This window comes from Ruegeria sp. YTSC004 (assembly GCF_059609805.1).
Window position 1 is genome coordinate 1 of sequence record NZ_JBXWMJ010000017.1, and the last position, 57,671, is coordinate 57,671.

A 57,671-nucleotide genomic window follows, 5' to 3' on the forward strand; every position below is an offset into this window, starting at 1 on the left:
CTTGGCGGTTACGATGAGCCAGAAACCCTCTCTTATCAAATCTACTTAAACTGTCCCATTGGTGCTGACGTCAGACACGATTGAATCAACGGGCGATGTTACGACCAACAGGAATGACGGATTGGATGGCACCACCGAAGACGGCAGCATCTCCATCACTTCAACCGGACAGATACGCGCAAGCGGCGGAGGAATTGAAGCTGCCGCAACTGACAATATCACAATCACATCGACCGGAAACGTCACCGCTGGAGATAACGGGATCGACGCTGAAACAACCGGTGATATTACAATCTCATCGAACGGCACAATCACTGCCGAAGGGGACGGAATCAGTGCGCTCGTTCCCGACGAAGGCGAGGGCGACGGCAACGTCACGATAACAAACACCGGTGATATCTCCGCAAGAAGTAATGCCGTGTTCGTCGACTTGTATTCAACGGGAGACATTGAGATTGTCAGTACTGGCGACCTGACTTCCCGTCAGGAAGCAATTTCTGTTTTGACCGACGGTGACAGTGTTACCATCCAATCCAATGGCGATATTACATCGGAGTCAAACAGCGGCATTTCTGTTACTCGCTACGATGGCAACGGCGACATCGACATTACTCAAACCGGCAACATCGTGGCTGCGAACCAAGGCATAGAGGCCCAAATGTTGCGGAACGTTGATGGTAACATTTTGGTCACGTCACAAGGAAACATCACAACCCGGAATAACTCCGGTGTTGGTATTCTTGCGACCCGCTCCGGAAACGGAGAAATCGAAATTACCTCGACCGGAACCATTTCGACATCAGGGGCAGACGCGAACGGAATCCGTGCCCAACAGCAGGGAGGCTCGGGCGACATTGCGATCCGCGCGTTGGGTGAAATCAGTACTTCAGGCAACAATGGCGACGGGATCATGGCCGAGCGCACGCAAGGTGTCGGGGACATTTCTGTCGATGTGGCTGCAAATATCGATACGCAGGGCGATGCGGCGAGCGGAATCGACATCAATTCGTTTAGCCCCGATGCCGACAATAATGTCGGAGTCATTGCAACCGGAAACATCACGACGGCCGGTTCCAACGCGTCAGGAATTCTCGTCCGTAAATCGGGCACTGGGAACGTCGAGATCAATACCAGCGGGAATATCACAACAAGAGGTGAATCTTCTTCCGGCGTCACGGTTTTGAACGTTGAGGGGGGCGATACGGTCATAACTTCGGACAGCGTTATCGCCACACAGGCAGAGGCATCCAATGGCATTGTCGGGTTTAGTTTGAACGGCGATGGGGAAGTGAAAATCCAGTCCAATGGTGCGATCACTACTGCAGGAAGGTCTGCGAATGGGATCGGAGCGGGCAAGGAAGCTGTTGTCGGGAATGTTACTGTTAACAATACGGGCAGGATTGAAACCGCTGGGGTCGACGCCAACGGGATTGTTGCGGAAATCCGTGGCATCGAAATTGAAAGTGACACCGCCGTAACTGTTGAAATCGAGTCCGCCGGCGAAATCTTGACCCGCGGCGACCAATCAAACGGGATTGAAGTTCAAAACCCTGGCCGGGGCAACACTGCGATCCGAGTCGGCGACAACATTTCGGCAGAGGGCGCACGCGCCAGCGGTATCCGTGTCACAGGCTCAGCTATGAATACGTCCACTGTCTCCATCAATGGTGCAACTGTCCAAGGTGGCTCAGGTGATGGTTCGGCCGTACGTTTCGACTCGGCCGCGGGTGCAACGAATGTTTTAAATACGGCGGGTGAGGTTGTCCTGTCGTCGCTGGGTGGATCTGCTGTGATCGGAGGCGCTGGTAACACTACGATCAACAATTTCGGAACACTGACCGCAACAGCCAACGGTGCTATTATGCTGGGCGAAGGCACAAATGCTTTCAACAACCAGGCTGGCAGTACTTTCAACACTGGTGGCGTTGTCAATCTGGGTGCAGGAAACGCTCTGACCAATGACGGGGTGCTATCTCCGGGTGGGCGGGGAACGATCGCAACCACGAGTGTGACAGGCAGACTGGTGCAGGGGGAAAGTGGCCGCTTCGCCGTCGATCTCGACTTGGATAGCGGCGCGGCGGACCGCTTGAACGTTTCAGAAACCGCAGCCTTGAACGGTACCGTGGACGTCAACGTATTGAACGGGTCGGCCCGGTCCCAGCAATTCACAATTTTGACTGCGGAAGGTGGCACGGCGAACGAAGGTGTGACTCTGAATGGTTTCACCATCAGCCCAATCCTGCAGGCTGAACTGCAGTTCCCCAATGCAAATGACGTGGTCCTGGCGACCAACGTAAACTTCGCCGCTCCCGGCGCTGGGCTAAACGCCAATCAGCGCAACACCGCCAATGCAATTGATGCGGCCTTTGAAGACGGGGATGAGAACATTGCCCCGGTAACCAACGCCTTGCTTAACGAAGTGTCCAACGCCAATGAATTGAAAGAAGCGTATGACCAACTTGGCGCGGCGGGTATTCTCAGCAGTGAAAGCACCGCACTGGTCAACGCCCAGAACTTCACCAATCAGCTGTTTTCGTGCCAAGTGACCGGCGTGGAATACGCCGCCATCTCGGAAGGCAGCTGCCTCTGGGCACGGCCTCAGACCCAGCATTTCGATCAGGATGGAACGTCGGATTCTGTCGGCTACGACAGCCGGTCCTACGGGATCAGCGTGGGTGGCCAGCTTGAGTTCCGGTCCGATTGGTTTGCCGGGTTTGCCCTGGCGTATGAATCTGGCGATATCTTCTCAACGTCCGGCGTCGATAGTGATTTTGACTCTTATTCGGTCGGCCTGAGTTTGAAGCGCACGTTCGGGCGGTTTGCCTTGTCCGGGGCAATCGCTGGCGGTGTGGGCGATTTCGACACGACGCGTTCCGTCACGTTCGGCGGCCTCAACGCATCGAACACATCGAACTACGACGTCGATTATCTGTCGGCACAGGTACGAGCGGCATATCTGATTGAACGCAGCTCGGGTTATCTCAAACCTATGCTGGATTTGAACCTGACGCGCGTTAAGCGTGACGGATTCACGGAATCCGGGACGTCAGCAACTGGCCTGTCCGTTGACGCCAACAGCGAGACCTATTTCTCGGTCAGCCCGTCACTGGAGTTCGGTCAGGACCGGCAGATCCGCGAAAATCTGGCGCTGCGTGCATACGGGAAAATCGGGGCGACGTATTTCAACAATACGGATACAACCGTAACGGCACGTCTTGGCGATGGACCTGATTTCACCAACTCGACAGATGCCGACAACCTGTTTGCCGATGTCGAAGCGGGGGTGACGTTCTTTACCCAAGGCGAAAAATCCATTCAGCTTGGATATCGGGGCCGGTTCTCGGACAATACACGCATCAACAGCGCCTTTATCAAGGGCAGCATCAAATTTTAATCGAATGAGATGGTTGATCTGAACCAACCGCGACAAGGGGAAGAAGCCTTCTCCTTGACGCACGGGATGTATCGCCAAATTTGGCGCCCGATTAGAAAGTGTTGTGGACAGTGCGGAATTGCTCGGATGTGCGGATCGCACCGTTGCAAAAAATCGCCGCTATCCTGTGGATATACGAGAATTAAAGGCACAAAATCGGACCAAATGTCCGGCAATGTTTCTGCGTCCAGTAATTAAGGGCACAGTGACATCGATCGGTTTTGTCGCCAAGGTTTGAGCCCGTTGAGTTGTTTGAGCAATCGCTTGTGAGTCAGGTGGCGAGCTCAGCGAACTGCTGAAATGGACAAAGTTCGGGCGTAAGTTGGCCCTTTCGGATCATGTGCGACACTTCGATTCCGTCGAGCGTTGCGGCCGCTGAAGCGAACGACTTGAACCCGCACATGTGGCATATGCGACGCTTGATGAACCTGTGATCCTGCTTGATCAGGTTGTTATCCGGCATGAATGATCGCGACGCTTCAATCGGAGGTTTTGAAGGCCTCGATTTGGGTTAGAGTTGATCTACCGGGATCCGGTTGTCAGAGGCAGTTGGGAAGGCTTCTGTATCGAGAGCCTAATCGCCGCTGCGGCACGCGGAACTGAAGCAAGCTTCTATCGCTCTTCCGCAGGCGCTGAGGTTGATTTGATGTTGGAGCTTCCCCGAGGCGCCCTCTGGGCCATAGAGATCAAGCGGACGACATCTGCCAAGGTGACGCGCGGGTTTCACATCGCGACAGAAGATTTGGACGTCTCAGAACGCATACTTGTCTATGCGGACGGGAAGGAAGTGCCGGGGCCGGGGGGAGTACGGGCAATGCCCCTAAAAAGTGCTATGGAAAGGCTGGCGTCCGCAAAGGCTAAATAGCGACCGGGCCGGAAGTAGCGGGTTCGGAATTGAACGTTGTAGCCCACCTCTGGCCGAACCTTGTTGCAATTGAAAATACTGCCACGAGCGGCCCAATTCTGATGGGGTGGATGGCTTCTGCTCCAACCGGCGTCGCAATGCGCCATAATGCGGGTTTCAAAATCTGCTTATGAGAGGAGCCACCCCATGCAAGTCGCCACAATTGGCGTTGATCTGGCCAAGAACGTTTCCAAGTCCACGGGATCACCGCGACCGAAGAAGTCGTGTTCACCAAGCCATTGCGACGAGCGCAATTTCTGTCGTTCTTTGCAAAACCGGGCCCCTGCTTAATCGGCATGGAGTCGTGCAGTAGTGCGCATCATTGGGCCCGCGAACTTACTGCAATGGGCTACGAGGTTCGACTGATCCCGCCGATGTATGTAAAGCCATACGTCAAACGTGGAAAGTCGGATGCCATCGATGCCGAGGCCATCTGCGAGGCTGTGACCCGACCGACCATGCGCTTTGTGGCCACCAAAACGGTCGAACAACAATCTCTGCTGTCACTCCATCGTGCCCGCGATCTTCTAGTGCGCCAGAGAACGCAACTCATCAACAATCTGCGTGGCTTGGTTGCTGAGTTTGGCATCTTCATTCCAAGAGGTCTCGCCCGGGTGATCAGCTTTTCTGAGGATATCACACTTGGTGAGGTTCTCGATTTGCCCGACATCGCCAATGAAGTGATCCACAATCTGTGCGAACAACTCATGGCTTTGCATAAAAGGGTCCGCTGGTACGAAGGACGCCTGAAGCAAGTGGCCAAAGAAGATGAACGGGTGCGCTTGTTGCGCACAATCCCGGGCATCGGTGCGGTAACGGCCTCTGCGATTATCGCCAGCATCGGCGATGGGCATCAGTTCCGAAACGGCAGGGAATTTGCTGCCTGGTTGGGTTTGACCCCCGCAAACAAATCCAGCGGCGGCAAGGAGAAGCTGGGGCGGATCACCAAGGTGGGCGATCAGTATCTGCGATCTTTGCTTGTCGTCGGCATGACATCATTAGTCCGACAGACACGGTCACACCCTGAACGCGCCAGCAAGTGGCTGACATAACAACTCGAACGCATACCTGCGCTGGTCGCAACTGTCGCAATGGCTAATAAGACTGCCCGGATCGTCCGGGCAGTGCTCACCCGCAACGAACTTTACAGCCCACGCGCTGTAGCCTGAGACGAAAGGAACATCGAGTTAGCAAGACCCGCGAGATGATGGTGCATAAGTCTGCCGCCAAAGCCAAGAAACTCCGCCGAATGGCGCGAGCATAATAGTCCGTAAAGCTGATAGGAACTTGGTTTGCGGAACCCATCAGGGCTAGCGGTCAAAACCGCGCAAACAGGCAGGACACATGACTGCTTCTGACAAATGCACAAATCAGATCAAAAAGGACTTGCTATGCAGGAGCCATCCACACAAGATATTCGCTTCGCTCTCTTGTTTCATATGTGTGTCATGTGAAAGCCGACATTCGATGCGACCAATAAGTTTGTCACAGCGTACCTCCTGATCCGAGTTTTGACCCAAAGTAATGGTAAACGCTGTAAGAAACGAAGTTGACTTTCATCTAGAATTTCAAGGATGGGTGTAACAAAACCAAAACTATATTGATTTAGCCTCCAATTGTCGGCCGTAATATATGACAACGCGAAAAGACCGATGTGGTAGGTAGGTTGTTAGAACATCTGGTGATTTGTTCCACCGGGACTCAACAAGTCTTCTAAATTAGAAGCGGCTGTCAGCGTCACAGGAAGGAATCAGGCTCTGACGCGCATGAACACTAGCAATACGAGTGTCCTGCACGCATCCTCAGGCCTAAGATGAAATACCGTCCACTTGTAGTTCATGAATTGCAAAAAAAGTTAAAAAATTCAATTGCTTCCAGGGGCCTCATTTAATTACTAAAAATTTAGTTTGACAGGTGCGCAAAAAATCGCTGATGCTGTCTGCTATCCGGTTTGCGCCGGAAAACCATAATTTTTTGGGAGGAAAGAGATGCGGAGACATCTACTTTCCGCAGTGGCGGCTGCTGCCGTCATTGCGGGGCACGGTCCCGTTTGGGCCGACGAAGCCGCAGCACAACGTTGGATCGACGACGAATTCCAGCCATCGACCTTGTCGAAAGACGAACAGATGTCGGAAATGCAGTGGTTCATTGAAGCTGCACAGCCTTATGCTGGCATGGAAATCAACGTCCTGTCCGAAGGCATCCCGACACATTCCTACGAATCCGAGGTTCTGACCAAGGCGTTCGAGGAAATCACCGGTATCAAGGTCAATCACCAGATCCTCGGTGAGGGCGAAGTGGTTCAGGCTGTTCAGACTCAGCTTCAGACAGGTCGGAACCTGTATGATGGCTATGTCAATGACAGCGACCTGATCGGCACGCACTCGCGTCTTCAACTGGCCTATCCGCTGACCGACATGATGGGCGGTGATTGGGCGGCGTCGACTTCGCCGACGCTGGATCTGGATGACTTCATGGGCATTCAGTTCACCACCGGTCCGGACGGCAAGCTGTATCAGCTGCCCGACCAGCAGTTCGCCAACCTCTACTGGTTCCGCAAGGACTGGTTCGATGATGAGGCCAATAAAGCCGCCTTCAAGGAAAAGTACGGCTATGATCTGGGTGTTCCAGTCAACTGGTCTGCTTACGAAGACATCGCCGATTTCTTCACCAACGACGTGAAAGAAGTCGACGGCACCACGATCTATGGCCACATGGATTACGGCAAGCGCGCGCCTGACCTGGGCTGGCGTATGACCGACGCCTGGCTGTCGATGGCTGGTGCTGGCGATGTGGGCGAACCCAATGGTATCCCGGTCGACGAATGGGGCATCCGTATGGAAGCTGGCACCTGTAACCCGGTCGGTGCTTCGGTATCGCGCGGCGGTGCTGCTAACGGCCCGGCTGCGGTCTATGCGATCCGTAAGTGGGACGAATGGCTGCGGAACTACGCTCCTCCGGGTGCGGCGTCTTATGACTTTTACCAGTCTCTGCCTGCGCTGAGCCAGGGCAACGTGGCCCAGCAGATCTTCTGGTACACCGCCTTTACCGCCGACATGGTGAAGCCGAAATCCGAAGGCAACAACACCGTGGATGACGAAGGTACGCCACTGTGGCGGATGGCGCCCAGCCCGCACGGCCCCTACTGGGAAGACGGCCAGAAGGTTGGGTATCAGGACGTGGGTTCCTGGACCTTCCTGAAGTCGACCCCTGCGGATCGTGCTCAGGCGGCTTGGCTCTATGCCCAGTTCGTGACGTCCAAAACTGTCGATGTGAAGAAGTCCCATGTGGGTCTGACCTTCATTCGCGACAGCTCGGTCAACCACGAGTCGTTCACCGAACGCGCACCCAAGCTGGGTGGTCTGGTCGAGTTCTACCGCTCGCCTGATCGTGTGGCATGGTCGCCGACCGGCATCAACGTGCCGGACTATCCGAAGCTGGCCCAGATCTGGTGGCAGCAGATCGGTGACGTGAACTCGGGCGCATTCACCCCGCAAGAGGCGATGGACCGTCTGGCTGAAGAGATGGACATCACCATGGCCCGCATGCAGGCCGCGGATGAAAGCGCCGGTGTCTACGGTGGCTGTGGTCCCCGCTTGAACGAGCCGCAGGATGCGTCGTTCTGGTTGGAAAAAGCAGGCTCGCCCAAAGCCAAGCTCGAGAACGAAAAGCCGCAGGGTCAAACCGTCAACTATGACGAACTGGTTCAGCGCTGGCAGTCTCAATAAGCCATTGAAACCCGGGGATGCCGCTTTAGGCATCCCCACCTCAAGGCCAGTGCGACGCACTGAAGAACCGGAACCCACGGACATGATCGAACTACAAGATGCCACCAAACGCGTTGGCAACGTTATCCATATCAAGCCCACGACCCTGACGCTGCAAACCGGCCATTTCAATGTACTGCTGGGCGCGACGGGATCGGGCAAAACTTCTCTGATCAAGATGATGGCCGGGCTGGACCCGGTCGCCTCAGGCAAGGTGCTGATGGACGGGCAGGACGTCACAAGGCTGAACACGCAAAAGCGGCAGATCAGCCTCGTGCACCAGTTCTTCGTGAACTATCCGCATATGACTGTTTTTGACAACATCGCCTCACCTTTGCGTGTGGCAGGGATGGCGAAATCCGAGATTGAAGGACGCGTGGAAGAGGCCGCCGACTTGCTGCAGCTGCGCCCGATGTTGCATCGCCGACCGCATGAGTTGTCAGGCGGCCAACAACAACGTACCGCGTTGGCCCGTGCCATCGCAAAAGAAAGCCGAGCCGTGTTCCTCGATGAACCGTTGGCCAACCTGGATTACAAGCTGCGCGAAGAACTGCGCGAGCAGCTACCCGACCTGTTTGCCGGTCGTGGGGCGGTGGTGGTTTACGCCACCTCGGAACCCGAAGAGGCGCTGCTTTTGGGTGGATATACCGCCCTTATGGAAGACGGTCGCGTTACTCAATTCGGCCCGACTGCTGATATCTATCGCAACCCTGAGAATATTGCCGCTGCGCGCGTGTTTTCAGACCCGCCGATCAATGTGGCCCGCGTCACCGTGTCCGGTGCACAAGCGCGATTGGCGGGTGGAGGCGGCTGGCAGGTCGCAGATATGACCGATGGCGAGTACATGGTCGCAGTGCGGCCGCACCGAGTGACACCAATCCGCACCTCGGATGCGGATGTGGAACTGACCGGTCGGGTGATTGTAACCGAATTGTCAGGGTCGGATTCCAGCGCTCATTTCCAGCATGGGGACGATGCGTGGGTCTCTTTGGCAGCTGGTGTACATCCCTATCAGGTGGGCGAAGACCATCGTTTTTTCATGAACCCGGCCCATTGCCGGTATTTCGGCCAAGACGGCAAAAGGGTAGCCTGACATGGCACAGATCAAGCTTTCAAACCTTAAACACAGCTATATGCCGACGCCAAAAGGCCCGGATGACTACGCGCTGAAGGAAATTGACGTGACCTGGCGCGATGGCGGGGCGTATGCCCTGTTGGGGCCATCAGGTTGCGGGAAGTCCACGTTGCTAAACATCATTTCCGGCCTTCTGACACCGTCTGAAGGGCAGATCCTGTTCGATGACCGCGACGTGACGGCCTTGCCGCCAGATCAACGCAATATCGCGCAGGTGTTCCAGTTTCCGGTGATCTACGACACGATGACCGTGGGTGAAAACCTGGCTTTTCCGCTGAAAAATCGAGGTGTCGACGCCGCGACAATCAAACGCCGCGTTGATGAGATAGCCGAGATGCTGGACGTCACCGAGTTACTGAGAACCCGCGCGTCGGGCCTTAGCCCCGACAACAAACAGAAGATCTCGATGGGGCGCGGTTTAGTGCGTGATGACGTGAATGCGGTGATGTTCGACGAACCGCTGACTGTGATCGACCCACACCTGAAATGGAAACTGCGGTCGAAACTGAAGGAACTGCATCAGCGCGTCAAAGCCACGATGATTTACGTGACCCACGACCAGACTGAGGCGCTGACCTTCGCGGACGAAGTGGTCGTGATGCAAGACGGTGAAGTGGTTCAGATCGGCACGCCTGTCGAGCTGTTCGAACGTCCTCAGCACACGTTTGTTGGTCACTTCATCGGCTCTCCCGGCATGAACGTTCTGCCCTGTGAAGCCAGGGACGACCGCGCCGTTTTCGAAGGCCACGAAGTGATGCTGGAAGGTCCGACCCATGGTGATGGCGGTCGCACCGATCTGGGCATCCGCCCCGAATATGTGGGGTTCGGTGACACAGGTATCCCTGCACATGTAACCAAGGTCTCGGATATTGGCCGTCACTACGTGGTCAGCGCCATGGTCGGTAACACAGCGCTGAAAGCAGTAACTGAACACAGTGTCCCGGAACCGGGATCACAAGTCTTCCTGCAATTCAAACCTGAACAATCGCGCGTCTACCGCGACGGCTGGATCGCAAGCGAGGAGCGGGCACAATGAGAACGGAAAACCAAAAGGCATGGTTCTTTGTCTTGCCGGTGCTGGCACTCGTCGCGTTCAACGCGCTGGTGCCGATGATGACGGTGGTCAACTACTCAGTGCAGGAGACCTTCGGCAACAACCAGTTTTTCTGGGAGGGACTGGGCTGGTTCGAACAGATCCTGCGCTCTGATCGGTTTCAGGCTGCGCTTGGACGGCAGTTCCTGTTCACTTTCCTGATCCTGCTGATTGAGGTGCCCTTGGGCATCATCGTAGCCCTGTCGATGCCGCGCAAAGGGTTCTGGGTTCCTGTTTGTCTGGTTCTCATGGCTCTGCCGATGCTGATCCCATGGAATGTAGTCGGGTCGATGTGGAATATCTTTACTCTGCCCAAGATCGGCTTGCTGGGCTATTTCCTAAATGACGTTTTGGGCATCAACTATGACATGACGCAGCAGCCGCTGTCGGCGTGGATCACGGTCGTCATCATGGATGTCTGGCACTGGACTTCATTGGTCGTACTACTCTGCTACGCTGGCCTCGTGTCGATCCCGGACGCCTATTATCAGGCCGCCAAGATTGACGGCGCCAGCCCGTGGTCGGTATTCCGCTACATCCAGCTGCCCAAGATGAAAACAGTCCTGACCATCGCAGTACTGCTGCGGTTCATGGACAGTTTCAACATCTATACCGAGCCCTTCGTTCTGACCGGCGGAGGCCCCGGCAATTCAACAACCTTGCTGTCGATCGACCTTGTGAAGATCGCTCTGGGACAGTTCGACCTTGGCCCTGCAGCCGCGATGAGCCTGATCTACTTCGCCATCACGCTGCTGGTGTCTTGGGTCTTCTACACTCTGATGACAAAGGATGACGCGCAATGAAGAAGCGGTCCCTTATCCCAATCCTCTATATCGCGTTTCTGATGCTGCCGATCTATTGGCTGGTGGCGATGTCCTTCAAGACCACGAACGAGATTCTGTCGGGCTTTTCCCTGTTCCCGCAGACCTTCACGCTGGAGAATTACATCACCATCTTCACAGATCCGACGTGGTATTGGGGCTACATAAATTCGATTGCCTACGTGACAATCAACACGGTGCTTTCCGTTTGTGTGGCCTTGCCCGCCGCTTATGCGTTCTCGCGCTATCGGTTCCTTGGTGACAAGCAGCTGTTCTTTTGGCTGCTGACCAACCGTATGGCTCCGGCTGCGGTGTTTGCGCTGCCTTTCTTCCAGCTGTACTCGTCTATCGGATTGTTCGACACATATCTGGCCGTGGCACTTGCCCATACACTGTTCAACGTGCCGTTGGCTGTTTGGATCCTGGAAGGTTTCATGCGCGGCATTCCCAAAGAACTGGATGAGACCGCCTATGTGGATGGCTATTCGTTCCCACGTTTCTTCGTGACGATTTTCCTGCCGAACATCAAAGCGGGTGTCGGTGTCGCGGCCTTCTTTTGTTTCATGTTTTCGTGGGTCGAGATGCTGTTGGCCAAAACCCTGACTGCAGTGGAGGCTAAACCCATCGCGGCCGTCATGACGCGTACTGCCTCCAGCGCCGGGTACGAGCTGGGCCTGCTGGCCGCTGCCGGAACCCTGACCATCATCCCCGGAGCCATCGTCATTTGGTTTGTCCGCAACTACATCGCGCGCGGTTTCGCGATGGGTCGTGTGTGAGGTTCGATATGCGTAAATTTCTTCTCATCCTCCCTTTCCTACCTACGACAACCTTGGCTCAGGCTCAGACCGGATGGGGCAACGTTGGCCAACAAGAGAAAAAGGGATTTTCCTGGACCGACCCTTTGTGGCCCGATTTCTGGATGGCCTGGACGCCTGCGACACTTGCAGTTTTCGTTGGGATATTCTCAGCCATCGCGCTGATTGGCGTTCTCGAAGGCTTCAAATATCGCGACGGGATTGAGCGGCGCGGCGTATTGGGTCTGACCACCACGCTCGGCGATCGTCTCTTCATCACGCTTCTCGGGGCTGCCTACATCTTTCTGGCCTGGCTCGGATTGGTTGGGCAACCGGTTTGGACGCCGCTGTTTTTGTCCATCGGTTGGGGCATCTTCGTCTTCTGGAAAGTTTAAGCTTTGCGAAACTGCGAAAGGATGCTTGTCTGTCAGGCATACTAAAAAATGGCGACACCGAGACTGATGCGAAAGAAAAAAACAACAAACTTACTGACCGAAGTAGAGCTGGAGTTCATGAACGAGCTCTGGGCGCTGGGTCAGGGCTCAGTCCGAGATGTTCTTGATCGTTTGCCGCCGGATCGAAATCTGGCCTACACATCTGGCGCAACAATTTTGCGCATCCTCGATGAAAAGGGATTTGTAGAAAGTGAGAAAAACGGCAAGTCGCTGACGTATCGGCCACTTCTGGAAAAAGACAGGTATCAGTCGCGTTCGCTGCAAAATCTTTCCCGGACGTTGTTCGACGACACCCCTGCAACGTTGGTTGCAAGGCTGGTCGACGATGCGGGACTGACAGAAGATGATCTGGAGGAAATTCGAGCACTGGTAGAGAGGAGACTGCAAAATGACGGCGGTTAAACCGGTTCTCGACGCGTTTCTCGAGTTCAATATTGTGCTTGGATTGTCAGCGTTAATTTGGCTGGCTGCCCGCGCGGCGTTGGGTCGAACATCGATGCGATATGGCTTTGTTGCGCAACTCCGTTCCCTCAAGACGCTATGCATTTGTGTTGTACTGAGCCCGTTTTTGGCACTGGGTGTTTCGACAATTGCCGGTCTGGTTTGGCCGGGACGTGCAGTGGCATTGGGTGACATTGCTGTTGCCGCCTACTTGCGCGGCGACATCGCTATGCCAGCAGCGCAATTCGAAGCGCTGCTGAATAGCCGCGAGCGATGGATTGATCACGTATTGTCCGGCAACAATGCCTTTGTAACCTACGCTTCGATCGCGCTGGCGCTGATTTCGGCAATGTTGGCGATCAGGGTAATGCGCGATGCTTGGGCTATTCGTAAGGCTGTAAAATCCAGCTTCCTTTGGCGCCGCTCATCGAATGTAGATATTCGCCTGTCCGACCGTGTAACCGTGCCCTTTGCCGTGCGGGGCTTGCGTCGCCGGCATGTCGTTTTGCCCAGCCATCTGTTGAACGCGCCAGCCGAACTCCGGTTCGCGCTGGCTCATGAGTTCCAGCATATCCGTGCTAGGGATGTGGAGTGGGAATTGGGCTTCGAACTCCTGCGACCAGTATTGTTCTGGAACCCGGCTTATCTTGTATTGAAGCATCAGTTTGACCGACTTCGGGAACTGGCCTGTGATCAATCTGTGGTGTCGCGCAAAGGGATCAACGCAAAAGACTATACCGCTTGCCTGTTGGACTATTGTGCGCGGTCAGTCGCTTTGAGTAACCCACGCGTTCTTCACGTGGCTTTGGTGAACGGCACCAAGGCAAAGCATGTATTGCGGCAACGCGTAGTCGCGCTGACTGAGGCGCCAATCACGACGACACACTTACCAGCAGCGTTTCTCGGGATGACATTAACCTTGGCTACAGTCCTTGCCATTGGTTCTGCATCAATCCGTCAAACTCAGGATTGGAGCCATGATCGGTTAATGCTTTCCACAGTTGTAAATCTGGAGCGGCTGGAAGCTAGAAATCAAGGAAATTGACCGCTGCTGTAAAGTTCCGGTTTGAACCAGTTCGACGGCGTCAGAACGACATACGAGAATATTGGATTCTGGCGTTTTGTAACGCTTCCGTTCAGCCGTTTTTTCAAGCTTCTGTCAGTTTCGCATAAGTGCGATCTATAACCCGCCGGACTTCGGGGACGCTCGGTGCCAGGTAAAGATGGTGTGTGAGAGGACAATACACAGTTTTGCCGCACTGACTCAAACACCCCGTTTGATCTAGTGGCAGTTCCAAGGGGCGGGTCAACGCGTTACTTGTTTGCGGATTAAACCCTCGCTTTAACTGACTGTTCTGTCGCCTTCTCCATCCCAAGAATACTTCGTTTACGATTGGGAGAAGATGTTAGAACGGACTGATACGCCTCCGCTGCTCGGTCCGCGTCACCGGTTGCCATCAACAAATCACCCAATAGCTCACGCGCAGGCAAAACGTGGCCCGGTGTTACAGGAGCTTTGGTGCAGATCGCGGCGAAGGTGTCAGTGCGAGCCCAACCCGGTCATCGCAGTTTTGTGCTGCGTGAGCACATAGCAAAAAAACTGCTGCGCAAGCATTGGTCAGCTTGCCGCTACTCAGCGAGAAGAACGGTCAATCGTGCTCAGCGCAGCGATCAAGACGACTCAAATTCACAGGTAGGCGGGACAATCTGCGCTTTCGCTGCATTTGCGCGATGGTCAGCTTTCTATTCCGGAACTGCCATCAGACCAACCGCGTGGGCCCCGGCGATGATGTTGCTGGCGATGTGATGCCCGAGTGCACGTAGTTCGGCGTCGGGGGCGACGATATCGGGGACTTGCACCGTAATGAGGCCTGCCGCGTGGGCCGCGCGGACGCCGTTGGGCGAATCCTCGAACGCAACGCAGTTTGACGGATCCTGACCCAGGCGTGCTGTGGCATGTAGGTAGATATCTGGCGCAGGCTTGCTGGCAGCGACCTGATCGCCGCCTACTACGTCGCGAAAAAGCGCGCTGAGACCCGCTCGCTCGAGATGCAGATGCGCCTTTTCTGTCTGGGTGCTGGTGGCGATGATGTAAGGTATATCCCGCTCGCGTAGGTGTTCTGCCATCGCGCGCGCACCCGGTTTGACAGGGATGCAATCCGCCAGCCGTTGCGCGATTTCGGCGTCCCAGACGGCATCAAATTCTTCCAGCGTGACGCGCCCAGCTAGCCCTTCGGTTAAAAGTCGGCGTCCCAGCGCACGGTTTGTGCCGACTAGCCGACGGAACAGGTCGTCGTCTCGCGGCAATCCGAGAGCGTCAAGCGTTGTACGGAAGCCCTCGAAGTATACACGCTCGGTGTCGAGCAACAGGCCATCCATATCGAATACGACGGCTTGGGGAGTGGGAAGAGGCATAAGGGGTGGCCGTGCTGAGGTTTGAGTGTGCGTAGCTTGAATGAACGTTTTCTGGCGAATTGGAAAGGCCGCAAAGCAGGACGCAGCGGACAATTGGCGCCTCAATTTTTCCGAAGCGCTTTGATGATTGCTGCAGTTTCCTGTTTTCCAAAGCCAGCGTCCTGCGCACGTTTGACCCAATTGCGCATTACAGTTGGTAGTTCAGTGTTGATACCCATAGAAACAGCGTGATCGTACAACCCAGTGACCGCCTCTCCCGCCACTTCAACTGATGCGCCGCCGCCAGAAATCTCGTCGAAGGAACCTGCATGGATTGCTTCGGTAAGTGGGATAGCCCTGTCACCTGCGGGAAGGATGGACGTGAACTCAGACACAGGCAATCCCTCTGCTTCGCAGACGAGCGATCCATGAATACTCCCAAATATGATGCCAAGGAGGCGTGAAAGAAACGCAAGCTCCAAAGTCGCTGCCGAGCGGACGTTCGAACCCAAGTAGCGTAAATCGCCGGCGAGTACGTCAAGGTTTGCCTTGCTATCTGAAAATGCGATTTCGTCTCCGGCGACCGCTATCCGGCCGGTTGACGTTCCGATATCGCCTGGCCAACACATTATCGTGCCGTCAAGGTAACCTGCGCCCCAATTGTTAAATTGCTTTCTACTATCCTCTGATTCTTGCGGCGACGAAGTGCCAAGCTGAATAATGTTTCTACCGGCGGCCGCCTTTGAGACTGGAGGAGTATCAAAAAGAGCGTTTGTGGTTGAGTAGTTGAGAAGGCAGATCAATGTCCTGGGGCTTGCCGAAATGGCCTCATCCAAATCATCAGCCACCCGCGCACCCCGATCCACCAAGGAGGTCATTTTGTCCTGCGTGCGGTTCCAGACGGTAACGTTACGCCCGGAGTCCAAGAGCGCGGTTGCCAGAGCAGTTCCCATTGCGCCCAGTCCAACAACCGTAATGTCGCTCGTCATCCCCAATTCCCCCATTGTGCCCCGCTTACCAACCGCAAGCCTGTAAACGATATCACGGATGACAGGGGAGAGCCGGGGAATCTAATATTCCGCTTTGAGCTCAAAACGGATGAGGTGGGTGGCTCCTGCTCCACCGGCATCGAATGTGCCAAAGTGCAGTTGTCATCGACTGCTAGGAAAGGAGCCATCCACCTCATCCGGTTCGGGCCGTGCGCAACAGTTCGAACAAGTCAGTTACACGAGGGCTTGGTCCATCCTACTGCCGTCACATCCAGACTAAAATTTCGTCGGTAGCGAAGGTTTCCCGCCAGTTACGTCGAAAAAGTCACATGACGGTACCGGCCGACATCCCAAGAAAATACGGAGACCCTGGGCTCGGATCGTAGAGCGTTGGACTGCAGAACACAGATCGAAATACCTTGCCGTGATTTCAGACGGCAAAGCTCCGCCGTATTAGGCCGGCTACGAACAGGCATGTAACTAACATCTCCAGGTTGAGCTACCGTGAGTTGTGCTGTGGCGAGTCGGATCCCGACCCGCTGTTTTTTCACCAGATCAAAAAAGCGAGGCTCACATGGTTACTACACTGGCTGCGGGTGACATTGCGTTTACCGGGTTCAATTCCGACAATCCCGACGAGTTCACATTTGTTGCTTTGACCGACATCGAGGCAGGAACCGAGGTCAAGTTCACTGATAACGGTTGGTTCGCAGCCGGCGGTTTCCGCAGCAGTGAGGGTATATTCGTCTGGACGGCACCCGCAAACATTGCTGCGGGTATGGTGATCAACCCCGCATTTACCGGGCCGAACTTTTCGGCCAGCGGTGATCAGATCCACGCGTATCAGGGTGACGACGACACGCCCAGTTTTGTCGCATCGGTTCATTTCAATGGGGACGGATATGAGCCTGACGCAACATCGTCGAATACGTCTGCACTGCCCTCGGGGTTGACCGTCGGCACCAGCGCAATTGCCCTCACCGAAACCGACAACGGTGTTTATAGCGGCCCGCTTTCCGGTACAAAGGCCGAATTACAGGCCGCCATCAACGACCCGGCCAACTGGAAAACCAGCAATACCAGGATTGAAGATGTTGAACCTGCGGGGTTCACCGTCACGGATGCCGCGCCCTCGCCATCGGTCATCATAAATGATTTGGACCTGACGACCGATGAAGGGGGAATGGCAGATACATATGAAGTCACGTTGTCAGTCGCGCCCGAACAGCCGGTCACGATCACCATAGCCGCAGGGGCTGATCTTGACGTCGTGCCAACTGAACTGGTGTTTGACGCTACCAACTTTGACCAGCCTCAACAAATCGCCGTCACCGCCGTTGACGACGATTTGCCCGAAGCGGCCGAGGTCGTGGACATTCAGCACACGGTAACCTCGGACGATCCCGCATTCGACGGTATTCTGGCCCCTGTTGTCGAGGTGTCCATCTCGGCAAGCGACATTGAAATCGTGTCGATCTATGAAATCCAGGGCGCGGGCCACGTGTCTGAATTTGTTCTTGCAGATGGACAAACGGTTGCGGATTTCTTCGCGAACCTGCCCGCCGGACCGTCGAGTGTTCTGGGCGACATGGTTTCAACCAGCGGCATCGTCACCGCGGTGGATTCCAACGGGTTCTATCTGCAGGACCCTGATGGCGATGGCAACGATGCGACCTCGGATGCGATTTTTGTGTTCACTGGATCGAACCCGACCGTCACCGTGGGTGACGCCATTTCCGTGGGTGGAACCGTTGCCGAGTTCTTTCCCGGAGGCACAGGCAGTGGCAACCTGCCGACCACCCAACTGACCAATGTTTTTGACCTGGAGGTGCAGTCATCGGGCAATGCGCTGCCCGAAGCGGTTCTGATTGGCAATGATCCGGGTGAGCGGGCGGTGCCCAACCAAAGCATCGACGATGATGCGTTTGCCTCATTCGATCCAACCCAGGATGGCATCGACTTCTTCGAAAGCCTGGAAGGGATGCGCGTGACTGCAACGGATTTGCAAGCCGTCAGCGGAACCAGCCGGTTCGGTGAAATCTTTGCGGTTGCCGATCAGGGTAGTGGCGCAACCGGCCTTTCTGAGCGCGGAACGCTCAATATCTCACCAGACGACTTCAATCCTGAGAAAATCCAGATCGACGAAGACAGTGGAATTTTCGATTTCGACTTTCCCACGGTGAATGTCGGCGATCACCTTGGCGACGTCACGGGTGTGGTGGGCTATAGTTTCGGAAACTACGAAATCCTGCCGACCGAGGATTTTACACCAAATATCCAGTCAGCAGGGTTGGAACAGGAAACGACCACCCTAGCCAGTTCAGGCAACGAGCTGACGATTGCGACATACAATGTTCTTAACCTCGACCCCAATGATGGCGACGGCGACCAAGATGTCGCCGACGGTCGGTTTGCCGCCATTGCCGAGCAGATCACCAATAACCTCAACAGCCCGGACATCATTGGTCTGCAAGAGGTGCAGGACAATTCGGGCTCGGACGATGACGGAACCGTTTCGGCGTCGGAAACCCTGGCGGAACTGGCCGCAGCTATCTTGGCGGCGGGTGGTCCGGCTTATGAGGTGATCGACAACACCTTTATCGGGGACGGAACATCCGGGGGTCAGCCCGGCGGCAACATCCGCACCGCCTTTCTCTACAATCCTGATCGTGTCTCGTTAGTGGAAGGATCCGTGCAGACCATCAGTGGGCAAGGTGAAGGCGAGGCCTTTGAGGGCGCACGTTTGCCATTGGTCGCAGATTTTGTTTTCAACGGTGAAACCGTCACGGTGGTCAACAATCACTTTTCATCCAAAGGTGGTTCTGCGCCTATCTTGGGAACCGAACAGGACTTTGCCGCTCGCCAAGAAGACGTTGATGTGAACGGCAGTCTGGATGAGCGCCAGGCCCAGAGCCAGGCTGTTCAGGATTTCGTCAACGGACTGGGTGATGGCGCCAATGCAGTTGTGTTGGGTGACTTCAACGAATTTGAATTTGTCTCACCCGTAGCTGACCTTGAGGCCAATACCGACCTCGTCAACCTGACAAACGATATCCCGGAAGACGAACGCTATAGCTTTGAGTTTCAGGGCAACAGCCAGTCGTTGGATCATATTCTGGTGTCCGAGGATCTGCATTCCGGCGCACAGGTTGACATCGTTCACGTCAATTCAGAGTTCGCCGCAACCAGCGGGCGCGCCTCGGATCACGATCCCATGGTGGCAAGCCTGTTCATTCCAGAAACCCAGAGTTTGGCCGTTGAGTTCGAAGCGGGCCGCTGGTTCAAAACCAAGGCCTTTGAAAGCATCGATGGCGAAGTTGTGGATGTCGACCGGCTTGGCCCGGTGCGCAACAGTCTCACGTTTTCGGATGTGGGTATCAAAGTGGATGCGATCGATCCAACCAATTTCGAGCTGGTTGCGATCAAACATGGGGCGATTGGCGTGTTCTCATTCGACGACTCGTTGTTTAGCCGCGATGCTGCATCGGTTGACGGTGACGAAAGCCTCAGAATTGCTCTGGAAGACACGGACCTAGAAGCAGTGGAGTTCATCTTTAGCTTTGGCGACAGTCACGGCAGCGGTGAAGTCGAGGTTGCCTTCTACGATGACGGTGTTCTTGTCGGCACCATGGTGGCGGATGCTGACGACGGTGATTTCTCGGGCTCACTCGGGCGCACAACCTTTGATGCGGTAGAGCTGTCAGCGATCGACGACACCATGTTTACAGTCGACGAATTCTCGTTCGAGGTGATCGACCAAAACCTGATTGCGTAAGACAATGCCACACGGGGTCACCCCAGTACCACCGTGTGGCATACTGCATGCCAATATTACCGCATCACGAACACTCGAAACCTCGAAAATTCGAACAGAATGGATTAGCCGGCTTGAGCCATTGAATGTGACGCGTTGCAAAAAAGAAGTTTGCATCACAATCGTGCAAGTTTGATCTGATCTGACGTCCAGAAAAATATACATCTGCAACTTTGCCATGGCTGCCAGCCACTAATGCCTCGCACGGCATTGACCAAAAGGGGTTCAGCGCCGTACCTCGCCGCGATCCGCACCGACGGCGGGTACCTTAGTTGGTGAATGTCTTTTCCATCAAAGTGTTCGGTCGCAACGACGCGCGAAGCATTAGTTTGAGCTGCAGGTGATTTCCGCTTACTGCGAATGTCTGCAATGCGGGTTGCGATCGCAGAAACCTGACTGCAAGTCGAAGGCCGGTCATGGGCTGGTCTCAAGGGGCGCTGGTTACAAGGCGGTACTTTCGGTACAGCGATCCATCGAGTGTCATCTCGCCATCAAACTCTGCGCCCATGCGCTTCAAAGCCCCTAACTTTGTGCGACTAGGAGGAAGCAGGAGCGTCACGGATGGGATACGATCGTCGCCGTGCGCAAACTCCAGCGCTTGAGCGGTTATCCTCATCCCCAACCCGAAGACTGAGGGTTTCAGCACGAGGCCGAAGTCCCAGTCAGGACCTTCACGCTGAAAGCCGCCCCATCCCACATACGCGCCGTCCGCCAGAATCGCCCAATGGCCCAACCCGTCCTGCGCCCACTTGGCTTCCTTCATTGCCACGAAGTCAGCTGTGCGCCGCTCATCCCAATTGCCTTGGAGCAAAGGCATGTGCAGAGCCAGAACTGGATCGGACATATGCTCCGCAATATCCTCGACCGCAATCTCGGGTAGGCGCGTGAAGGTGATTTTTGTCATGTGCTCGTTTGCGACACGCCGTAGGTTCTGTCGCAAACTCTACCGCACCTGTCAGATTGAACGCAGTTCTGTTAACGCGTGCCGGGACATGACAGGAGCAACCCGTGGCGATCTCATTTAAGGGCACGCATTTTCCGAAAGACGTGATCTTGCACGCGGTTTTCTTCTGCTTGCGCTACGGTGTGTCATACCGGGGTCTGGAAGAAATCATGGCGGAACGCGGCGTTGATCTGGATCATGCTACGCTGAACCGTTGGGTCAGTCGATATACTGGTCCCATTGCCGAAGCAGCACGGTATAGAAAGCGCCCCGCCGACCGTTCGTGGCGCATGGATGAAACCAATGTGATAGTGAAAGGCGTGTGGGCTTTTCTTTGCCGAGTGATCGACAACCACGGAAAACCCTAGATTTCATGTTGTCCCATCGCCGGAATAAAGCCGCAGCGACGAAGTTCTTCGCCCGCGCGCTTGAGGTGAACGGTCTACCGCGCAAGATCGTCATCGACAAAAGTGGAGCCAATACAGCTGGCATCAAGGCGATCAGCAAGATGCTCAAAAGCTATGGCTGCCCGATCCCGATCGAATTGGTCAGGCAGAAATACCTCAATAACATCATTGAGCAAGATCACCGTTTCATCAAACGAAGGATCAGACCCATGCTGGGATTCAAATCTTTCGCTTCAGCCGCATCCGTCCTGGCAGGCATAGAAATGGTCAACATGATCCGCAAAGGCCAATTCACAACCGGCCTCCGTCCGTTTCAGCAGTTCGCCCAACTGGCAGGGTAAACCGCTCACCAATTCCACTAATGCTCTGCCATCTGAAAAGTTTGCGACAGAACCTCGCGTGAAAACATTGATGATCTCTTCTGGATATGCAGTTTGTCTGTTTATGCATCTCGTCCGGGGTTTTGGAAACAGGGTCGACAAGGCGACGTCTGGCTCCTTGATGAAGTTGTCGTGAGCATCTCTGGTCGCAAGTATTGGCTTTGGCGCGCAGTCGATCAGCATGGCGTTGTGCTGGGCGAAGTCCTCCAACCGAATTGGGGCAAACGGGCTGCAAAACGCCTTTTACGCCACCTGAAAAAAACGCCTCGGCTTCATTCCCAAGCAAGCCATCACAGACAAGCTGCGCTCATATGGCGCCGCTGGGCGCGAGGTCGCTCAAGATCTGAAGCATTGGTCGCACACGGGTCTCAATAACCGCGCTGAAAACAGCCATCTCGCATTCCGAAAACGGGAACGGACGATGCAAGGCCATCTGTCTCCAGGCGGCTTTCAGAGGTTCGTGGCAACCCATTCAGCCGTTCGGAATTGCTTCTGTGTCCCAGCACGTCGTCGCTCAGCCTAAACAATCCGAAATCACCGTTTCGGCCATTTGACGCTAGGAATGCCGCAAACTAAGCCGCTTGAGATCCGGGTATCAGCATTCCTTGGTGCGCCGCAAGTTATCGCGACAACACCCGTTCAGTCTTGCAGTGCGAATTCTTTTTTCTTGTTCAATTCCGGCCAATATGCGCGAACGAATGCCGCTAACGTTCTCCGCGCCGGTAGGGTGCCATCAACGCGGCAGGTATTTCGGCTCTGCGGGCGACAAGGACGAGCGCGACGATGGAAAGTACGTAAGGCGCCATCAGGAAGAGCTGGTAGGGTACGCCTTCAATCGCAGTCTGCAGCCGCAGCTGGTATGCATCAAAGAATGCGAATAATACCGCGCCAATCAGCGCCTTGCCGGGCCGCCAGCTGGCGAAGACGACCAGCGCAATGCAAATCCAGCCCCGCCCCTGAACCATACCCGGGAAAAAGCTGTTAAACGCCGTTGTCGTCAGGAAAGCCCCGCCCACCGCCATCAAAGCCGATCCGACAACAACTGCGCCGATGCGGATGCGGATGGGGTTCAACCCCTGCGCCTCGACCGCATGCGGGTTTTCACCGGTCATCCGAATGGCCAGCCCTAACGGTGTTCGGGCAAGGACATACGCCATTGCAGCCACAGCAAAGAGCGCCAGATAAGTCGGCAGGGCCTGGGAAAACAGGATCGGACCTAGAACAGGTATGTCGGAAAGCCCAGGAACATTGAGTGGCTGGAAAGGCTCTATCGTTGGGGGCAAGTCACCCACTTCGACAAGTAGCCTGTAGAGGTAGTAGGCCAAAGCAGATGCAAACAGCGTAATACCAAGCCCCGATACATGTTGCGAAAGCCCAAGCGGAACCGTCAGCATGGCATGCAGCAAGCCCATCACGGCGCCGCAAAGGGCCGCAATCATCAGGCCCACGAGCAACGGTGCACCCATGTAGACGGCAAGCCATCCGCTCATCGCGCCCATGGTCATGATCCCCTCGATTCCCAGATTGAGCACGCCCGAACGTTCGCAGAGCAATGCGCCAAGGACGCCGAATATGAGTGGCGTGGCAATACGCAACACGGAAGCCCACAAGCTGGTATTCAGCAGCAGATCAATTGCATCACTCATCGGCGCACCCGGTAGGTTGTGAAAAGAAGGGCCACGATCATGGTAAGCAAACAGAGCGCTACAATCACATCAGCGATGAAACTGGGAACACCGGTTGCGCGGCTCATAGCGTCGGCCCCGACGAAGACTGTGGCAACGAAAACAGCGGCAGCAACGACGCCGGCCGGATGCAAGGCGGCGAGCATGGCGACAACGATGCCTGCATAGCCAAAACCGGGGCTCATGGTGGTGGTGACCCCTGCCGTTACACCCATGACTTCGACAGACCCGGCGAGCCCCGCCAGGGCGCCCGAAAGCAGAGCTACGCCCATGATCGTTCGGGGTAGGGATATTCCGGCAAAGGCAGCGGCACTGGCGTTCAAACCTGCGGCGCGCGTTTCAGCGCCAAAAACCGTGCGCGCCAGGATCAGCCAAACGGCGCCTGCTGCTGCGATGGCAAAAAGCAGCCCGATATGCAGACGCGTGCGCGGGATCAGATCCGGGAGCCGAAAATCTCCGTCTACGGGCACTGAAGAGGGCCACCCAAAGGCCAACGGATCGCGCATCGGGCCTTCAATCATGAGGCCCACAAAAAGGATTACGATGAAGTTGAGCAGAAGGGTCGTCACCACCTCATCCACCCCGAAACGCAGGCGCAAATAGGCAGGTCCCGCCAAAAGAGCCGCGCCCGCAGTCATGCCTGCTAGCATCAAAAGTGGAATACCAATCCATCCCGGAACCCCGAGCGAATGCCCGATCCAAGCGGTGACCAGCGCACCAACAAAGAACTGCCCCTCACCTCCGATGTTCCAAAGTCGCGCGCGGAAGGCGACTGCCGCAGCAAGCCCTGTGAAAATGAGCGGTGTGGCGCGGGTCAGCATCTCGGTGATCGAAAGGCGGGAGCCAAGCGCACCAGTCAGCATTTCGCCATACGCCGTGAGTGGGTTTACACCCGCAGCTGCGATGAGACCCGCAGCGAGAAGTAACGCAGTAAAGATCGCGGCCAGCGGCGCAATGATCACAAGGTGCAGTGGCACATGTGTGCGTCGTTCAAGCCGCATCATCATTTTCCTTCCAAACACCCGCCATCATCAGGCCAAGACGTTGCGGGTCAGCCTCGTTGGCGGATATGGGCTCCGACAAGCGCCCTTTAACGATGGCCTGTATACGGTCTGACAGGGCCACGGCTTCTTCCAGTTCTTCAGAGATGAGCAAGATTGCTGCGCCTTCGGCCCGGGCAGCCAAAAGCTCGGCATGAACGGCGGCAATTGCCCCTTCATCAAGGCCGCGCGTCGGCTGGTTGGCGAGCACAAAACGCGGTCCGTTGGTCAGGACCCGACCGAGGATAAGCTTTTGCATATTGCCGCCAGACAACAGCCTTGTTCGCGTGTCGGGACTGGCACCACGGATATCAAAACGTTCGATCAGCCCTGAGGTGTAATCGCGAGCGGCGCCTTGCCGGACAAAGCCGCGGCGCGAAAACTCTGGTGTACGCAGCCGTTCGAGCACCGCATTTTCCCACAGGCTCAACTCGCCTACTACGCCTTCCGCGTGTCGGTCTTCCGGTACTCTACCAGCCCCCGCACGGATCATGCCGCGCGGCCCCAGATGACCGATATCTTCGTCCAGAAGTGTCAGCTGCCCGGCGCTTGGGTGAAGCAGCCCAGAAAGCAACCCGCCGAGCGAAGCCTGACCATTGCCTGAAACGCCAACGATACCAAGGATTTCACCAGTATGGACGGTGAATGACACGTCATCCAGACGCAACTCACCGTCCTCTTCCACGCGCACATTTTTTGCAATCAAAACTGGCGCGCCAATCTTATGGTCATGGCGTACGGGCCGTTCCACTTTGCGGCCAACCATCAGTTCCGCCAGCTCTCCGGGGTTGGTTTCAGAGGTTTTGCGTTCTGCAACCATTTTGCCGCCGCGTAGCACTGCCACACGGTCAGAGGCAGCCATGACCTCATGCAGTTTGTGGCTGATGAAGATAAGCGAAAGACCCTCCTTCGTCATGTCGCGCAGGGTCTCGAACAGGCGCATCGCCTCGGGCCGGGCCAGAACGGCGGTAGGTTCATCCAGGATCAATATGCGCGCGTCGCGGTAGAGCGCTTTAAGAATTTCAACACGCTGGCGTTCTCCTACGGAAAGCGACCGAACCTTGGCCTCGGGGTTCACGGGCAGGCCAAACCGCTCTGCGATCTGCAACAGTTTTTCGCGCGCCTCACCACGAGCGGAACGCGCGCGCGTCAAGGGTTCGGAGCCAAGCATGACGTTTTCAAGAACGGTGAGGTTGCCCGCAAGCGTGAAGTGCTGGTGAACCATTCCCACACCCACCTCGATCGCTGCGCGTGGAAGGCCCGGAGGCAGTTCTTCGCCGAACACCCTGACAGTACCTGCGTCGGCTGCGTAGTGGCCAAACAGGATATTCATCAGCGTCGTCTTGCCTGCGCCGTTTTCACCCAGAAGCGCAAGGATTTCCCCCTCCGCCAGTGTCAGGGTCACATCATCATTTGCGGTAAGCGTTCCAAAACGCTTGGTGATGCCGTGAAGCTCCAGAACCTTGGTCATGCGAGTAGGCCTGCGATTGGGGACGGAAAGGAAAGTGCGGGCGCGCGGGTCTCGATAAGTGCACCGAGTTTTAGCAGTGCGAAATCGGCGCCGGAGGGACCAATCAGTTGCACACCGAGAGGAAGGTCATTTGCCATGCCAAAAGGCAGTGCCAGGGCTGGCAAGCCCGCAACATTGGCAAGCGCGGCGTTTGGGGCAAAAGCTTCCAGCCGCGCCATGTGTTCATCGGGCGAAGTGCCAGACAGATCCAAAGTGCCGACAACGGGCGGAGCAGACGATGGGATCGGCATCAGGATGGCATCGGCGGATTTGAAAAGCTTGCGGGAGCGATTTGTCAGGCGTGCCAGTTGTCGCGAGGCCGCAAAAAGCGCGGTGGCAGATGTCGCACGACCCTCAGTAGCCAAGGCGGCTGCGAGCGGGGGGACCTGATCATCGGAGATTTTGAGTGCGGTCAGCCATTCCGCCAACGAAACAGCCAGTATGGTTCGGGCGATTTCATGAGCTTCAGCTCCAATCCGGTCGGGGGCACGAACATCATGCACTTCACAGCCTGCGTCGCGCAGCGCGTCGGCAGCACCTTCTGCAGCTTTGCGCTGATCAGGTCCACAACGATCCGGCAATGCCACCGCGACACGGGGACGTTTTGGGAAGTGCACTGGGGCCATTGGCCGGACTACAGATTGAAGGGCGGTCTCCACGTCGCGAACCGAGCGCGCCAAGACCAGCTCAGATGCTATGCCCATCAGGTGATTGGCAAAATCAGGGCCTCCGGGCACCGCACCACGAGACGGCTTGAGCCCGGTCAAACCGCAACACGCAGCAGGTACTCTGATGGATCCGGCTGCATCCGTGGCATGAGCAATTGCAACGATACCGGCTGCAACCGCAGCCGCAGCGCCGCCAGATGAACCACCGGGTGTCAACGCGGGTTTCCATGGATTTCGGGTCGCAGCCATGCCATCTGGTTCGCATGTCAGGGAAAGGCCGAATGCGGGTGTTGTAGTCAAGCCAAATGGGATCAAGCCGGTTTGGCGCAAATACTGTAACAGGCGACTGTCACTTTCGGGTTTACGCGCTTGTGCGCGGATTGCTGCGGATCCGGCCGCAGCGGGTAGTCCTCTTGCGAAACCACCGAGGTCTTTCACCAGAAACGGAACCCCATAAAACGGACCGCGCTGGTCAGATGGCAATGCGTCTGCTGCCCTCGCCCCGGCGCGCGCCATGTCTTCGTCCAGAAATGCCACGGCCCCCAAATCCGCCTGCGCGTGGCAGGCAGAAAGACTTGCCTCCATCACGTCGACGGCAGAGATCTGCCCTGCCGCGATGGCAGCTGCAAGAGCCGTGGCATCGGTCACGTCAAAACCCTCGGGATCAGGAGGGTTCGCTTTCGTCAATCGGCACGTCCCATTCGCCGGATTGGATCGCGGCTTGTTTAGCCTCCATCCCAGGGATGGCGTCAGCGGGTACTTCGTCGGCGACATAAATCAGCTCATTGCCGCCATGGGCCATGAATGAATATTCCGTGTAGTTGCGCCCCGTTGGATTACCAGCTTGAACGTCGGCTACGATGGCCTCGATGGTTGGTCCGTAGTTCCAGATCGCATTGGCAAAGACCGTACCAGGGTAGCGCGGTGTATAGTCGATAAGAGAACCAATGGCCTTCACACCACGCGCTTGGGCGGCATCCGCAGTGCCAATGCGCTCACCAAACAGGACATCTGCGCCCGCGTCGATCTGGGCAATCGCAGCTTCTTGCGCGCGGGCCGGATCAAACCATGCTCCGATAAAGCCGTTCACGAAGGTGGCATCTGGGTTCACCTCAGTCACCCCCATTCGAAAAGCATTGATCAACAGGTTCACTTCGGGGATCGGATAACCGCCGACCGAACCAAAGACATTGCTTTCTGACATTTGGCCCGCAAGCATACCGGCCAAATAGGCCGCCTCGTGGTTGCGGGTGCCGAAGACGCCGAAATTGTCCCCTTCCGGCCCACCGGAAGAGCCCATGAGGAAAGCGGTATCCGGGTAATCGCCCGCCACTTCGCGTGCTTCGCGTTCCACGGCGTAGGACTCGCCCCAAATGATCTGCGCGCCACCTTCGGCATACTCGCGCATCGCGCGGGGATAGTCGGTCGGAGCCACACCTTCCGAAAACTCATATTCGATCAGACCAGCGTCGGCTGCCTCCTGCATCGCAACGTGGATACGACTGTTCCACGCGTTTTCGACCGGAGACATATGCACGCCAGCGACTCGGGTCGCAGATTGTGCGTTCACGCGACGGACATAAGCCGGCAGGGCCAGTGTGGCCGCAGCGCCGACCATCAGTTGACGGCGGGTTGTGGTGAGTTTCATTGGTAGATCCTCTTCTGTTGGTGGCAATTGTTCTTGTTCTTAAGCTTCCTGAGTATTGGGCCTGGGCGCGTAATCTGCGGGATCCAGGGTCGTGGGGCGGCCGGGCAACGAAAGCGCGGCCATTCGGGGTTCTGTATGGGCCAACACCTTGCCGTTTTTGATCACGGCAAGGCGGGTGGCTTTCATGCGAACAGCTTCAATCGGATCACGCGCCTGCAGCACAACCATATTGGCAGGGCCGCCCTCACGGATTGTCGGGTCGGGCAGGCCCATGGCTTTGGCGCCATTCTGGGTTACCGATGTGAATGCCCACTCCATCGCTTCTCGGGATGTCATCGGTACCGCGTGCACACCCATGTGAGCCACTTCCAGCATGTCGGCGGATCCGAGCGAATACCAAGGGTCCATTGTGCAATCCTGCCCGAAGGCAACGTTTACACCGGCCGCGCGCAGCTCTGGCACGCGGGTCAGACCTCGGCGGCGCGGATAGGTGTCCGAACGCCCTTGCAGCGTGATATTGATCAGAGGGTTGGGTACCACGTTCATACCGCTTTCTGCGATGAGCGGGATTAGCTTCGATGCATAGTAATTGTCATAAGAATGCATCGCAGTGACGTGGCTTGCAGTTACACGGCCCCCAAGCCCAAGGCGCGTAGTCTCAAAGGCCAACGTTTCTACGTGGCGTGACATAGGATCGTCGCTTTCATCGCAGTGCAGGTCCAGCATCAGGCCGCGGTCCGCCGCTATCTCGGCCAGTCTTGTGACAGATCGAGCCCCTTCCGACATCGTGCGTTCAAAATGCGGGATCCCGCCCACCACGTCGACACCCATATCGAGCGCCTGGATCAGGTTTCTCTCTGCGTTTTCTGATCGGTAAAGGCCATCTTGCGGGAATGCCACCAGTTGCAGGTCGATATAGGGGGCAACCTGTTTACGTACCTCCAAGAGCGCTTCAACGCCCACCAACGGGGCGGATGAAACATCCACATGCGAACGGATAGCCAGCAGCCCCTGCGACACAGCAAGGTCGCAATAGCGCATGGCCCGCTCAATCACCGCTTCTGGTGTCAGCAGGGGCTTCAATTCCCCCCAAAGCGCGATACCCTCCAAAAGCGTGCCCGAGACATTCATGCGCGGCAACCCTAGGCTCAGGGTCGCATCCATATGGAAGTGCGGGTCCGTAAAAGGAGGGGAAACCAAACGCCCAGCCGCCTGAATCTCCTCATGCGCCTCAGCCTTGATATCAGGCGCAATTTCCGCAACGCGGTCTGCCTTTATCGCGATATCCACCGGCCCGCTGCCATCCGGCAGGCTGGCCTGTCTGATGATTAAATCGAGCATCCAACTCCCCCAAATTTGACCGCATGGTAAAAAGTATTCTGCAAGAATGCTAATAGTTTTTGTTGCACTTCCGGGTCCAGTGTTTCCGCTAGTCTCGGTGTGTGCCTATATCCAAGGCTTGTGTTGACCTTTCTTGGCAGCTGAAGCTGACACATCGATCAACTTTCGCTTTTGGGATTTTGCGTTGCAGAACTGCTAATTTTTGCAAAGGTCGGTTCACGCTGGGAATCTGTCCGTTTCAGCAGATTGCCGATCCGGACCCTTGATCCAGCGGATCCGCAGTTTTCTTGCAAGCAGAAAAATACTTGGTAACAGAATCAAATCACTGGGAAACGTGATTTCGTCAACTTCGGCTAACAGTTTGCAAAACTACCAGCGTCAAGGTGGCGAAGATCAATGCAGGAAATTTCGTTGCATGTGAAACAAAGCAGATATATAGTTTCGTATGCAACTAGATTCCTTCTTTCCCTATCGTCTCGCCGTGGCATCCGAAGCGTTCTCACGAAAACTCACGGAAGTATACCAGCGCGAATTCGGGCTATCACGGGAGGAATGGCGCCTGCTTTTTCTACTTGCCAATGCCAAAAGCCTGACCTCTCTAGAACTCTCGCAACGCACCACTCTGGATAAGGTTCAAGTCAGCCGGGCCGCGCAGAGGCTTGACGATAAAGGATTGATAACCAGAGCAATTTCCGAAGAAGATCGCCGAATTAGGGTTTATCATTGTACGCCGGAAGGCCATCGATGTTTCGAACAGTTGCTGCCACAAGTCGATGCTTGCGCGCAAGGGATGCTGAATTCCATATCGGCCGAGGACCGTGCAGCACTGGACCGAGGCGTGACTGCGCTGCTTAAGGCCGCGTCGGTGACATAGGTACATAAGCCAATCTGCGCAACTCAAGCCATCTCCAGTGCTGGCTGCCGACCGGCGTAGAAATCCGTGTAATCGGTGACGTGGAAGGGCATTGCCTTCCCGGTCGGGCTAACGCCGTCGACCTAGAATAGAATGAGGTCTGCCAGTGTATTTCTCTCAGGAGGCATCGGTCTGGTTTTCAGGTCGGGCGGCGTCAAATGCGGGCAGGGTGAATGCGCATTCTTCGATCTCAAGTAGCCGGTCGAATGGAGCCATATCGACGCCCCAGCGATGTGCATTGTAAAGCTGTGCGACAAGGCAGATATCGGCAAGGTCCGGCTCGTCACCAAAACTGAAGGTGGTGTTTGCTGGCAAAAGCGCTTGGTAGGCATGGAAACCTTCGGTCATCCAATGCCGGAACCATTCGATCCCATCCTCAGCCGTAAGCCCGTACCGGGACTTCAGATACGCAGTGACCCTAAGGTTGTTAACCGGATGAATGTCCATTGCGATGGTATGGGCCGCAGCCTGTACCCGCGCACGCTCAAACGGATCTTCCGGCAGGAACGGAGGTTCGGGTATGGTGGCGTCGAGATACTCGATGATCGCAAGCGATTGAGTGAGTACACGACCGTCCTCAAGGATCAGCGTAGGGACGCTCTTCCCGGGGTTCAGCGCGACGTAGTCCGGCGCGCGCTGTTCTCCGGCAACAAGGTCGACGGGGATCGTTTCGTAGGAAACACCCTTGAGATTCAGTGCGATCCGGACCCGAAAAGAGGTCGTCGAGCGCCAATAGCCGTATAGTTTCATGACTTCCTTGTTTTGTGGTCAACCGTCTCAGATTTTGCCAAAAATAGGTTCCCGCGCCGGAAACCGATCCGGCACGGGATGCCCGTCAGGCAGATTTGTTGAGTTCCTTGGCATGCAGCCAATCGGCATGTTTCGGAGCTTTCTTGGTCTTCGACCACTCGTCCAACATAAGCCATTTCACTTCGTCCATGCGCTCCAGCAGCGCTTCTTCTTCCGGGTCCGGGCAGGCCAGTTCGATACGATGGCCGGAAGGATCAAAGAAGTAGATAGAGTGGAAAATCGAATGGTCGGTCACGCCGAGTACTTCGACGCCATTAGCTTCCAGATGGTCCTTGAACTGAAGCAGCGTTTCACGATCCTTCACCTTGAAGGCGATGTGCTGCACCCAGATCGGGGTATTGGGATCCCGGCCCATTTCCGGCTTCGTGGGCAGCTCGAAGAAAGCCAGAACATTCCCATTCCCGGCATCCAAAAACAGATGCATGTAGGGGTCCGGCTCATGCGTAGATGGGACATGATCCTCGGCGATGGCCAGGATAAAGTCCATGTTCAGCATTTTCCCATACCATTCGACCGTCTCTTTTGCGTCTTTGCAGCGGTAAGCGACGTGATGGATCTTCTCGATTTTCATCGATTTCTCCTTTCCGAGGGTGCAGTTTTCAAGGTCAAGGCAACGTACGGTCGCCTCAGGCGTTCACATCAACCCCACCAGCCAGAGTGACAGGGAGGGTACAAGGATGAGCAGGGTCAGCCGCAGGATGTCCGCGATCCAGAATGGCAGCACGCCGCGAAAGATCGTTCCGAGTGAGACATCTTGCAACACGCCCTTCAGCACAAAGACATTCATACCGACGGGGGGTGTGATCAGGCTGATTTCGGTGGCTACAACAACGACAATGGCGAACCAGATCAGGGCGTTTTCGGGATCGAGCAGGAGTTCATTGGCAAACTCAAGCTCAAACATCAGTGGGTAGAAGACCGGCACTGTCAGCAGGATCATCGACAGGCTTTCAAGCACACAGCCAAGTACCATGTAGGTGAGCATTATGAACACGATGACCGCCCAGACCGGCAATTCGTTGTCAATAACAAAGCCTGATAGGGCATCCGGCAGTCCGGCGTAGTTTATGAAGTTGGTGAACAGCTCGGCACCTATGATCACCGCAAAGATCATGGCAGTAGCCCGGATCGAATCCAGCGTAGCTGCGAAAAAGCTGCGCCAGGTCATCGTCCTGAGGGCAATGGCGATCAGGATCGAAGCGCCTGCACCCATTCCGGCCGCCTCAGTCGGTGTGAAGAACCCACCATAGATGCCAACCATGATGAAGAGAAAAAGGCCCAGCACACAGATCACGCCTATGACGTCAGCCCGACTCATGGGTTCGGTGTTTTCCTCCTCCGGAGCCAGAGAAGGGTTCAACCGTACCGCAACCATGACCGCGCCAAGATAAAACAGCACACCAATAATACCTGGCACAATTCCCGCGATAAAAAGCTTGGCAATATTGGTTTCGGTCAGCAGGCCGTAGATGATCAGGATCACCGAGGGCGGGATCAAAATGCCCAGTGTCCCACCCGCGGCGATAGAGCCTGTCGCCAGCCGGTCATCATAGCCAAAACGACGCATTGAAGGCATGGCAACTTTTGACATCGTGGCAGCAGTAGCCAGGGACGAGCCACACACTGCAGAGAATCCGCCGCAAGAAAAGACCGAAGCCATGGCAAGTCCGCCGCGCAGTCTGCCAAAAAGCCGATCGGCACCGGCAAACAGCCCGTGTGCCACGCCCGAGCCGGCCAACACGTTGCCCATGAAGATGAACAGAGGGATGACCGAAAGGGAGTAAGACAAAGAAGTGTCAAACGCCACTTGCCCTGTCATAGCCCAGGCAGGTTCCCAACCACGCATATAGGCAAACCCAAAGCCGCCTACAGCCGCCATCGCGAAGGCGATAGGCACGCGCAGTAGTATAAGTCCCAGAAGGATCGCAAAGCCGATCAGAGATTCAATCATGGGGCGCCCTCTAGGTGATCTTGATCGGTGTCGTGTTCGATGGGCGGTTGTAGTCCGCGCAGGAATGCGATGAACGCCGAAACCATGCAGGAGGCCCCAGCCAGATAGCCGAATGGCGCCAGTGGAATCTCCAGCGCGTTGGTCACCGCGCCGTCATGGGCAGCCTTGGCTGCATGGGTGAAAAGCCGCCAAGAAAAGGTGGCTAACAGGGCCGCAGAGAAGAGGCCTGCAAACGCAGACAAAAGACGTTGCGTCTTGCGTCCGAGCGCCAGATTCAGCAGGTCGACCTCGACATGTTCGCGGTGCTCTGTCGTCAGCGGTAAGGCCAGGAAAACAAGCGCTGCCAGCAGTATTTCAGTGAGTTCAAAGGCACCGGAAAGCGGTGCGTTGAACAGGTACCGCCCAACTACATCCACACAGGTGATGAGGACGAGGCTGAACAGGATCAGTGCGGCCCCGACACCCAGAGATCTGTCGAGCAGCAACCCGATGTCCAGCCCCTCATCAGGGGGCTGGTCGGGGAAACGATGGCGAAGCCGCTCCATGGATCAGAAGTCCACGCCAGCTTGTTTGCGCATTTCTTCAAGAGCAGCAGTGCCGTCATAGCCGTCCGCCGAGATGGCTTCGGACCAAGCTGTTTCGGCATTTGCTGCCTGTGATTTGATCGCATCAACGACTTCGGCTGGCGCTTCGTAGATTTCGATCCCGGCCTTTTCAGCCGCGGCGCTGCCTTTCTCGTCTGCACCGACCCAAGCTTCGCCAACCAGTGCGGCAAAGGCTTCACCGGAAATCGCCTCGATGGCTGCCTGATCCTCTTCAGAGATCTCGTTCCATTTGTCTTCGTTCATGACCATGAACCAAGTAGTGTTGTAGATGCCGCCGGGGACTTGCATCGTGTACTTGACATCTTCGGTCAGCTTGAACGCAGCCAGAGCGTCGTAGGGAAACGTCACACCGTCGATTACTCCGCGCGAGAGCTTTTCATACACCTCACCCGAAGACATGAAGAGCGTTGTGGAGCCGAGACCGGACATCAGATCCGAGATATAGCCGCCAGGCACGCGGATCTTCAGGCCTGCGAAATCGTCTGTCTTTTCGATCTTACGGACATTGTTGTGCAACATGCCGGGGCCGTGCACGAATAGCCCCAGAAGCTTGGTGCCCTCATGTTCTTTCTGCGCCTCCAGCGGGCCGGAATAGACATTCCAGAATGCTTTGGAGCCAGCAACGGCATCGTCACCAATGAACGAGAACTGACCGATCCGAGAGCGGGTGAAACGGTCATCTGTGGTAAAGGAATGCAAGCCGTAGGTGATATCAGCGATACCTTCGGCAGCCATGTCGTAATGTGCCGGGGGCGGGCCCATGGGCTTTGCAAGCACACGTACAGTCACGCGGCCATCGGTGACTTCCTCCACTTGCTTGGCCCAGGGTTTGATTGCCTCAACGACGATTGGATGGCGCGGCGGCAGCCAGCTCGAAAGCGCAAGCTTGGTCTCTGCCACGGTAGTCGTTGCGATAGACATTGCAGCGGTTGCAATGCCGGCGAGCAGCAGGGTGTTGCCCTTCAGTTTGATATTCATGGTATCCTCCCTTGGATTATGTGATGTCGGCGGCATTGAGCGCCTGGCTCAGGACGCCCCGGTCGCCTATGTGGTTGGCCAGGATCAGAATTAACCTCGCGTTGATTATATCGCTCTCGGCCTTGGTCTTGCCCTCATGCGTTGCCAGCAGGTCGGCGTAGAAATCGTCGGTTCCGTCGATATTCGGTGTCAGGGTCAGATCGCTCATTGGCTTACTTCCTTACCGGCCGCACGGCGCAAGGCAGTGCGCATCAGGGTTTCGTTGTATTCCGCTCGGCGGGCGGCGACATGCTGATCTGGGCGGATCAGGTAGACCGCCGAACTGGCTTCGCCGAGATAGCGTTTCCTGAGCTGACCAGTCGGGTCGTCGCGGGTTGAAAGAGCCAGGCGGCGTGCCGTGATGCCGTCCTCTTCCAGAATTTCAGGTGCTTCTGCATCGATTGTCAAAAGGATGAACTCATCACCCAGCTTCGACAACAGGTATTCATCGCCCAACGGGGCATCAGGGCAGGGGGCGCCGGGCTGCGTCCGTTCAGGACCGCCTGCCAGTGCGTCAGCGGAATTGAGTCCCGATCCACTGTACACGCATGGAACCGAGAGCCGACCCGAGTTGACCATCGGTCGTGCGAACTCATACGTTCCGCTTAGGCTGAGCACAGCATCGCGAAATATCCGACTGGTTTCTGATTTCGGCGTGATGAAATCGGTGGACCGTGTCGAATTCAGGATGTTTTCGTCCGCGCCGTAAACCCGTTCGGTATCATAGGTGTCAAGCAGGCTCTCAGGCGCTTTGCCTTGAATAACCAACCCTAGTTTCCAGCCAAGGTTGTCCACGTCCTGCATGCCGGAATTGGCACCACGCGCACCAAAGGGCGAGACTTGGTGCGCCGCATCACCAGCAAAAAACACGCGACCAGAGCGGAAGCTGTCCATCCGCTTGCATTGGAAGGTATAGATAGAGGACCAGACCATTTCATAGTCCACATCCCCCAGCATCGCATCCAATCGGCGACGGATATTCTCTTCTTTAAGTTCTTCTTTGCGGTCAACATCCCAGCCGATCTGGAAGTCGATCCGCCAGACATCATCAGGTTGCTTGTGCAACAAAGCTGAGGCGCCAGAGCCGTGGGTCGGTTCAAACCAGAACCAGCGCTCAGTAGGGAAATTCAGATCGCCTTTTAATTTGATATCAGCAATCAGGAAGCTGTCCTGAAAGACTCGACCGCTGAAATCGAGACCAAGCATCCCGCGCAGTGGTGAATTGGCGCCGTCGCAACCAATAAGCCAATCCGCTTCAAGCGTGTATGGCCCATCCGGTGTCATCACCTTCAGGGTGACGTGATCGTCGTGTACTTCGACGCTGTCCACACGGTTCTTGCCACGCAACTGGATCGGGGCACCCTTGTCCTGCAACTCGCGCAGACGGTCGATCATGTATTGCTCGAAATAAGGCTGTTGTAGATTGATGAAGGCGGGGTATTTATGCCCGTCTTCCGGCAACAGGTTAAATTCGAAAACCTTGTCATCGCGATGGAATACCTTACCGAGATTCCAGACAACGCCTTTTTCGAGCATCGGTTCGCCGCAGCCATAGCGGTCGGCCACTTCCAGGCAGCGCTTTGCGAAACAAATCGCCCGACTGCCCATGCCGATCCCCTCATGATCATCAAGCACAACCACGGGAACACCTTGGCGGCCGAGGTCCAGGGCTGTGGCGAGTCCGATTGGCCCTCCACCCATGACCACAACCGGGTGACGCACCGGTGCGTCAATATCCTGATCCGGCGATTTCTCGTATGGATAGCTCTTGTAGGCGAGCGTGTAACGGTCATCAAACATTGGAAAACCCCTTCCCTTCAGGCGTTCAGCCTTGCAGTTGCTCCCACATTTCCAGATCCCGCTGCGCCGTCCAGATACGTGGTGTGTCGATGCCGCGGGCTTCGTCATAGGCGCGTGCAACATTGAACGGCAGGCAGTGTTCGTAGATCGCGTAGTCAGCGAATTTCGGGTCGCACGCGTCACGTACAGCGTCCCAGGCATCTTTCAGGCTGCCGCCGCTAGCGGCGACACGAGCGGCCGGGCGATAGGTGCTTTCGACAAAATCCCGGGTGGACTCGATCGCTGCTTCAACCATATCTTTTCCGAGCAGAGCATCACCGCGGCCGGGCGCAATAGCATCGACGTCAAATGCGGCGATATTGTCTAGAGTGCCACCCCAATCGTTGAAATGGCCGTCGCCGCAATAGCAGGCAGAATGATACTCGACGATGTCACCGGTAAACATGACGTTCTGGTCGGGAACGTGAATGACGATGTCACCGGCAGTATGGGCGCGACCAAGATGCATTAGATCAACGCGCCGGTTGCCGAGGTATGCACTCATGCGATCTTTGAAGGTCGCGGTGGGCCAGGTCAGTCCGGGAATGCTTTCATGGCCTTCGAACAGACGTGGAAAACGCTGAAACTCACTGTCCCAATCTTCCTGACCACGTTCGACAACCTGCGCCCGGGTTGTTTCGGACATGAGAACCTGATCTGCGCCATATGCTGAAGCGCCTAGAACACGAACCGCGTGATAGTGAGTTAGAGCCAGATGCGTGATCGGTTTGTCGGTAACTTCTCTGACCTTCTCAATCACCTTGCCAGCCAGACGTGGCGTGGCCTGCGCCTCGACAATCATGACACTATCATCGCCGATGATCACACCGGAATTGGGATCACCTTCAGCAGTAAAGGCCCAAAGCCCTTCACCCACTTCGGTGAAGCTAATCGTCTTTTCACTCAAATCTCCCTGAGATGCGAATGCCTTAGCCATTGTGTTCTCCCGAAGTATGTCGCTCGCGTGACTCGTTTCGTTTCATTTGCAACGAATATCGTTACATATGAAACTAAAGTCAATCCCGTTTCGTTTGAAGTTGCGTGTTTGAACTATTGTTGCTGAGTGCATTCGAAGATTTTTTGCGAAGTTGCCGGCGTAAAAAAATGTTGTCCATTCCAGCTATTTTTGAAGCCAATCATGCCGACCGTTGTAAAGAACTGCATTCCCATTAAGCGCCTGATAGACCCAATGGGTTGGTTCAAGGCTTAGCGCTAGTGGCTCCTACATTGGATAGGATCGAAATGGTCAACATAGCCGTAAGCGTCGATTCACATTCGGTCTCTCTCAGTTTCCACATGGCGCCGTGTAGACGGGACAATTTGATTGTTCCTGGATTCTCAATCGTCGCGGCCAATGTCCTGCGACAGAATCTGCTGACGGGGATCATGGTTGGGAAGCTTCTGAAAAAGAAACGACACCGGCGACGCTACAATTTTACGCGATGGGAGCCAGAGGCTGTCTCAGCCAGTCACAGGTCTACGTCCACCAACATCCAGCACCCAGCATTTGGTGCCTTCGAACACGGCGGTAGTCAGGGCGTGGCCATAGCCTGCTCCTGTATCCAGATTGATACGGTTTCCATGGTGTTCAGGTGCGGCCACGTGGCTGTGGCCGTGGACGACTAACCATGGATATGGGTCTTTATGGTTCAGGAATTCCTCACGAATCCAAATCAGATCGTCGTGGTCTTGCTGATCCAGTTTCACCCCGGGTCGAATACCTGCGTGCACGAACAGCAATGCGCCGTCCTGATGGAACGGCTTTAGCCCGGTCAGAAAATCGATATGAGCCTGAGGGACGGCCTCTTTGGCCTTGGCGTGGACTTGATAGATTCTGTCCACGTTGGCGGTTTCAACCCCATAGGACCGCAGCGTTTCGATCCCGCCGATCCGAGGATGAAGCCAGTGATACCCGACCAGCAGGCGCGCATCATTGCGCGGATAGTCCTCCAGGAACATTGCGCACATCTGGTCATGATTGCCACGTAGAAAGATCCAGTTCTTACCGTCGGCGTTCCCTCGGACCAGCAGATCCAAAACCCCGCAACTTTGCGCACCCCGGTCCGTATAGTCACCGAGAAACACGATCTTGGCGTCTGGTCCTCCATCCCGTTCGATCCGGTCCAGTGCGTCTTCAAGCATACCCAGTTGGCCATGGATATCGCCAATTGCATAAACCGGATCTGACATGAGTGTTCCTTGTCGTCGTCTTCAGGCGGTAGTTGATTTGGGATCAGTCCACCCAGGCAATGCTGAGGTCTTCGCGAAAAGCAAACCGTACCAGATGCGCTTCGATGACTTCCTGCCAGCGGTTCAGATCTCCGCGAGGGCCGGTCTTAGCCGTCAGCGAAAGGCTGGTTTCACCTGCGACCAAGGTCAGCCGATTTCCGACCGGAAATTCCACGCTGCCGTGGGTGTCGTCGAAAGCCACCTGGGCCTTGTGGGACCAGTGCTTGCACAATTGCTGCAGGTACTTGCTGGCCGCTTCCGTTTGGGCAACACCCGAAACGCTTTGGTCAGGTAGCAACGCCAAGGCTTCATCGGCGGCCCGGCGCACCGCCTGCGCGAACAAAGTAACGTCGATGTTTGTAGCCAGGAAGGTCGCCCCCAGATCCAGACATTTACGCTGCATGGCCGGATCAAGTGTCAGTATCCCGGCAAATTTGCCTGCCGCGACGACCCGAGTTATCGCGTCCAACACAGCCTCTACCACTTCTGTATGATCAGCATCACCAATATGGCCCATGTCAGCAGCCAGATCGGAGGGACCGAGAAAGACCCCATCAACGTCAGAGGCAAGAATATCGTCTAGTGCCTCTAACCCGGCGCGGTTTTCCACCTGAACAAGCAGGCAGATTTGTTCATCCGCCGTTTTCAGATAGTCCGGGATCGCCGCAAATCGCGAGGCCCTTGCCAACGCCGATCCCACGCCCCGAACCCCGTAGGGTGGGTATCGCACAGCCCGCACCAAATCCCGCGCCTGATCTCCGCTTTCGACCATCGGCACCAGAATATTCTGAACGCCGGCATCGAGGTATTGCTTGATCATCCAGGTTTCACCGATCGGCAAACGTGCGACCGGTTGGCTGCCGCTTCCTTCGATGACCCGCACCTGTTCCAGGATAGAGCGAAGATCGTTTGGGGCGTGCTCTCCGTCAACAAGCAACCAGTCGAAATGGGACGTGGCCGCGATTTCAGCGGCATAGGTGTCGGCCATTCCAATCCAGCAGCCGACCTGCGGCTGACCAGCCTGCAGCGCGGCCTTGAAAGCGTTTAGTGGCGCAGGCATCCCGGCCTCCTTTAGGCAAAGTTGATATCGACCGAGCCAAATGGCCCGAAATCAGCATGGATTTCGGTGCTCGGCGGGCATTCGACGGGTCGTATAAAACTACCAGACAAGATCACCTGACCCGGTTCTATGCTCTGGTCGTACTGCGCCATACGACGGGCCAGCCAGACGACGCTTTCGACCGGGTCGTTCAGAACACCCGCGCCCAGACCGGTTTCCTCGATCTCACCATTGCGGAAGGTCAGTGCCCCAACCCAACGCAAATCAAATGCATCTATCGCGTGACGCTCAGGGCCCAACACGATGCCCGCATTGGCGGCGTTGTCGCTGATTGTGTCATAGACGGTACGCGTCTGTCCGGTTGCGGGGTCGGCACGCTGAATACGCGTGTCGAGGATTTCAATCGAAGGCGCGACGTAATCCGTGGCGGCAATGATGTCGTCACGGGTGACGTTCTCTCCGCCTACCGCAGATTTCATGACAAAAGCAATCTCGGCCTCGATCCGGGGCTGGATGAACCGGCCCGCAGGAACGATTCCGCCGTGATCGAACTTCATATCATCGAACAAAATTCCGCTGTCGGGGATATCGATATTCAGCGCATATTGCATCGCTTTCGAGGTCAACCCGATTTTCCAACCGATCACCTTGTGCCCTTCGGCCAATTTTTTTCGATAAATGGCGTTCTGGATCTCATAGGCGTCGCTCATCCCCATTTCGGGATGGCGCAGTGTCAGAAGGCCAATCTGTTCGTGCGAACATTCAGCCTGCAATAAGTCGGCTGCGGCACGGGCATGATCTTCGGGGGTCATACCTGTTCGTCCTCGACTGTGTTGCGCAGCGTTCCAATGCCCTCGACTGAGATTTCCACTACATCACCCGGTTCCAGGTATTTTGGTGGATCAAACCGCGCACCCGCACCCGTCGGGGTGCCGGTGACGATGATGTCACCGGGCAGAAGCGTCATGAAGGTCGAAATATATTCGATCTCGCGCCTTATCGGGAACATCATGCGATTCAGCGTATCGTCCTGGCGCAACTCACCATTCACATGGGTCTGAATTCGGGCATCGTCCAACTGGGCCGCGTCGGTGAATGGCACTAGCCACGGACCGATGGCACCGGAATTGTCCCAGTTCTTTCCCTGTGTGACGTTGAACTTGGCATGGCGGACCCAGTCGCGGATTGTGCCTTCGTTACACAAGGTCAGGGCTGCGATGTGGTCATAGGCATCTTCCTGCGAAATTCGCCGACCGGATTTGCCAATCACGATAACGACCTCGCCCTCGTAATCCAGCGTGCGGTTTTCCGGCGGGCGGATCAGCGGGCGGTCGTGCCCGGTGAAACCGCTGGCAAAGCGCGGAAACAACGACATGTATTTCGGCTGTTCGCTGCCGTCTTTGTATTCTGCGTTGCGGTCGGGAAAGTTCACTCCGACGCAGAGGATGCGGCGGACATCCGGCATCACCATTTCGTAAGTGAATTCCTTGTGGGTCACTTCGCGGCCTGCTGCGGCCTCGGTCAACTTTTCAAACTCGCCCGCGGCGATCACCTCGTAAAGACTGGCCTGATCGGGGAAGGCGTCGTTCAGGGCAATTGCACCGTCATTGGTGATCGCGCCGAAAAAAGTTGCTCCGTATGCGGTGAATGTTGCAAAGCGCATCAGGCCTCCTCGGCGGCGTCAATGCCACCCATGCACAAGTATTTGAGTTCCATGAAGTCATCCAGCCCATGGCGCGACCCCTCGCGCCCCAGACCTGACATCTTAACGCCTCCAAAGGGCGCTTCGGCAGTTGAGATCAGGCCGGTGTTGATCCCGACCATGCCATATTCCAATGCTTCGGACACGCGCCAGACACGGGCCATGTCGCGCGAATAGAAATACGAAGCGAGGCCGAATTCGGTATCATTGGCGGCTACGATAACTTCGCTTTCCCTGTCGAATTTGAACAAGGGCGCGACTGGGCCGAAGGTTTCCTCGGTCGCCACCGCCATGTCTGCGGTCACGCCAATCAGGATGGTCGGCTCGAAGAATGTGCCGCCAAGGGCGTGCGGCTTGCCGCCCAGTGTTACTGTTGCACCCTTGGCGGTTGCGTCTTTGATATGCTCAGACACTTTCGCGACTGCGGCTTGATCGATTAGTGGGCCAAAGACGGTGCCCTCGTCAAAGCCGTTTCCAGTCGGCAGTTTTGCGACCTTAGCGGCCAGTTTTTCGGCGAACGTGTCGTAGACCCCAGACTGGACATAGATGCGGTTGGCGCAGACGCAGGTCTGGCCGTTGTTTCGGAACTTGGCGATCACTGCCCCTTCGACTGCCGCGTCCAGATCTGCGTCGTCAAACACGATGAACGGTGCGTTGCCGCCCAATTCCAAACCTAGTTTCTTGATCGTAGGTGCGCATTGCGCATAAAGCATCGCGCCGATTTCGGTGGACCCGGTAAAGGTCAATTTTTGCACGATTTTGCTCGAGGTCATCTCACCTCCGATGGCGCGCGCTGATCCAGTGATGACCGAGAACAATCCCGCAGGCAACCCGGCTCGCTCGGCCAAAACCGCCAGCGCGATAGCCGAGAACGGCGTCTGGCTGGCAGGTTTGAGCACCATGGAACAGCCTGCCGCCAGTGCCGGTCCCGCCTTTCGCGTGATCATGGCATTGGGGAAATTCCACGGCGTGATCGCGGCAACAACCCCAATCGGCTGTTTGATTGTGATGATCCGCTTATCCGGCGCGTGGCCCGGGGTGACGTCGCCATAGGCGCGGCGAGCCTCTTCAGCGAACCATTCGATGAAGCTGGCGCCATAAGCGATTTCACCCTTGGCCTCAGCCAGCGGCTTGCCCTGCTCGGCGGTCAGGATAGCGCCAAGATCATCCTGGTTTTCGATCATCAGTTCATACCAGCGGCGCAGAATTTGGCTGCGGTCCTTCGCTGTACGCTTAGCCCAGCCCTTCTGTGCACGGTGCGCTTCGGCGATTGCTTCGGCCGTTTCGGCCGCCCCAAGATTGGGGACACGTCCGATTAGATCACCAGTTGCCGGGTTGGTCACTTCCAGAGTGGTGGATACCTCGTTGGCACCGACCCATTTGGACCCAACCCGCGCCGCTTCGATAAGCAACGTGGGGTCGTTGAGACGTAAGTCTGTCATTTGCAGGATTCCCGTGTCTCGGCCTCAGACCGAAAAACTAATATTTGCCTGACCCGTTCCGGAACTACCGAAATACGGCGTGTAGATGTCGATCTCGCCCTTGTAACTGCCCCATCCCAACGCACCAAACAGCAGGGCAGTGTCGTTCATCGCACACTCGCCCGTACATTTCTTGGCGTAGTCAGGCAAAAGGTCCAAGAATTCTTGGAACCGGCCCTGCTCCCACAATTCGAGAACGCGCATATCCATCTGGCGGTTGAACTCGCCATTCACTGCGTTCAGACCCTCGACCGAGCGCTCATTCGGCGTGAAGTCATGACTTAGAGACCCGGAGGCCAGAATAGAAACATTGCGGTCCGAGCGCCGAATGCCTTCTGCGATGGCTTCGCCCCAAACGCGGTTCTCGGCGATGGATGAGAACTGGTTGACCGCAACCGGCAGTACCCGGGCATTCACACCGTCATTGATGAAATGCATTGGCAAAAGGGTACCGTATTCCATGCCCATGTCGGGATGCGAATGACCCAATGCCCGTTCCCCACGTTCTCTCAGAACGTCGAGGATAGTTTCACCAAGATCGTGATCACCGCGATAGTCGAACTCCATATCCGCCAGCATGTGCGGCAGTTCATGGCTTATAAAACGGCCCTTGTGGCGCTCTTTTGTGTTCAGGTGAAAGCCCTGATTGGTGATCCAGTGCGTGTCGAAGATGATGAAGGTGTCGACCTCGCGGTCAATCGCGTCCTGACGCAGACGTGCGTAACCATCTATCGCAGGTTGCCGGATACCTTTGTATTTCGGCATCGTGTGGGACATCCAGATGCTGGGCACATGTGTGATCTTAGCAGCCTGTACAATCTTTCCCATGACAGTTCCTCCTCACTTAAGGTGGCGTCTGACCGCTTTGGAAGGGAGAGCGGACGACCAGACGTCGTTTGGTCCGACTCTTAGAGAGTTCTTGGACCATAGATGTGCGCGCGTATCCTAACTTTTTACGAGCGGTACCTTGTCCAGACGTCGCTCGAGAGGCGTTACTTTCCCAACTGCATAATCTTGTGCTGACCAGTGGCAAAGCCCACGTGTTTCTGCTCCATATAGAAGTCAAAGCTCCAATCACCGCCGTCGCGACCGATACCTGACGCCTTTACCCCGCCAAAAGGCGTGGGCAGGTGGCGAACATTTTCCGAGTTCACCCAGATCATCCCAGCTTCCAACTTATCGGTAAAGCGCAGGGCACGTGTAAGGTCGTTGGTCCAGACATAGCCGGTTAACCCATAGGGCGTGTCATTGGCGATCTGCAGCGCTTCTTCTTCGGTTGAGAATGGAATGGAAGTTAGCACGGGGCCAAATATTTCCTCTCGCGCGATGCGCATGTCGTTGTTGGCATTGGTAAACAATGTCGGGCGTACGAAAAACCCGCCATCACCAACCTTGACCCCACCGGCCGCGACGGTCGCACCATCCTCTTTTGCGATGTCAAAGTATGAGGTCACTTTGTTGTAATGCTCCTCGGTGACCAGCGGGCCGATCTCGGTCTCAGGGTCCAAGGGGTGCCCGACCTTGATGTTGTTCACACGCTCGACCAGTTTGGCCTCGAATTCTTCCTTGATAGTGTCCTGCACCAGCAGCCTCGAGGACGAGGTGCAGCGCTCACCGTTGATCGAGTAGATCATGAAAATCACCGCATCCAGAGCCCGGTCCAGATCGGCGTCATCAAACACGATAACGGGGTTCTTACCGCCGAGTTCCAGGTGCATCCGCTTGAGCGTATCGGCACCCTGCTTTGTGATGATGCTGCCTGTCCGGCTTTCTCCGACAAATGCGATGGCTTTGATCAAGGGGTGCTCTGTCAGCGCCTTACCGGCATCAGGGCCAAAACCGTTCACGGTATTCAGCACGCCCTTGGGCAGCCCTGCCTCTTCAGCGATTTCCACCAACAGGCGGGCGGACAAAGGTGAGTCTTCGGCTGGTTTGTGGACCACGGTGCAGCCAGCGGCCAGAGCGGGCGCGATTTTCCAAGTCGACAGCATGAAGGGCGTGTTCCACGGAGTGATCACACCAACCGGGCCGATAGGTACACGAGTGGTGATATTCATTAACGTCGGCGATTTCAGGTGTTGCCCGTCGCGAGCCTGCACGACTTGATCCGCAAAGTAGCGAAAATTCTCGGCACCGCGCAGCGCCGCCTTGGACATGAACCGCAATGTCTGACCCGTATCCCAACACTCACACAGCGCAATTTCTTCTGCCCGGGCTTCGATCGCATCGGCAACGTTCAACAGGATCCGGCGGCGTTCGGTGGCGGGCATGTCGCGCCATTCAGTAAAGGCGGCATGGGCCGCTTTGACCGCTGCGTCGATATCGTCGGACGTGCCGTGTGCAACGTCGCAGATCACTGATTTATCCACCGGAGAGGTGGATTGGAAAACGCCCGCTGCGCCATCCCGGTCTTCGCCTGCGATACGGTTCTTGATGCCCGTTTCTTTGAACCGGGCCAGAAAGCCTGCCAGTTTCTCGATATTCGTATCCAGTACGCTCATGCGTCAGGTCTCCTGCTTTGTCGCAGCCAAATGATTCCGGATTGTGCCGGTCTTGGGCGAAAGGTCTGGGTCGATGTCACGCATCTCTAGTGAAAGCGCGATAGAGTGTTTCGAGAAGGCCGGTTCCAGATACGCTTCAACCGCGTTAAAGATACGCTGTGTGGCGTCCTTCTTAACGTCGTCAGGACGGCCAGCGCGAAGGCGGATTGAGATGTCCACAAAGCCATGCTTGGGATTTCCATCCGCAATGGCAAAATAGTCGACACGCGTGGCGCGGACGCGAATTCCCGGCATTGGAAAAGCTTCAATCCCCGCAGCGGTGTCTCGTATGCATTCGCACAAGCCACCGATGTCGACCCGATCGTCCAGATTGCCGGAGTATTCGACGTGGAAGTGTGGCATGACCTCTCCTTTACTACTTAACATGTTTAGTAAATTGCATCGCGACCGTCAAGAACTTGCTTTGTTAATCTTTGCAATTCCTGAAATGGCGTTCTAGAAGGCTGGAATGAACCGACAAAGCCATACCACGAGAACCTCTCGCGCTCTTCCGATTGCCCTGCTGCGCGCACGCGAAACCGTTATGGCCCCAATTCGGGATATGCTGCAGGGGATACAGCTGACCGAGCAAAAGTGGCGTATCCTTCGTGTTCTGGACGAAATGGGCGAAGTGGAACAAAGCACTATTGCAAATGAGGCCTGCCTTTTGCTTCCCAGCCTGACGCGAATTCTACGCACGATGGAGACTGATGGGCAGATATCCCGCCGTCAGGGCAGCACAGACAAGCGCCGCACCATGGTGAAGATCACCGATGAGGGGCGTCAAATTCTTGAAGAGAACCTTGCGACTTCGCTGGCGATTCACAATACGATCGAGGCGCAAATGGGGCAGGAAAAAATCGACAACCTACTGGATCTACTTGAGGAATTGCAGGCCGTAAAGGTGTGACCCCGACCTTGAAGACCGGGGCCAGCGTGATCACTACAGTCTCGCTAGTCCTGTATCCAGAGCGGACAGGATCTTGGCTACGTCATCAGACGTGATGACCAGCGGCGGAGACAATATGATGTTGTTTCCAGATACACGGACCATGACGCCATCTTCATATGTTGCTTTTTGAACCTGCAGCGGAAAATGTTTGGCAATTGGCGCCTTGGTCGCACGGTCCGAAACCAGCTCGAGCGCGCACATCAGACCTTCACCCCCTCGCACGTCACCGACTACGTCGTATTTGTAGGCCAGTTTTTTCAACCCGGCAAATAACTCATCACCCCGTGCAGCTGCGTTTTCCCATACCCGCAGGCGGTTGATCTCGGCCAGCGTGGCCAAGGCTGCGGCCGCGCCAACCGGGTGCCCGGAATAGGTGTAGCCCTGATCGACAGAAGCTCTGCCGGTAGTGTCGCTTTCGAACACCTCCGCAACCGCGCCAGAGATCATTGCCGCGCCGAATGGGAAATAGCCATTGGTGATGGCCTTGGCCGTTGTCATGATATCGGGCTGCACCCCCCAATGTCGCGCGCCACTTTCGCTGCCTGTACGCCCAAAGGCAGTAATGATTTCGTCCGAAATCAGCAGAATTCCGTGCTTCGAGCAGACCTCACGCACCATGGGCATAAAGCTCTTGTGCGGCGGGATCACTCCGCCTGCGCCCAAGATTGGCTCCATAATAAATGCGGCGACGGTGTTTGCACCCTGGAATGCGATTTCGGCCTCCAGCGCTTTTACGCAAAGCTGCGCAAGACGCTCAGGGTCCGTCTCATCGAACGGATTGCGATAGGTCCAGGGTGCTGGCACGTGGAAACAGCCCGGCATCATCGGCTCATAAGCCGCGCGGAACTTTTGATTGCCATTGACCGAGGCAGCCGCGAAATGGGTGCCGTGATAGCCCTGTTTCAGGCTGATGAACTTGGTACGGCCAGCCTCGCCGCGTACTTTGTGATACTGGCGCGCCAGTTTCAGCGCGATCTCAACCGAATCCGATCCACCCGAAGTAAAGAATGCACGGGTCAATCCGTCAGGCGCAAAGAACTGCGCCAGCTCATAAGACAATTCGATCGCCTTGTCGTTGCTTGTGCCGCGAAAGGTTGAATAATAGGGCAGCGCGTTCAGTTGATCGGTGATGGCCTGCTTTATCGGATCACACGAATAGCCCAGATTGACGTTCCATAAGCCACCCACTGCATCCAGCGCCTTGTGACCATCTACATCAATGATGCTGACCCCTTCACCTCTGGTCAGAATGGTCGGCGGGTTTTTCTGGCTGTCGGCCGGGTGCGCCATTGGTTGCCAGAAATGTCGGGCGTTGTTTTCCTTCAGAAAGTTGGAGTCTTTCATGTAGCGTGTCTCCGGAGATTAAGTCCGCCCGTCAATCATGGGTGGAATTCGGTTGGAAAAGTTTCGGGCATCTGGCCGCCAAAGTTTGCGGTCAGTTCTTTCGAAAGCGTGTGGAGTGAGGTCAAAATCAGCGGCTGCCGCGCGCGGGTTGCACGAATTTCGGGAACGGCAATCGCAATGGTTCCAATCGCGATCTGATCAATACCGAAGATAGGCGCCGCATATCCGAAGACACCATCTTCAAAGCTGCCATTACTATTGGCCCAGCCCGCCTGACCGATTTGTGCAACCCGGTCACGAATAATCTTTGGGTCCGTCATTGTTGCCTCGGTAAATCGGGTGAGTGTGTCGGATTCCAAGCGTTCCAGAAGGAAAGCGGGACCGAAGCTCAGCATGCATAATCCCGAAGCAGTCGCGTTGACCGGAATAATTTCGCTAGGGTCGAGACTTACGCGAACGCTGTGCTGCGTGGTTTCAACCACCAACGCGGTTTGTAGAGTGTCTTTCTCAAGCAGGGTAAGGTGCAGGCTTTCGCCAACCTCATGCATCGCGGCCTGCATTTTCTGGCGTGCACCATCAAGGCCGGGCTTGGCGATTTCGCGCAGGGCGGCCAACCGTAGAGCAGCTGGTCCGATGGCATATGATTTCGTCTGCGGATTCTGCTCGATCAGGCCGAACTCTTCCAGTGCTCGTAAGTGGCGGAGGGCGGTCGCCTTGTTCAAACCAGCCAGGCGCGCAATGTGACTCAGCCCGATTTCCGGCTGAGAGCTTGAAAAGTACTCTAGCATTTTCAAGGCATTAAGTGCGGTGCCCATTTGTTTTGCCTCCTCCCGGTCAGGTTATACTTGACAGAATTAACTTAACAACGCAACATTATTATTGTTAACGCGGTTCATTTATTGAACCACTAACGGGAGGTGTCAATGAAGAAATTTCTAGCAACCGCCGTCTTTGTAGCGTCCGCAACCGCTGCACTGGCAGAGTATCCAGAGAAACCGGTAACCTTCGTGGTTCCATGGCCTCCGGGCGATCTTGAGGACGTGCTAACGCGAATGATCGCGGACGAATTTCAAGCCATGTACGACGTCCCGGCCGCGGTCGTGAACAAGCCCGGCGGCGGCGGCGGTCCGTTCCCAGGTGCAGTTGAAGTCGCCACCGCCCCGGCGGATGGTTACACCATCGGCTCTTTCGTCATTGGCGTTCCCGTCATTGGACCGGAAATCGGTATCCCTGAACTGAACCCGAACCCGTTCGATCCGATCGGTATTTTTCTGACTTACCCGTTCGTAATCGCATCCAGCAAGGATGCGCCGTTCTCGAACTGGGAAGAACTGGCGGAACACGGCAAGGACAACGATTTGGCGCTTGGTCATTTCGGCTCGGTCTTGCCGCCCACGCAGGTCACCTTTGCTGCTGCTGTAAGCAGCGGATTTGATTTTGCAAGTGAAGCAGCCTTTGACGCGTTGGATTGCAACACGCTGGCATCGGGTGACGTGGACGTCATCAACACCACTTTGCAACTTGTACTACCTTGCCTGGATGACGTGAACATTCTGGCGAGCATAGGTGGCGAGCGGATTTCGCTGATCCCAGATACGCCGACGATCGTCGAGCTCAACCCGGATCTGCCGCTGGCATTGTGGAACGGCCTGTTCGTTCACAAGGATACTCCACCCGAGGCACGTGAAAAAATCACCGCAGCAGCACAAAAGGCGGTGCAGTCGGACAAGGCTAAGCAGCTTGCTGAGGAAACCGGTGCTTTGATCTACTGGCAGGACCCAGACGCATCCAACGCTCAGATTGAGCAAGACAAATCCTCTTTCGCTAAGATTGAAGAAATCCTGGGCGAGTAAGATCCAGATTGGGCGTGGGGCATTACCTCACGCCTCTTTCAGGTTGGGAGGAAACGATGATTGCAAAGACTTTACAGGACATGTTCAAAAGATATCGCCGACCCGGCGATGTCGTTTTCGCCGTACTGTTTCTGGCATTCGCGGTGTTTCTTTTGTCCCAGCTGGGTGATCAGACCAAGGTCGTCAAACGAACCAAATGGTTCGCGCAGCCGGGTCTTTGGCCCACAATTGCAATCTGGTGCATGGTGGTGTTCGGGTTTCTGCATTGGCTTAGCTCGGCCTTGTCAGACCGGATCAGCGGCCGATGGACCGAGGTCGGGTTCTGGGTTCGGTCGTTCGAATATGTTGCCTATTTCCTGATCTATGTTCTGGTGGTTCCGCAGCTAGGATATCTGCCCTCAACCATGTTGTTCGCAGTCTTCCTGACCCTGCGCGTGGGGTTTCGTGGTGCAAATGCTATCGGAATAGCTGCGTTGTTCGGCTTTGTGGTCACCATCGTTTTCCGTGGCTTTCTTCAGGTCAAAATCCCCGCCGGAGCGGTCTATGAACACCTTCCGGATTCCGTGCGCGCCTTTGCGCTGACCTATCTGTAAGGGGCCACTATGGAAACGCTTCTTTCCGGTATTTCAATCCTGCTGCAATGGCAGGTTATCGTGGCCCTACTGATTGGTTCGATCGGCGGCGTCATCATCGGCGCATTGCCCGGGGTGGGTGCGGCGGTGGCCATCGCAATCTTGTTGCCTGCCACCTTTGCGTTCGAGCCCATCGTAGGACTAACCCTATTATTGGGCATCTATGGCTCATCCATGTATGGCGGAGCCATTCCCGCGATTCTGATCAACACCCCCGGCACAGCGGTAAACGCGCTGACCACTTATGACGGATATCCCATGACCAAACGGGGGCAGGGCCACCGTGCGCTGTCTCTGGCGTATTCGGCCTCGTTCTTCGGGGGCGTGTTTGCGATCATCTGTCTGATGGTGTTGTCACCGGTTCTGGCCCTTGTCGCCCCACATTTTGGCAGCCGCGAGATTTTCCTGGCCGCGCTATTGGGCATCATTCTGGTTGTGCTGGCTCACCGGGGGCAGATTTTTGCCGCTGGTATGTTGGCGGCCTTCGGCATTTTCCTGAATTCTGTGGGGCTGGAGCCCGTAAAATACACCCGCCGGTTCACCTTTGATCAAAGTTGGCTGGCTTCCGGCATTGATCTCATTGTGGTCGTGCTGGGTCTGTTTGCGATTAGCCAGGCATTTCTGCTGCTATTGGAAAAGAACCACGCGCCAGGCGACACCCATGTAAGTGGCAATATCTTTGCCGGCCTCAAAGAACTTCTGGGCGTGAAACGCGTCGCCACCGTGTCCTCAAGCATCGGTGTGTTCATGGGCATGGTGCCGGGCACGGGCGAGTTTACATCGCAATTTTTGTCCTACACCTATGCTCAAAAGACGTCAAAGAACCCAGAAAAGTTTGGTGACGGCTCACCCGAGGGACTTGTGGCGTCCGAGGCAGCGAACAACGCCGTTCCAGGCGCTGCGATGATTCCTCTGCTGGCTCTGGGTATTCCTGGCGAGGCGCTGACGGCGATGATGCTGTCGGTGTTTTATGTCCACAACGTGATCCCCGGACCGCAGCTGTTCGAAAACCAGATGGATTTCGTATTGGCCCTGTATATGGCGCTGATCCTGCTTAACGTGATCGTTCTTGTGTTCTTGTTATTTTCGACGAACCTTCTGCTGAAGATTATCCAAATCCCGACCCGGTTCCTTGGTGTCATGATCCTGATTTTGGCATTCGTGGGGGTCTACAGCTTGCGCAATTCGATCACCGACTGCGCCATCGCGGCTGGATTTGGTGTCTTTGGTCTGATCCTAAAACGGCTGGACCTGCCGATTGTGCCCATCATTTTGGGCATGGTTCTTGGCGGCATCATGGAAACCAAGCTGCGCAGCGCAATGGCACGGGTCAAAACGCCGCTCGACTTCATCGACCGGCCCATCGCGGCCATTCTGTTTGGCCTGATCGTTCTGATCCTGATACTGCACTGTCGAACGCTGTATTTCGAATTCAAAAACAAACTGCGGCCGGAACCTACGATGCAACCCGTGGATTCCGATAATCCGAACCAGCAAGGATAAGCGACCTATGGATCAACTTGCCATTGACGCGCTACGTGGTCAGCCCGTACCGGCCCGGAGCCTTCTGATTGATGGGCGTCACGAGGCCGCAGCGGAAGGTGGGCAACTGGATGTCATTTCTCCAATTGACGGTCAGGTTCTAACGCAAATTGCCGAGGGCACCCCCGAGGATATGGAGCGGGCTATTGTGGCGGCCCGCACGGCGTTTGAAGACGGACGCTGGTCGCGGGTTTCACCTTCTGTACGCAAGAAGGTGTTGTTGAAACTGGCCGATCTGATTGAAAAACACGCTTTGGAACTGGCCGTTCTGGGCGTGCGGGACAACGGCACTGAGATCAACATGGCCATGAAGGCCGAGCCGATGTCGGCTGCGGGCACGTTCCGCTATTATGGCGAGGCCATTGACAAGGTCTATGGTCAGATCGCGCCGACGGCTGAAAATGTGCTGGGTCTTGTGCATCACGCGCCTGTCGGCGTTGTAGGGGCGATTGTGCCTTGGAACATGCCGATGATGATCGGTACGTGGAAGATCGCGCCGGCGCTGGCGGCGGGTAACTCGGTGGTGTTGAAACCTGCGGAATCGGCCTCGCTATCGCTTTTGCGATTGACCGAATTGGCGCTTGAGGCAGGTGTGCCGGACGGTGTCCTAAATGTCGTCACAGGCAAAGGCAGCGTGGTTGGTGAAACACTGGCCCTGTCGATGGATGTAGACATCATGGTTTTTACCGGCTCGGGTGCGACAGGGCGGCGGCTTCTGGAATATTCCGCGCGCTCGAATTTGAAACGCTGCTACTTGGAGCTTGGCGGAAAGTCCCCCAACATCGTGTTCAACGACGCCCCCGATCTCGCGCAGGCGGCCAAGGTCTCCGCCGCAGGTATTTTCCGAAATTCAGGTCAGATTTGCGTCGCGGGATCGCGCTTGCTGGTTCAGGAGGATATTCACGAAGATTTCGTCGCCGAGATTGTCAAACACGCGCAGGCCTTCCGCGTCGGCGATCCGCTGGACTTGAACACACAGATCGGGGCAGTGCACTCAATGCCGGAATTGGAAAGCAATCTGGATTTCGTCGCCCAAGCCGAAGCGGAAGGTGCTGAGCGCCGTGCCGGCGGTGACCGCATTCTGACGGAAACGGGCGGCTATTATATGGCCCCCACTGTAATGAACGGGGTCAAACCTACCGACAATCTGTTCCGCAATGAGGTCTTTGGTCCGGTTCTGGCCGTGACACCGTTCAGGGACGAAGATGAGGCACTGCGCCTGGCAAATGACAGCGTTTATGGATTGGCCTCGGGCGTGTGGACTGCAAACCTGAGCCGTGCACATCGCATGGTGGCGGGCATCCGCTCTGGCGTCGTACACGTCAATACTTATGGCGGCGCGGACGGCACAGTGCCCTTGGGTGGTGTAAAGCAGTCGGGCAACGGTCACGACAAGTCTTTGCACGCAATGGAAAAGTACTTCGATCTGAAAACAGCCTGGATTCAGTTGTAAGACAAAAGCCTGCGAGGAGAAGATTACCATGGGCGAAAAGACTATCTTGCTGATCGGCACCTATGACACCAAAAACCCCGAGATGCGCTATATCGAAGAATGCATTACTGCGCAGGGTGGCAACGTGCTGACCATGGATGTCTCGGTTCTTGGGGATCCAACCACGCCCACAGACATTTCCAAACATGATGTGGCCGCGGCCGGTGGTATGACCATAGATGAGGTGATCGCGCTCGGTGACGAAAACAAGGCTTTTCGCGTGATGTCGCGGGGCGCAGCAACGCTTGTGGCGCAGGTCTACGCCGAGGGCAAATTTGATGGGATGCTCGCAACTGGTGGCACGATGGGCACCGATCTGGCGCTGGATTGCGCGCAAGCTTTGCCAATGGGTGTGCCGAAATACATTGTCTCCACCGTCAGTTTTTCACCGCTGATTCCGCCACACCGTTTGGCGCCGGATATACAGATGATCCTGTGGGCGGGCGGGCTTTATGGTATGAACTCGGTTTGCCGCTCATCGCTAAGCCAGGCCGCAGGTGCTGTTTTAGGCGCAGCCCGCGCCGTCCAGCGCCCCCGGCGAGATCGCCCGATGATCGGAATGACCTCGTTGGGCTCATCCTGCCTGCGTTATATGAAAACCCTGAAACCCGCGTTGGAAGAACGGGGATACGAAGTGGCCGTGTTCCATTCAACGGGTATGGGCGGTATGGCATTTGAGAAACTTGCGGGTGAGGGAGCTTTCTGCTGCGTAATGGATTTCTGCATGCAGGAATTTGCCAACATGCTTGCAGGTTCGTTGGTGTCCTCGGGGCAGGACCGGCTGACAAATGCCGGGCGCGCAAGCGTGCCGCAAATGGTGGCCCCAGGCGCGCTGGATCTCTTGGATTTTGCGGGTTGGCAGGACATTCCCGACCAATATGCCGACCGTCCGTTCCACGAACATAATCGCCTGATCAAAAGTGCGGTGTTCAATGCAAAAGAGCGACGGGCCGCTATTCGAGAAATGGCCGGTCGTCTGAAACAAGCCACCGGCCCAACCCATTTTTTCCTGCCCACCGGCGGTGTTGAGGAATGGGATCGCGAAGGCCAGGAAGCGCATGACCCGGAAGCGCTTGCCGAAATGGTTGACGAGGCCCGCAGCGTGATGCCTGCAGTTGCACCAACTACGGAAATTGACGCCCATATCAATGACGACGCATTCTGCGATGCTGTACTCAAACAGTTCGATAAATGGATGAATGAAGGGGTGGTTAAGACGACATGACCAAAAAAGCCAAGAACATCCTGTTTATCATGTTCGATCAGCTTCGGTTCGACTACCTGAGTTGCACTGGGCATCCAAGTTTGAACACGCCTCATTTGGATGCGCTTGCGGGCAAGGGAGTGCGGTTCTCCCATTGCTATGTTCAATCGCCCATCTGCGGTGCCTCAAGGATGAGCTTTTACACAGGGCGTTACGTGCACAGCCACGGCGCCGCCTGGAATAATTTCCCGCTCAAGGTCGGAGAGGTCACTCTGGGCGATCATCTGCGCGAACGTGGGATGGATAGTTGGTTGATCGGAAAGACGCATATGAGCGTGGATCAGGCAGGGATGGACCGTCTGGGCATTTCGCGCGACGGAGTGATCGGAGCGCGTGTCGCGGAATGTGGTTTTGATGTTTTCCTACGTGATGACGGCTTATGGGGTGAGGGGCCGCAAGGCTTTTATGACAAAAGACGTTCACCCTATAACGAGTATCTGAAAGGGCAGGGGTATGAGGCTGAAAACCCCTGGCAGCACAATGCCAATGCCGGGGTTGATGAAGACGGTGGTGTCGCTTCGGGTTGGTTTATGCGGCATGCTGATAAGCCTGCAAACATTAAGGAAGAAGATAGCGAAACGCCATGGCTGACGGGACAGGCGATTGAATTTATAAAAACGCAGGATGCAAATTCCGCCGGGCCATGGATGTGCCACCTGTCCTATATCAAGCCGCACTGGCCTTACATTGTTCCAGCGCCGTATCATGACATGTACGGGGCAAAAGATGTTTTGCCGGTGGTCCGTTCGGATAGCGAACTGCAGAATCCACACGCTGTCTATGAAAAATTCATGAAGAACGAAATCGGCCAAACCTTTAGCAAACCGGGCGTGCGTGAAAAGGTGATACCCGCCTATATGGGGCTGATCAAACAGGCTGATGATCAGATGGGCCGCCTGTTCAATTGGCTAGAAGAAAATGGTCATATGGATGATACGATGATTGTCGTGACTTCCGACCATGGGGACTACCTCGGTGATCATTGGATGGGTGAAAAGGATCTCTTCCATGATCCGTCGGTGCGCGTTCCTTTGATCATCTATGATCCGTCACCAGAATCAGACGCAACACGTGGCACTGTTTGTAGCGCGCTAGTCGAAAGTATTGATCTGGCAGCAACATTTGTTGATCTGGCAGGTGGCGATGTCCCGGATCACGTTATCGAAGGCCGCTCGCTACTGCCGTTCCTGTATGGCCGAACCCCCGCGGCATGGCGCGAATATGTGGTTAGCGAATATGATTACTCCGCCACGCCCGAAGCCGCGGCTTTGGGCCTTGACCCCAAACAGGCACGCCTGTTCATGCTGGCGGACAAGGATTGGAAATTCATCTTTGCCGATGGTGGGTTTCGCCCGCTATTGTTCGACCTGAAAAACGACCCTAAAGAGTTGAATGATCTCGGTGCCGACTTGGGCCATGCCGAGGTTATCAACATGTTCATGAAGCGCTTGTCAGAATGGGCGCGCCGTCCATCGCAACGTACAACGGTTTCAAATGACACGTTGCTAAAGAAGCGAGACGGGAGTGCGGCCGACGTCGGTATTTTTATTGGTGTTTATGATGAGCGTGAATTGCCCTACGACGCAATAGAGAAAACGATCAGGCGTCGGTGAAACTTACTGGGTTTTGTCCGCTGTTCCGGCCTCCAAATGGATTGCGATTTTGCGGTTGCAGCTAAAGTCCGGAAAGCGGGCTGCGACCGCAGCATTTGAAGACCGTGCTCAAGGTCGTGTGTGGGTGGCACCTGCATTGCAAGTGTTTTCTGTGTTGATGGCGGCGGTCCGTCAGTACAGTCGTGTGTTCGGCCTGTTCACGCAGCCAGTGTATTTGGCCGCCGGCCATGATGAGTTCCGCAAGCAAGGTTCCTATCGGCTAATCGACCTCGATTGGGGCCGCGACGTTGGTCGGAGCGTCCTGGCTTTTGGTTGACTTAAGTCCGCATCATCTCTTCAAACGTCTTGCATCTCTGGGCAGGCCGGCCTTGTCAGGCGGTCGGCTGCCGGTATTCCTGTTGTTTTGTCAGCATCACCCAGATTATCCTGGCGCTCCGGATGCTTCCTGCCCATCAGCGCCCGTGACGTCATGCCGGTGATCAGGAGTTTTCGGATGTATCGGTCGCCTTTCTTAGTGATCTTGCCTAACTTTTCCTTTCCGCCGCTGGATTTGTTGAGCGGCGTCAGCCCCAGCCAGGCTGCAAGGTCGCGGCCGGTCCTGAATTGCTTAGCATCACCGATGTTCGCCACAACGGCGGAGGCGGTAACCCCAGCAAGAGAAAGCATAGTGTGTTTAATGCTCAGGGTGATGATGCGCTAGCTTTGGTCGATGAAGCTTGGAAAAAACGCGGAGCACCTGATCCAAATGATCCATTAGCATATGTGGTCCCAATGGGTCGGACGATAGGAACGGCTGGCGAAACCAATATTCGGATTGTTACTATGACCAGAAACGGCAGCGAAATCAGGACAGCTTATCCATGGCCCTAAAGAAACATTGGTGTCCAAACTGTGATCAAGGTTGGGTTGTGCCAGTTCGAATAAAATCTATTGGGCAGATCGTCTATGTATGCGAAGAATCTGAAGAGACTTGGTTGTCAGAGGAAGACATTATGCCAAGCCCTTGGTCGGAAGTTCCGAAGCAAGGTCATTACTGTTATCTCAATAATCTGATGGAGGCAGCGGGCTTAGGCGCGACTGAATACGAGGGTCTTGTATGGCTAGAGGTGGAGTGAATGTGCTCTTTCGCCTAGTTCAAGCTTTCCTGATTTTGCTGTTTACAGTCTTTGG

General features: G+C 55.8%; 49 protein-coding genes and 4 pseudogenes (1 of these 53 running past the window's edge). 24 read left to right on the forward strand and 29 right to left on the reverse strand.

Annotated elements, in window-relative coordinates:
- The first annotated feature begins 121 nt into the window (after positions 1-121).
- Positions 122-3,394 carry an autotransporter domain-containing protein gene (locus tag AC2FFP_RS21120; RefSeq protein WP_496881476.1) on the forward strand — a complete coding sequence of 1,091 codons (3,273 nt, stop codon included), beginning with the start codon at positions 122-124 and terminating at the stop codon, positions 3,392-3,394.
- A gap of 310 nt (positions 3,395-3,704) precedes the next feature.
- Here AC2FFP_RS21120 and AC2FFP_RS21125 read toward each other — a convergent pair.
- Positions 3,705-3,887 (reverse strand): annotated as a pseudogene (locus AC2FFP_RS21125) (DDE-type integrase/transposase/recombinase); the annotation flags it as partial.
- 63 nt (positions 3,888-3,950) lie between these two features.
- On the opposite strand from AC2FFP_RS21125, the gene AC2FFP_RS21130 reads away from it, so the two are divergent.
- The 10 genes and pseudogenes from AC2FFP_RS21130 to AC2FFP_RS21175 all read left to right on the forward strand — a co-directional run bounded on the left by AC2FFP_RS21130 (position 3,951) and on the right by AC2FFP_RS21175 (position 13,888).
- On the forward strand, positions 3,951-4,298 hold the full coding sequence (locus AC2FFP_RS21130) for a DUF4143 domain-containing protein (protein WP_496845273.1): 348 nt from the start codon (positions 3,951-3,953) through the stop codon (positions 4,296-4,298).
- A gap of 186 nt (positions 4,299-4,484) precedes the next feature.
- A pseudogene (locus AC2FFP_RS21135) lies at positions 4,485-5,506 on the forward strand (IS110 family RNA-guided transposase).
- 819 nt (positions 5,507-6,325) lie between these two features.
- The gene (locus tag AC2FFP_RS21140; RefSeq protein WP_496770639.1) at positions 6,326-8,065 is read left to right on the forward strand and encodes an ABC transporter substrate-binding protein; all 1,740 of its coding nucleotides are present in this window, start codon (positions 6,326-6,328) and stop codon (positions 8,063-8,065) included.
- Positions 8,066-8,147: 82 nt separating this feature from the next.
- Positions 8,148-9,197, forward strand: coding sequence for an ABC transporter ATP-binding protein (locus tag AC2FFP_RS21145; protein WP_108859744.1), 1,050 nt, complete (start codon positions 8,148-8,150; stop codon positions 9,195-9,197).
- Position 9,198: 1 nt separating this feature from the next.
- Positions 9,199-10,275 (forward strand): ABC transporter ATP-binding protein, encoded by a 1,077-nt coding sequence (locus tag AC2FFP_RS21150; RefSeq protein WP_496770637.1) that lies wholly within the window; start codon positions 9,199-9,201, stop codon positions 10,273-10,275.
- Positions 10,272-11,135, forward strand: coding sequence for a carbohydrate ABC transporter permease (locus AC2FFP_RS21155; protein WP_058274620.1), 864 nt, complete (start codon positions 10,272-10,274; stop codon positions 11,133-11,135). The genes AC2FFP_RS21150 and AC2FFP_RS21155 overlap by 4 nt, the downstream gene beginning before the upstream one ends.
- Entirely contained in the window at positions 11,132-11,929 is a 798-nt protein-coding gene (locus AC2FFP_RS21160) for a carbohydrate ABC transporter permease (RefSeq protein WP_058274621.1), read from the forward strand. Before AC2FFP_RS21155 ends, AC2FFP_RS21160 begins: the two co-directional genes overlap by 4 nt.
- 8 nt (positions 11,930-11,937) lie before the next feature.
- Positions 11,938-12,342, forward strand: coding sequence for a DUF2160 domain-containing protein (locus AC2FFP_RS21165; protein ID WP_496770635.1), 405 nt, complete (start codon positions 11,938-11,940; stop codon positions 12,340-12,342).
- A 66-nt stretch (positions 12,343-12,408) separates the two neighbouring features.
- Positions 12,409-12,804, forward strand: coding sequence for a BlaI/MecI/CopY family transcriptional regulator (locus AC2FFP_RS21170; RefSeq protein WP_170559558.1), 396 nt, complete (start codon positions 12,409-12,411; stop codon positions 12,802-12,804).
- On the forward strand, positions 12,791-13,888 hold the full coding sequence (locus tag AC2FFP_RS21175) for a M56 family metallopeptidase (protein WP_496770633.1): 1,098 nt from the start codon (positions 12,791-12,793) through the stop codon (positions 13,886-13,888). The genes AC2FFP_RS21170 and AC2FFP_RS21175 overlap by 14 nt, the downstream gene beginning before the upstream one ends.
- Positions 13,889-14,586: 698 nt before the next feature.
- Here the strand turns inward: AC2FFP_RS21175 and AC2FFP_RS21180 are convergent.
- Complete coding sequence (locus AC2FFP_RS21180) at positions 14,587-15,258, reverse strand: HAD family hydrolase (RefSeq protein ID WP_496770629.1); 672 nt, start codon at positions 15,256-15,258, stop codon at positions 14,587-14,589.
- A 101-nt stretch (positions 15,259-15,359) separates the two neighbouring features.
- Entirely contained in the window at positions 15,360-16,241 is an 882-nt protein-coding gene (locus tag AC2FFP_RS21185) for an NAD(P)-dependent oxidoreductase (protein WP_496881477.1), read from the reverse strand.
- Between the two features lie 559 nt (positions 16,242-16,800).
- Here AC2FFP_RS21185 and AC2FFP_RS21190 point away from each other — a divergent pair.
- Entirely contained in the window at positions 16,801-20,001 is a 3,201-nt protein-coding gene (locus AC2FFP_RS21190; RefSeq protein WP_496881478.1) for a DUF8508 domain-containing protein, read from the forward strand.
- A 466-nt stretch (positions 20,002-20,467) separates the two neighbouring features.
- Here the strand turns inward: AC2FFP_RS21190 and AC2FFP_RS21195 are convergent, their stop codons facing one another.
- Entirely contained in the window at positions 20,468-20,944 is a 477-nt protein-coding gene (locus AC2FFP_RS21195) for a GNAT family N-acetyltransferase (protein WP_496881479.1), read from the reverse strand.
- A 104-nt stretch (positions 20,945-21,048) separates the two neighbouring features.
- Here AC2FFP_RS21195 and AC2FFP_RS21200 point away from each other — a divergent pair.
- A protein-coding gene (locus tag AC2FFP_RS21200; protein WP_496845269.1) for an IS6 family transposase occupies positions 21,049-21,731 on the forward strand; the annotation gives its coding sequence in 2 pieces (ribosomal slippage) (positions 21,049-21,343 and positions 21,343-21,731; 684 coding nt in all).
- Between the two features lie 126 nt (positions 21,732-21,857).
- A pseudogene (locus tag AC2FFP_RS21205) lies at positions 21,858-22,290 on the forward strand (IS6 family transposase); the annotation flags it as partial.
- Positions 22,291-22,474: 184 nt separating this feature from the next.
- Here the strand turns inward: AC2FFP_RS21205 and AC2FFP_RS21210 are convergent.
- From AC2FFP_RS21210 to AC2FFP_RS21235, 6 genes are read right to left on the reverse strand one after another with little or no spacing between them, the layout of a single operon-like run.
- The gene (locus AC2FFP_RS21210; protein WP_496770426.1) at positions 22,475-23,416 is read right to left on the reverse strand and encodes an ABC transporter permease; all 942 of its coding nucleotides are present in this window, start codon (positions 23,414-23,416) and stop codon (positions 22,475-22,477) included.
- Positions 23,413-24,456 carry an ABC transporter permease gene (locus tag AC2FFP_RS21215; RefSeq protein WP_496781035.1) on the reverse strand — a complete coding sequence of 348 codons (1,044 nt, stop codon included), beginning with the start codon at positions 24,454-24,456 and terminating at the stop codon, positions 23,413-23,415. The genes AC2FFP_RS21210 and AC2FFP_RS21215 overlap by 4 nt, the downstream gene beginning before the upstream one ends.
- Complete coding sequence (locus tag AC2FFP_RS21220; RefSeq protein WP_496881480.1) at positions 24,446-25,966, reverse strand: ABC transporter ATP-binding protein; 1,521 nt, start codon at positions 25,964-25,966, stop codon at positions 24,446-24,448. Before AC2FFP_RS21220 ends, AC2FFP_RS21215 begins: the two co-directional genes overlap by 11 nt.
- A complete protein-coding gene (locus AC2FFP_RS21225) occupies positions 25,963-27,360 on the reverse strand; it encodes an amidase (protein ID WP_496881481.1) in 1,398 nt (465 codons plus the stop codon). Before AC2FFP_RS21225 ends, AC2FFP_RS21220 begins: the two co-directional genes overlap by 4 nt.
- A complete protein-coding gene (locus tag AC2FFP_RS21230; protein ID WP_496881482.1) occupies positions 27,338-28,321 on the reverse strand; it encodes a BMP family protein in 984 nt (327 codons plus the stop codon). The genes AC2FFP_RS21225 and AC2FFP_RS21230 overlap by 23 nt, the downstream gene beginning before the upstream one ends.
- 39 nt (positions 28,322-28,360) lie before the next feature.
- Complete coding sequence (locus AC2FFP_RS21235; RefSeq protein WP_496881483.1) at positions 28,361-29,662, reverse strand: amidohydrolase family protein; 1,302 nt, start codon at positions 29,660-29,662, stop codon at positions 28,361-28,363.
- Between the two features lie 445 nt (positions 29,663-30,107).
- Here AC2FFP_RS21235 and AC2FFP_RS21240 point away from each other — a divergent pair, with 445 nt between their 5' ends.
- A complete protein-coding gene (locus AC2FFP_RS21240) occupies positions 30,108-30,536 on the forward strand; it encodes a MarR family winged helix-turn-helix transcriptional regulator (protein WP_496770435.1) in 429 nt (142 codons plus the stop codon).
- Between the two features lie 156 nt (positions 30,537-30,692).
- Here AC2FFP_RS21240 and maiA read toward each other — a convergent pair whose 3' ends face one another.
- The 16 genes from maiA to AC2FFP_RS21320 form a co-directional block, all read right to left on the reverse strand.
- Positions 30,693-31,325: a maleylacetoacetate isomerase gene (gene maiA / locus AC2FFP_RS21245; RefSeq protein ID WP_496845266.1), complete on the reverse strand. Its 633-nt coding sequence runs from the start codon at positions 31,323-31,325 to the stop codon at positions 30,693-30,695.
- An 85-nt stretch (positions 31,326-31,410) separates the two neighbouring features.
- A complete protein-coding gene (locus tag AC2FFP_RS21250) occupies positions 31,411-31,956 on the reverse strand; it encodes a VOC family protein (protein WP_058274548.1) in 546 nt (181 codons plus the stop codon).
- Between the two features lie 63 nt (positions 31,957-32,019).
- Positions 32,020-33,336, reverse strand: coding sequence for a TRAP transporter large permease (locus AC2FFP_RS21255; protein ID WP_496770439.1), 1,317 nt, complete (start codon positions 33,334-33,336; stop codon positions 32,020-32,022).
- Positions 33,333-33,881, reverse strand: coding sequence for a TRAP transporter small permease (locus tag AC2FFP_RS21260; protein ID WP_496845265.1), 549 nt, complete (start codon positions 33,879-33,881; stop codon positions 33,333-33,335). The genes AC2FFP_RS21255 and AC2FFP_RS21260 overlap by 4 nt, the downstream gene beginning before the upstream one ends.
- Positions 33,882-33,884: 3 nt before the next feature.
- Positions 33,885-34,919 (reverse strand): TRAP transporter substrate-binding protein, encoded by a 1,035-nt coding sequence (locus tag AC2FFP_RS21265; RefSeq protein ID WP_496770443.1) that lies wholly within the window; start codon positions 34,917-34,919, stop codon positions 33,885-33,887.
- A gap of 16 nt (positions 34,920-34,935) precedes the next feature.
- A complete protein-coding gene (locus AC2FFP_RS21270; RefSeq protein WP_496770446.1) occupies positions 34,936-35,127 on the reverse strand; it encodes a DUF2783 domain-containing protein in 192 nt (63 codons plus the stop codon).
- On the reverse strand, positions 35,124-36,758 hold the full coding sequence (locus AC2FFP_RS21275) for an FAD-dependent oxidoreductase (protein WP_496881484.1): 1,635 nt from the start codon (positions 36,756-36,758) through the stop codon (positions 35,124-35,126). Before AC2FFP_RS21275 ends, AC2FFP_RS21270 begins: the two co-directional genes overlap by 4 nt.
- A 25-nt stretch (positions 36,759-36,783) precedes the next feature.
- Complete coding sequence (locus tag AC2FFP_RS21280; RefSeq protein ID WP_496845264.1) at positions 36,784-37,734, reverse strand: MBL fold metallo-hydrolase; 951 nt, start codon at positions 37,732-37,734, stop codon at positions 36,784-36,786.
- A gap of 524 nt (positions 37,735-38,258) precedes the next feature.
- Complete coding sequence (locus AC2FFP_RS21285; RefSeq protein WP_496770454.1) at positions 38,259-38,987, reverse strand: metallophosphoesterase family protein; 729 nt, start codon at positions 38,985-38,987, stop codon at positions 38,259-38,261.
- 43 nt (positions 38,988-39,030) lie between these two features.
- The gene (locus tag AC2FFP_RS21290) at positions 39,031-40,086 is read right to left on the reverse strand and encodes an aldolase/citrate lyase family protein (RefSeq protein ID WP_496770458.1); all 1,056 of its coding nucleotides are present in this window, start codon (positions 40,084-40,086) and stop codon (positions 39,031-39,033) included.
- An 11-nt stretch (positions 40,087-40,097) separates the two neighbouring features.
- Entirely contained in the window at positions 40,098-40,898 is an 801-nt protein-coding gene (hpaH, locus tag AC2FFP_RS21295) for a 2-oxo-hept-4-ene-1,7-dioate hydratase (protein WP_496770461.1), read from the reverse strand.
- Positions 40,895-41,749, reverse strand: coding sequence for a fumarylacetoacetate hydrolase family protein (locus AC2FFP_RS21300; protein ID WP_496845263.1), 855 nt, complete (start codon positions 41,747-41,749; stop codon positions 40,895-40,897). The genes hpaH and AC2FFP_RS21300 overlap by 4 nt, the downstream gene beginning before the upstream one ends.
- Entirely contained in the window at positions 41,749-43,230 is a 1,482-nt protein-coding gene (locus tag AC2FFP_RS21305; protein ID WP_496845262.1) for an NAD-dependent succinate-semialdehyde dehydrogenase, read from the reverse strand. The genes AC2FFP_RS21300 and AC2FFP_RS21305 overlap by 1 nt, the downstream gene beginning before the upstream one ends.
- Positions 43,231-43,254: 24 nt before the next feature.
- Positions 43,255-44,097 (reverse strand): 3,4-dihydroxyphenylacetate 2,3-dioxygenase, encoded by an 843-nt coding sequence (gene hpaD, locus AC2FFP_RS21310; protein ID WP_496770466.1) that lies wholly within the window; start codon positions 44,095-44,097, stop codon positions 43,255-43,257.
- A gap of 164 nt (positions 44,098-44,261) precedes the next feature.
- Positions 44,262-45,770, reverse strand: a complete 1,509-nt coding sequence (gene hpaE, locus AC2FFP_RS21315; protein WP_496770468.1) for a 5-carboxymethyl-2-hydroxymuconate semialdehyde dehydrogenase — start codon at positions 45,768-45,770, stop codon at positions 44,262-44,264.
- Between the two features lie 3 nt (positions 45,771-45,773).
- Complete coding sequence (locus tag AC2FFP_RS21320) at positions 45,774-46,172, reverse strand: 5-carboxymethyl-2-hydroxymuconate Delta-isomerase (RefSeq protein ID WP_496770470.1); 399 nt, start codon at positions 46,170-46,172, stop codon at positions 45,774-45,776.
- 106 nt (positions 46,173-46,278) lie between these two features.
- On the opposite strand from AC2FFP_RS21320, the gene hpaR reads away from it, so the two are divergent.
- Entirely contained in the window at positions 46,279-46,719 is a 441-nt protein-coding gene (gene hpaR / locus AC2FFP_RS21325) for a homoprotocatechuate degradation operon regulator HpaR (protein WP_058281156.1), read from the forward strand.
- A 33-nt stretch (positions 46,720-46,752) separates the two neighbouring features.
- On the opposite strand, the gene AC2FFP_RS21330 is transcribed toward hpaR, so the two are convergent.
- Together AC2FFP_RS21330 and AC2FFP_RS21335 are read right to left on the reverse strand one after the other, a co-directional pair.
- A complete protein-coding gene (locus AC2FFP_RS21330) occupies positions 46,753-48,105 on the reverse strand; it encodes an aminotransferase class III-fold pyridoxal phosphate-dependent enzyme (protein WP_496845261.1) in 1,353 nt (450 codons plus the stop codon).
- A 35-nt stretch (positions 48,106-48,140) separates the two neighbouring features.
- Positions 48,141-48,920: an IclR family transcriptional regulator gene (locus AC2FFP_RS21335; RefSeq protein ID WP_496845260.1), complete on the reverse strand. Its 780-nt coding sequence runs from the start codon at positions 48,918-48,920 to the stop codon at positions 48,141-48,143.
- 108 nt (positions 48,921-49,028) lie between these two features.
- Here AC2FFP_RS21335 and AC2FFP_RS21340 point away from each other — a divergent pair, with 108 nt between their 5' ends.
- The 7 genes from AC2FFP_RS21340 to AC2FFP_RS21370 all read left to right on the forward strand — a co-directional run bounded on the left by AC2FFP_RS21340 (position 49,029) and on the right by AC2FFP_RS21370 (position 56,817).
- Positions 49,029-49,958, forward strand: a complete 930-nt coding sequence (locus tag AC2FFP_RS21340) for a tripartite tricarboxylate transporter substrate binding protein (protein WP_496881485.1) — start codon at positions 49,029-49,031, stop codon at positions 49,956-49,958.
- A gap of 80 nt (positions 49,959-50,038) precedes the next feature.
- Positions 50,039-50,551, forward strand: coding sequence for a tripartite tricarboxylate transporter TctB family protein (locus AC2FFP_RS21345; RefSeq protein WP_496881486.1), 513 nt, complete (start codon positions 50,039-50,041; stop codon positions 50,549-50,551).
- 9 nt (positions 50,552-50,560) lie between these two features.
- The gene (locus AC2FFP_RS21350) at positions 50,561-52,093 is read left to right on the forward strand and encodes a tripartite tricarboxylate transporter permease (RefSeq protein ID WP_058278613.1); all 1,533 of its coding nucleotides are present in this window, start codon (positions 50,561-50,563) and stop codon (positions 52,091-52,093) included.
- Positions 52,094-52,100: 7 nt separating this feature from the next.
- Positions 52,101-53,585 carry an aldehyde dehydrogenase gene (locus AC2FFP_RS21355; protein ID WP_496881487.1) on the forward strand — a complete coding sequence of 495 codons (1,485 nt, stop codon included), beginning with the start codon at positions 52,101-52,103 and terminating at the stop codon, positions 53,583-53,585.
- A 28-nt stretch (positions 53,586-53,613) separates the two neighbouring features.
- On the forward strand, positions 53,614-54,849 hold the full coding sequence (locus AC2FFP_RS21360) for a Tm-1-like ATP-binding domain-containing protein (RefSeq protein WP_496881488.1): 1,236 nt from the start codon (positions 53,614-53,616) through the stop codon (positions 54,847-54,849).
- Positions 54,846-56,501, forward strand: a complete 1,656-nt coding sequence (locus tag AC2FFP_RS21365; protein ID WP_496881489.1) for a sulfatase-like hydrolase/transferase — start codon at positions 54,846-54,848, stop codon at positions 56,499-56,501. Before AC2FFP_RS21360 ends, AC2FFP_RS21365 begins: the two co-directional genes overlap by 4 nt.
- Positions 56,502-56,625: 124 nt before the next feature.
- A complete protein-coding gene (locus tag AC2FFP_RS21370; RefSeq protein WP_496881490.1) occupies positions 56,626-56,817 on the forward strand; it encodes a hypothetical protein in 192 nt (63 codons plus the stop codon).
- Between the two features lie 146 nt (positions 56,818-56,963).
- On the opposite strand, the pseudogene AC2FFP_RS21375 reads toward AC2FFP_RS21370, so the two are convergent.
- A pseudogene (locus tag AC2FFP_RS21375) lies at positions 56,964-57,167 on the reverse strand (transposase); the annotation flags it as partial.
- Between the two features lie 430 nt (positions 57,168-57,597).
- Here AC2FFP_RS21375 and AC2FFP_RS21380 point away from each other — a divergent pair.
- Positions 57,598-57,671, forward strand: partial view of a hypothetical protein gene (locus tag AC2FFP_RS21380; protein WP_496770482.1) — the start only. 862 nt of this gene lie beyond the right edge of the window; the window shows 74 of its 936 coding nt (coding positions 1-74); the start codon lies at positions 57,598-57,600; its stop codon lies beyond the right edge, outside the window.

Bases quoted from the DNA above. Each gene is read 5' to 3' on its own strand.
- AC2FFP_RS21335 (WP_496845260.1), bottom strand. From the start codon at position 48,920: ATGGGCACCGCACTTAATGCCTTGAAAATGCTAGAGTACTTTTCAAGC.
- AC2FFP_RS21300 (WP_496845263.1), bottom strand. From the start codon at position 41,749: ATGCGCTTTGCAACATTCACCGCATACGGAGCAACTTTTTTCGGCGCG.
- AC2FFP_RS21320 (WP_496770470.1), bottom strand. From the start codon at position 46,172: ATGCCACACTTCCACGTCGAATACTCCGGCAATCTGGACGATCGGGTC.
- AC2FFP_RS21140 (WP_496770639.1), top strand. From the start codon at position 6,326: ATGCGGAGACATCTACTTTCCGCAGTGGCGGCTGCTGCCGTCATTGCG.
- AC2FFP_RS21190 (WP_496881478.1), top strand. From the start codon at position 16,801: ATGGTTACTACACTGGCTGCGGGTGACATTGCGTTTACCGGGTTCAAT.
- AC2FFP_RS21155 (WP_058274620.1), top strand. From the start codon at position 10,272: ATGAGAACGGAAAACCAAAAGGCATGGTTCTTTGTCTTGCCGGTGCTG.
- AC2FFP_RS21305 (WP_496845262.1), bottom strand. From the start codon at position 43,230: ATGACAGACTTACGTCTCAACGACCCCACGTTGCTTATCGAAGCGGCG.
- AC2FFP_RS21235 (WP_496881483.1), bottom strand. From the start codon at position 29,662: ATGCTCGATTTAATCATCAGACAGGCCAGCCTGCCGGATGGCAGCGGG.
- AC2FFP_RS21150 (WP_496770637.1), top strand. From the start codon at position 9,199: ATGGCACAGATCAAGCTTTCAAACCTTAAACACAGCTATATGCCGACG.
- AC2FFP_RS21240 (WP_496770435.1), top strand. From the start codon at position 30,108: ATGCAACTAGATTCCTTCTTTCCCTATCGTCTCGCCGTGGCATCCGAA.
- AC2FFP_RS21230 (WP_496881482.1), bottom strand. From the start codon at position 28,321: ATGAAACTCACCACAACCCGCCGTCAACTGATGGTCGGCGCTGCGGCC.
- AC2FFP_RS21275 (WP_496881484.1), bottom strand. From the start codon at position 36,758: ATGTTTGATGACCGTTACACGCTCGCCTACAAGAGCTATCCATACGAG.
- AC2FFP_RS21355 (WP_496881487.1), top strand. From the start codon at position 52,101: ATGGATCAACTTGCCATTGACGCGCTACGTGGTCAGCCCGTACCGGCC.
- AC2FFP_RS21255 (WP_496770439.1), bottom strand. From the start codon at position 33,336: ATGATTGAATCTCTGATCGGCTTTGCGATCCTTCTGGGACTTATACTA.
- AC2FFP_RS21350 (WP_058278613.1), top strand. From the start codon at position 50,561: ATGGAAACGCTTCTTTCCGGTATTTCAATCCTGCTGCAATGGCAGGTT.
- AC2FFP_RS21175 (WP_496770633.1), top strand. From the start codon at position 12,791: ATGACGGCGGTTAAACCGGTTCTCGACGCGTTTCTCGAGTTCAATATT.
- AC2FFP_RS21265 (WP_496770443.1), bottom strand. From the start codon at position 34,919: ATGAATATCAAACTGAAGGGCAACACCCTGCTGCTCGCCGGCATTGCA.
- AC2FFP_RS21220 (WP_496881480.1), bottom strand. From the start codon at position 25,966: ATGACCAAGGTTCTGGAGCTTCACGGCATCACCAAGCGTTTTGGAACG.
- AC2FFP_RS21330 (WP_496845261.1), bottom strand. From the start codon at position 48,105: ATGAAAGACTCCAACTTTCTGAAGGAAAACAACGCCCGACATTTCTGG.
- AC2FFP_RS21285 (WP_496770454.1), bottom strand. From the start codon at position 38,987: ATGTCAGATCCGGTTTATGCAATTGGCGATATCCATGGCCAACTGGGT.
- hpaD (WP_496770466.1), bottom strand. From the start codon at position 44,097: ATGGGAAAGATTGTACAGGCTGCTAAGATCACACATGTGCCCAGCATC.
- maiA (WP_496845266.1), bottom strand. From the start codon at position 31,325: ATGAAACTATACGGCTATTGGCGCTCGACGACCTCTTTTCGGGTCCGG.
- AC2FFP_RS21145 (WP_108859744.1), top strand. From the start codon at position 8,148: ATGATCGAACTACAAGATGCCACCAAACGCGTTGGCAACGTTATCCAT.
- AC2FFP_RS21165 (WP_496770635.1), top strand. From the start codon at position 11,938: ATGCGTAAATTTCTTCTCATCCTCCCTTTCCTACCTACGACAACCTTG.
- AC2FFP_RS21260 (WP_496845265.1), bottom strand. From the start codon at position 33,881: ATGGAGCGGCTTCGCCATCGTTTCCCCGACCAGCCCCCTGATGAGGGG.
- AC2FFP_RS21270 (WP_496770446.1), bottom strand. From the start codon at position 35,127: ATGAGCGATCTGACCCTGACACCGAATATCGACGGAACCGACGATTTC.
- AC2FFP_RS21290 (WP_496770458.1), bottom strand. From the start codon at position 40,086: ATGCCTGCGCCACTAAACGCTTTCAAGGCCGCGCTGCAGGCTGGTCAG.
- AC2FFP_RS21365 (WP_496881489.1), top strand. From the start codon at position 54,846: ATGACCAAAAAAGCCAAGAACATCCTGTTTATCATGTTCGATCAGCTT.
- AC2FFP_RS21250 (WP_058274548.1), bottom strand. From the start codon at position 31,956: ATGAAAATCGAGAAGATCCATCACGTCGCTTACCGCTGCAAAGACGCA.
- AC2FFP_RS21195 (WP_496881479.1), bottom strand. From the start codon at position 20,944: ATGACAAAAATCACCTTCACGCGCCTACCCGAGATTGCGGTCGAGGAT.
- AC2FFP_RS21280 (WP_496845264.1), bottom strand. From the start codon at position 37,734: ATGGCTAAGGCATTCGCATCTCAGGGAGATTTGAGTGAAAAGACGATT.
- AC2FFP_RS21185 (WP_496881477.1), bottom strand. From the start codon at position 16,241: ATGGGGGAATTGGGGATGACGAGCGACATTACGGTTGTTGGACTGGGC.
- AC2FFP_RS21215 (WP_496781035.1), bottom strand. From the start codon at position 24,456: ATGCGGCTTGAACGACGCACACATGTGCCACTGCACCTTGTGATCATT.
- hpaH (WP_496770461.1), bottom strand. From the start codon at position 40,898: ATGACCCCCGAAGATCATGCCCGTGCCGCAGCCGACTTATTGCAGGCT.
- AC2FFP_RS21160 (WP_058274621.1), top strand. From the start codon at position 11,132: ATGAAGAAGCGGTCCCTTATCCCAATCCTCTATATCGCGTTTCTGATG.
- AC2FFP_RS21340 (WP_496881485.1), top strand. From the start codon at position 49,029: ATGAAGAAATTTCTAGCAACCGCCGTCTTTGTAGCGTCCGCAACCGCT.
- hpaE (WP_496770468.1), bottom strand. From the start codon at position 45,770: ATGAGCGTACTGGATACGAATATCGAGAAACTGGCAGGCTTTCTGGCC.
- AC2FFP_RS21180 (WP_496770629.1), bottom strand. From the start codon at position 15,258: ATGCCTCTTCCCACTCCCCAAGCCGTCGTATTCGATATGGATGGCCTG.
- AC2FFP_RS21360 (WP_496881488.1), top strand. From the start codon at position 53,614: ATGGGCGAAAAGACTATCTTGCTGATCGGCACCTATGACACCAAAAAC.
- AC2FFP_RS21345 (WP_496881486.1), top strand. From the start codon at position 50,039: ATGTTCAAAAGATATCGCCGACCCGGCGATGTCGTTTTCGCCGTACTG.
- AC2FFP_RS21170 (WP_170559558.1), top strand. From the start codon at position 12,409: ATGCGAAAGAAAAAAACAACAAACTTACTGACCGAAGTAGAGCTGGAG.
- AC2FFP_RS21210 (WP_496770426.1), bottom strand. From the start codon at position 23,416: ATGAGTGATGCAATTGATCTGCTGCTGAATACCAGCTTGTGGGCTTCC.
- hpaR (WP_058281156.1), top strand. From the start codon at position 46,279: ATGAACCGACAAAGCCATACCACGAGAACCTCTCGCGCTCTTCCGATT.